General features: G+C 64.8%; 40 protein-coding genes and 3 pseudogenes (1 of these 43 running past the window's edge). 15 read left to right on the forward strand and 28 right to left on the reverse strand.

Features of this window, described 5'->3' with window-relative positions; genetic code table 11:
- The 13 genes from ACK2SD_RS20390 to hmpA all read right to left on the reverse strand — a co-directional run.
- A protein-coding gene (locus ACK2SD_RS20390; protein ID WP_412460694.1) for a hypothetical protein crosses the window boundary here: on the reverse strand, nt 1–423 show its 5' portion. 117 nt of this gene lie to the left of the window's left edge; 423 of the gene's 540 nt are visible here — the first part of the coding sequence; the start codon lies at nt 421–423; the stop codon falls past the left edge of the window.
- Between the two features lie 52 nt (nt 424–475).
- Complete coding sequence (locus tag ACK2SD_RS20395; protein ID WP_412462345.1) at nt 476–973, reverse strand: GNAT family N-acetyltransferase; 498 nt, start codon at nt 971–973, stop codon at nt 476–478.
- Nucleotides 974–1,212: 239 nt separating this feature from the next.
- Nucleotides 1,213–14,931, reverse strand: a complete 13,719-nt coding sequence (locus ACK2SD_RS20400) for an autotransporter-associated beta strand repeat-containing protein (RefSeq protein WP_412460695.1) — start codon at nt 14,929–14,931, stop codon at nt 1,213–1,215.
- Between the two features lie 265 nt (nt 14,932–15,196).
- Nucleotides 15,197–15,580, reverse strand: coding sequence for a YkgJ family cysteine cluster protein (locus ACK2SD_RS20405; protein ID WP_412460696.1), 384 nt, complete (start codon nt 15,578–15,580; stop codon nt 15,197–15,199).
- Nucleotides 15,581–15,864: 284 nt separating this feature from the next.
- Nucleotides 15,865–17,061 (reverse strand): alanine transaminase, encoded by a 1,197-nt coding sequence (gene alaC, locus ACK2SD_RS20410; RefSeq protein ID WP_029613083.1) that lies wholly within the window; start codon nt 17,059–17,061, stop codon nt 15,865–15,867.
- Nucleotides 17,062–17,196: 135 nt separating this feature from the next.
- The gene (locus tag ACK2SD_RS20415; RefSeq protein WP_412460697.1) at nt 17,197–18,324 is read right to left on the reverse strand and encodes a hypothetical protein; all 1,128 of its coding nucleotides are present in this window, start codon (nt 18,322–18,324) and stop codon (nt 17,197–17,199) included.
- 139 nt (nt 18,325–18,463) lie between these two features.
- Nucleotides 18,464–19,351, reverse strand: coding sequence for a heme o synthase (gene cyoE / locus ACK2SD_RS20420; RefSeq protein ID WP_039575376.1), 888 nt, complete (start codon nt 19,349–19,351; stop codon nt 18,464–18,466).
- Between the two features lie 11 nt (nt 19,352–19,362).
- Complete coding sequence (gene cyoD, locus ACK2SD_RS20425; protein ID WP_029613086.1) at nt 19,363–19,695, reverse strand: cytochrome o ubiquinol oxidase subunit IV; 333 nt, start codon at nt 19,693–19,695, stop codon at nt 19,363–19,365.
- On the reverse strand, nt 19,695–20,318 hold the full coding sequence (cyoC, locus tag ACK2SD_RS20430; RefSeq protein ID WP_029613087.1) for a cytochrome o ubiquinol oxidase subunit III: 624 nt from the start codon (nt 20,316–20,318) through the stop codon (nt 19,695–19,697). The genes cyoD and cyoC overlap by 1 nt, the downstream gene beginning before the upstream one ends.
- Before the next feature lie 13 nt (nt 20,319–20,331).
- On the reverse strand, nt 20,332–22,341 hold the full coding sequence (gene cyoB / locus ACK2SD_RS20435; protein ID WP_029613088.1) for a cytochrome o ubiquinol oxidase subunit I: 2,010 nt from the start codon (nt 22,339–22,341) through the stop codon (nt 20,332–20,334).
- Between the two features lie 3 nt (nt 22,342–22,344).
- The gene (cyoA, locus tag ACK2SD_RS20440; RefSeq protein WP_039575374.1) at nt 22,345–23,289 is read right to left on the reverse strand and encodes a ubiquinol oxidase subunit II; all 945 of its coding nucleotides are present in this window, start codon (nt 23,287–23,289) and stop codon (nt 22,345–22,347) included.
- 557 nt (nt 23,290–23,846) lie between these two features.
- Nucleotides 23,847–24,353, reverse strand: a complete 507-nt coding sequence (locus tag ACK2SD_RS20445) for a disulfide bond formation protein B (protein WP_029613089.1) — start codon at nt 24,351–24,353, stop codon at nt 23,847–23,849.
- A 292-nt stretch (nt 24,354–24,645) separates the two neighbouring features.
- Entirely contained in the window at nt 24,646–25,824 is a 1,179-nt protein-coding gene (hmpA, locus tag ACK2SD_RS20450; RefSeq protein ID WP_412460698.1) for an NO-inducible flavohemoprotein, read from the reverse strand.
- Between the two features lie 154 nt (nt 25,825–25,978).
- Here hmpA and norR point away from each other — a divergent pair, with 154 nt between their 5' ends.
- The 4 genes from norR to ACK2SD_RS20470 all read left to right on the forward strand — a co-directional run bounded on the left by norR (nt 25,979) and on the right by ACK2SD_RS20470 (nt 29,721).
- Nucleotides 25,979–27,532: a nitric oxide reductase transcriptional regulator NorR gene (norR, locus tag ACK2SD_RS20455; RefSeq protein WP_412460699.1), complete on the forward strand. Its 1,554-nt coding sequence runs from the start codon at nt 25,979–25,981 to the stop codon at nt 27,530–27,532.
- Nucleotides 27,533–27,690: 158 nt separating this feature from the next.
- Nucleotides 27,691–28,590: a chemotaxis protein gene (locus ACK2SD_RS20460; protein WP_295486510.1), complete on the forward strand. Its 900-nt coding sequence runs from the start codon at nt 27,691–27,693 to the stop codon at nt 28,588–28,590.
- Nucleotides 28,591–28,678: 88 nt separating this feature from the next.
- Nucleotides 28,679–28,990 (forward strand): hypothetical protein, encoded by a 312-nt coding sequence (locus ACK2SD_RS20465; RefSeq protein ID WP_412460700.1) that lies wholly within the window; start codon nt 28,679–28,681, stop codon nt 28,988–28,990.
- Nucleotides 28,987–29,721, forward strand: a complete 735-nt coding sequence (locus tag ACK2SD_RS20470) for a YkgJ family cysteine cluster protein (protein ID WP_412460701.1) — start codon at nt 28,987–28,989, stop codon at nt 29,719–29,721. Before ACK2SD_RS20465 ends, ACK2SD_RS20470 begins: the two co-directional genes overlap by 4 nt.
- 21 nt (nt 29,722–29,742) lie before the next feature.
- On the opposite strand, the pseudogene ACK2SD_RS20475 reads toward ACK2SD_RS20470, so the two are convergent.
- Nucleotides 29,743–30,738: pseudogene (locus ACK2SD_RS20475) on the reverse strand (methyl-accepting chemotaxis protein); the annotation flags it as partial.
- Nucleotides 30,739–31,044: 306 nt separating this feature from the next.
- Nucleotides 31,045–31,326: pseudogene (locus ACK2SD_RS20480) on the reverse strand (PAS domain-containing protein); the annotation flags it as partial.
- 305 nt (nt 31,327–31,631) lie between these two features.
- On the opposite strand from ACK2SD_RS20480, the gene ACK2SD_RS20485 reads away from it, so the two are divergent.
- The 3 genes from ACK2SD_RS20485 (at nt 31,632) to ACK2SD_RS20495 (ending at nt 35,076) form a co-directional block, all read left to right on the forward strand.
- On the forward strand, nt 31,632–31,856 hold the full coding sequence (locus ACK2SD_RS20485) for a hypothetical protein (protein WP_412460702.1): 225 nt from the start codon (nt 31,632–31,634) through the stop codon (nt 31,854–31,856).
- A gap of 204 nt (nt 31,857–32,060) precedes the next feature.
- A complete protein-coding gene (locus ACK2SD_RS20490; protein ID WP_412460703.1) occupies nt 32,061–33,389 on the forward strand; it encodes an OprD family porin in 1,329 nt (442 codons plus the stop codon).
- Nucleotides 33,390–33,576: 187 nt separating this feature from the next.
- The gene (locus ACK2SD_RS20495; protein ID WP_412460704.1) at nt 33,577–35,076 is read left to right on the forward strand and encodes a diguanylate cyclase; all 1,500 of its coding nucleotides are present in this window, start codon (nt 33,577–33,579) and stop codon (nt 35,074–35,076) included.
- On the opposite strand, the gene ACK2SD_RS20500 is transcribed toward ACK2SD_RS20495, so the two are convergent.
- Nucleotides 35,073–35,549 carry a ferritin-like domain-containing protein gene (locus ACK2SD_RS20500; protein WP_412460705.1) on the reverse strand — a complete coding sequence of 159 codons (477 nt, stop codon included), beginning with the start codon at nt 35,547–35,549 and terminating at the stop codon, nt 35,073–35,075. The two genes, ACK2SD_RS20495 and ACK2SD_RS20500, sit on opposite strands and share 4 nt — an antisense overlap.
- A 216-nt stretch (nt 35,550–35,765) precedes the next feature.
- Here ACK2SD_RS20500 and ACK2SD_RS20505 point away from each other — a divergent pair, with 216 nt between their 5' ends.
- Nucleotides 35,766–35,987 (forward strand): putative quorum-sensing-regulated virulence factor, encoded by a 222-nt coding sequence (locus ACK2SD_RS20505; RefSeq protein ID WP_029614599.1) that lies wholly within the window; start codon nt 35,766–35,768, stop codon nt 35,985–35,987.
- A 7-nt stretch (nt 35,988–35,994) separates the two neighbouring features.
- On the opposite strand, the gene ACK2SD_RS20510 is transcribed toward ACK2SD_RS20505, so the two are convergent.
- Genes ACK2SD_RS20510 through ptsP form a run of 3 tightly spaced genes read right to left on the reverse strand, consistent with a single transcriptional unit; the run spans nt 35,995 to nt 41,534 of the window.
- Nucleotides 35,995–37,734, reverse strand: a complete 1,740-nt coding sequence (locus ACK2SD_RS20510; RefSeq protein ID WP_317870737.1) for a PTS fructose-like transporter subunit IIB — start codon at nt 37,732–37,734, stop codon at nt 35,995–35,997.
- The gene (gene pfkB, locus ACK2SD_RS20515; protein ID WP_412460706.1) at nt 37,731–38,681 is read right to left on the reverse strand and encodes a 1-phosphofructokinase; all 951 of its coding nucleotides are present in this window, start codon (nt 38,679–38,681) and stop codon (nt 37,731–37,733) included. Before pfkB ends, ACK2SD_RS20510 begins: the two co-directional genes overlap by 4 nt.
- Nucleotides 38,682–41,534 (reverse strand): phosphoenolpyruvate--protein phosphotransferase, encoded by a 2,853-nt coding sequence (ptsP, locus tag ACK2SD_RS20520; RefSeq protein WP_412460707.1) that lies wholly within the window; start codon nt 41,532–41,534, stop codon nt 38,682–38,684.
- A gap of 278 nt (nt 41,535–41,812) precedes the next feature.
- Here ptsP and cra point away from each other — a divergent pair, with 278 nt between their 5' ends.
- A complete protein-coding gene (cra, locus tag ACK2SD_RS20525; protein ID WP_342649685.1) occupies nt 41,813–42,805 on the forward strand; it encodes a catabolite repressor/activator in 993 nt (330 codons plus the stop codon).
- A gap of 2 nt (nt 42,806–42,807) precedes the next feature.
- Nucleotides 42,808–43,596 (forward strand): TatD family hydrolase, encoded by a 789-nt coding sequence (locus tag ACK2SD_RS20530; protein ID WP_412460708.1) that lies wholly within the window; start codon nt 42,808–42,810, stop codon nt 43,594–43,596.
- Nucleotides 43,597–43,614: 18 nt separating this feature from the next.
- Here the strand turns inward: ACK2SD_RS20530 and ampE are convergent, their stop codons facing one another.
- The 3 genes from ampE to ACK2SD_RS20545 form a co-directional block, all read right to left on the reverse strand.
- Nucleotides 43,615–44,445, reverse strand: coding sequence for a regulatory signaling modulator protein AmpE (ampE, locus tag ACK2SD_RS20535; protein ID WP_039575334.1), 831 nt, complete (start codon nt 44,443–44,445; stop codon nt 43,615–43,617).
- Complete coding sequence (ampD, locus tag ACK2SD_RS20540; protein ID WP_412460709.1) at nt 44,442–45,002, reverse strand: 1,6-anhydro-N-acetylmuramyl-L-alanine amidase AmpD; 561 nt, start codon at nt 45,000–45,002, stop codon at nt 44,442–44,444. The genes ampE and ampD overlap by 4 nt, the downstream gene beginning before the upstream one ends.
- Before the next feature lie 83 nt (nt 45,003–45,085).
- Nucleotides 45,086–47,227: a DUF1631 domain-containing protein gene (locus ACK2SD_RS20545; protein WP_412460710.1), complete on the reverse strand. Its 2,142-nt coding sequence runs from the start codon at nt 47,225–47,227 to the stop codon at nt 45,086–45,088.
- Nucleotides 47,228–47,444: 217 nt separating this feature from the next.
- Here ACK2SD_RS20545 and nadC point away from each other — a divergent pair, with 217 nt between their 5' ends.
- Nucleotides 47,445–48,293, forward strand: a complete 849-nt coding sequence (gene nadC / locus ACK2SD_RS20550; RefSeq protein WP_304484718.1) for a carboxylating nicotinate-nucleotide diphosphorylase — start codon at nt 47,445–47,447, stop codon at nt 48,291–48,293.
- Between the two features lie 83 nt (nt 48,294–48,376).
- Here the strand turns inward: nadC and trxB are convergent, their stop codons facing one another.
- Nucleotides 48,377–49,339, reverse strand: coding sequence for a thioredoxin-disulfide reductase (gene trxB, locus ACK2SD_RS20555; protein WP_039575324.1), 963 nt, complete (start codon nt 49,337–49,339; stop codon nt 48,377–48,379).
- A 364-nt stretch (nt 49,340–49,703) separates the two neighbouring features.
- Between trxB and cysZ the strand changes: the two genes are divergently transcribed.
- Nucleotides 49,704–50,441: a sulfate transporter CysZ gene (gene cysZ, locus ACK2SD_RS20560; protein ID WP_295486550.1), complete on the forward strand. Its 738-nt coding sequence runs from the start codon at nt 49,704–49,706 to the stop codon at nt 50,439–50,441.
- Nucleotides 50,442–50,471: 30 nt separating this feature from the next.
- Here the strand turns inward: cysZ and ACK2SD_RS20565 are convergent, their stop codons facing one another.
- Together ACK2SD_RS20565 and ACK2SD_RS20570 are read right to left on the reverse strand one after the other, a co-directional pair.
- On the reverse strand, nt 50,472–51,005 hold the full coding sequence (locus tag ACK2SD_RS20565) for a methyl-accepting chemotaxis protein (protein ID WP_412462346.1): 534 nt from the start codon (nt 51,003–51,005) through the stop codon (nt 50,472–50,474).
- A 60-nt stretch (nt 51,006–51,065) separates the two neighbouring features.
- Nucleotides 51,066–51,788, reverse strand: a pseudogene (locus ACK2SD_RS20570) (PAS domain-containing protein); the annotation flags it as partial.
- Between the two features lie 178 nt (nt 51,789–51,966).
- On the opposite strand from ACK2SD_RS20570, the gene ACK2SD_RS20575 reads away from it, so the two are divergent.
- Complete coding sequence (locus ACK2SD_RS20575) at nt 51,967–53,181, forward strand: glycosyltransferase family 4 protein (RefSeq protein WP_412460711.1); 1,215 nt, start codon at nt 51,967–51,969, stop codon at nt 53,179–53,181.
- Nucleotides 53,182–53,202: 21 nt separating this feature from the next.
- Here the strand turns inward: ACK2SD_RS20575 and ACK2SD_RS20580 are convergent, their stop codons facing one another.
- Both ACK2SD_RS20580 and ACK2SD_RS20585 read right to left on the reverse strand, forming a co-directional pair.
- Nucleotides 53,203–53,685, reverse strand: a complete 483-nt coding sequence (locus ACK2SD_RS20580) for a glutathione peroxidase (RefSeq protein WP_029614589.1) — start codon at nt 53,683–53,685, stop codon at nt 53,203–53,205.
- Nucleotides 53,686–53,827: 142 nt separating this feature from the next.
- Nucleotides 53,828–54,313 (reverse strand): FKBP-type peptidyl-prolyl cis-trans isomerase, encoded by a 486-nt coding sequence (locus tag ACK2SD_RS20585; protein WP_039575313.1) that lies wholly within the window; start codon nt 54,311–54,313, stop codon nt 53,828–53,830.
- Between ACK2SD_RS20585 and ACK2SD_RS20590 the strand changes: the two genes are divergently transcribed.
- Entirely contained in the window at nt 54,312–54,614 is a 303-nt protein-coding gene (locus ACK2SD_RS20590; RefSeq protein ID WP_412462347.1) for a DUF3565 domain-containing protein, read from the forward strand. The genes ACK2SD_RS20585 and ACK2SD_RS20590 overlap by 2 nt on opposite strands.
- A 31-nt stretch (nt 54,615–54,645) precedes the next feature.
- Nucleotides 54,646–56,733, forward strand: coding sequence for a phosphate acetyltransferase (gene pta, locus ACK2SD_RS20595; RefSeq protein WP_295488054.1), 2,088 nt, complete (start codon nt 54,646–54,648; stop codon nt 56,731–56,733).
- A gap of 37 nt (nt 56,734–56,770) precedes the next feature.
- On the opposite strand, the gene ACK2SD_RS20600 is transcribed toward pta, so the two are convergent.
- Nucleotides 56,771–57,508, reverse strand: coding sequence for an OmpA family protein (locus ACK2SD_RS20600; protein WP_039575305.1), 738 nt, complete (start codon nt 57,506–57,508; stop codon nt 56,771–56,773).
- Nucleotides 57,509–57,671: the final 163 nt, after the last annotated feature.

Consider the following 57,671-nt stretch of genomic DNA (forward strand, 5'->3'; position numbering starts at 1 on the left):
CAGCCAGTTCCAGCCCGGCACCTCATCGGCGCGGCGGGCCTTGAAGCACCACCAGAGCTGGCCGGCGCAGAACACCAGCATCGACCCCAGCCACAGGTAGAAGCCGAGGCCGAAACCGGTGATGTCGTGGAAGGCGTAGCTGCGATTGTCCGGCAGACGCTCGATGCTCAAGCTGCCGATGGCCAGGTACAGCGCCGCAGCGCCGACCAGCAACGCCAAACGCCGAAAGCGCCGATGGGCGAGCACCGCCAGCGCCAGCAACGGGTTGGCGAACCAGGCGTACACACCGAAGGCCACGCCCCAGGGGCCGTAGAGCAGCATCTGCAAGGCCGGCATCTGGCGCCCGACATCCATCAGCGCGCCATCGAAGAACAGACTGGAGAGGTACAGCAGCAGGCTGAGACTGAGGTAATAAGCGGGCAACCGGACACTCCACGGGCTTGAAAGCGAACGCCGACCTTACCGCACCCACGCCTCAGGCGACAGGCGGTTCCAGCAGCAGGCCGTAGAGGCCCGAGTCGGACAGCTCTCCAGCCACGCACCAGCGCGCACGCAAGGTGCCTTCCAGCACGAAGCCCTGACGCTCCAGGGTGCGCGCCGAGCCTTGGTTGCGCGGGTCGATCTCTGCTTCCAGACGGCGCATGTGCAGGGTGTGGGCCAGGTAGTCGATGAAGCAGGTCAGCGCCTCGTCCATGTAGCCCCGGCCCTGCACGGCGCGGGCCAGGCAGTAGCCGATCTCGCCCCGGCGCGAGTCGTGATCGATGTTGAACATCTGCACCATGCCGATCAGCTCGCCGTTGTCGCGCCGGTACATGCCCAGCTTGAGCAGCGTGCCCGTCGCATAGGCTTCGCGGTCGGCGGCCAGGGCGCTTTCGGCCTCGGCCAGTTCGGTCCAGGGCGCGTGATACCAGTAACGCATCACCTCGGGGTCGGCCATGATCGTCAACCAGCGCGCCGCATCGGCGTGGCGCATGGGCCGCAACTGCAAGCGCGGGCTGTCCAGGCACAGGTCACTGGGGAAACTGCGGAGGTGGATCACGCCGAACTCCTGTCCAAAGCTGGGAAGATGACAGTCTAGCGTCAGTGGCGTGATGAAAGTAAGTCGATGTAACCGTGGGCGCGGCCTCCTCGTTGACCGGGTCCCGGAGTCTTGCACGACCGCTTCCACACACCACCACTGCCCTAGCTCTGCCAGGCGCAACGACACCCCGTTCAGAAGCCCATGCTGAAACTCACCACCACACCGTGGTCGCGGCCCTGATTGGACAATTGCCCCGAATACCCCACGCCCAACTTGCCGCTCTCGCCCACAGCCACGTCAAGGCCAGCCGCCACCACCGCCGCGTTGCGCGCGATCGCCACGCCTTCACTGCCGAAACTCGCACCCCCGCCGATGAAGCGCGACTTGGCCTCGGGCTGGGTATCACCGAAGGCATGTCGCCAGCCGACCGAAAGCCGTGGGGTGATCTCACTGCCATTGTCCAACGTGATGCGCTTGCCGACGCGCACACCCACCGTGGAGAAAGTCACGTCCTGATCCACCTTGGCTTTCAAACGCCCCGCCCCGCCCTTCTCCCGCGCACTGTCGCTGTCGTGGTTGACATAGGCCAGTCCGGCGAATGGCTCTACCGCGACACCGCCCGCGTCCAGGGCGTAGCCCACCTCGCCGAACACCTGCGCGGTGCGCGCCTTGTACTTCGCCTTCAGGCGATCGTCGTAAGCGCCCGCCTGCACATCGCGCTTGGTGTCGATGTCATGCCAGGTGTAGCTGGCCCCCAGGCGCGCAGCGAAGGCGTCCATCTGGTAACCCAGGTAGGTCGCCAGGTGGTAGCTGTCGACGCTGGCGTCCGAACGGCGGCGCTTCGCATCGATGCTGCTGCGGGTGTAGCCCGCCGCGATGCCCACCTTCCACTGATCGTCCAGGGCGCGATCGACACCGAGCATGAAACCGGACAGGTCGCGGTCGACGCTGGCATGGTTGGCGCTGCCGTCGTAGTCGCCCCAGGCGCCAATGGCGCGAATCCAGCCGACCGGCTGACCCTGGCAACCTTCGCTGGTCAATTGCTGATTGGCGGTCGGGGCCAGGGTGCGACGTGGATCGTCGGCACGGCTGCAATCGGCCTGGCGCAGGCGGTCGTTGAGCGCCTCGCGCACGTGGCGGGTGTCCTCGATCAACACCGTGGCGGTGCTGGCGTGGATCTCGCCGGACAGGCTGTCGAACGCCGCCTGTGCCGAAGGCCGGTCCAGCGGCAGGATTTCATCGCGCAGCACGTTCGGCACCCCCGCGCTCTCCAGCGCAGTGGCCACGCCGCGCTGGTTGCCGGACACCGCAACCTCGGCGAGCGAGGTGTCGTTGCGGCTCACCGACAGGGTCACCTGGTTGGCGCCGTAGTCCAGCGAACTGGTGAGGAACGCCGAATCCATCAGGTTGTTGCTGGCGAACACGCCATTGATACCGCCGTCGGCAGACAACAGCGTGTAGCGACCATTGCCGCCGGACAGGTTGGCCACCGTCAGGCTGCCACCCAAGTTGGCGGTGCCGCCCACGTTGAGGTAGTTCACCGGTGCAGTCCCCAGGTCGATGACCAGGTTGCCGTCGCTGGCATTGGTGAAGTCGCCGCTGACATTCAGATTGCCCGCCGGCCCCGGCAGCACCGTGCCGTGGTTGACCAGGCTGCCTAGCGTGCCATTGCCGGTCAGGCCGGCACCGTTGGCCACGTTCACACGCGCGGCGAGTAGACTGCGCGGGTTGGCGGCATCGCCCACTTGCAGCGTGCCCTGATCGACGTTGAACAGCCCGCTGAAGGGATGATTGCCCAGCAGCAAGAGACGACCGAAGCCACGCTTGATGGTGGTGCCGGTGCCGCGCAACACGCCGTTGAAGGTGCCGTCGTTGGCTTGCGCGAATACCAGGTTGGCGTTGTTGGTCAGCGTGCCCTGCAGGCTGCTGGTGTTACCTACCAGCGTGCCGCCACTGACCAGGGTGCCGCCGGTGTAGCGGTTGGCGCCACTGAGCACCAAGGTGCCGGCATCGAGCTTCTCGATACCGCCGCTGCCCACCAGCGGCACACTGATCTCGGCGCTGGCACCGGCATCGACGCGCACTGGCGCCAGGCTGCCGTCGGCGCCATTGACCGGCGTCAGGCTGCCCTCGGCACCCGGCACCAGTTGGTAGCCATCGCTGAGAAATTGCAGGCCGCTGAACGACGGGTTGCCGACCACGGTGACGGTGCCGGGCTGACCACCGAACACGGCATAGGCATCGCTCCAGGTTTCACCTGTGGTGCCGTTGGCATTGGTCCAGTTGCTGTTCGGCCCCCAGGTGCCACTGCCACCACCGATGCTGCCGTCGGGGTTGGTCTGGTTGCCGTTCCAGAACTGCACCGGATCGCCCGCACGCTGCACCACCAGGTTGATCTGCCGGGCGATGGCGGTCTGCAACGCCAGATCGCCCAAGGCCACGCTGCCCGGCACGGCGCCGAGGGCCAGGCCGTTGTCGGTCAGCGCCCCGCCGTAGCTGAACAGTCGATAGACGCCGGTTGAGAATCCACCGACATCGGTGACATTCAGGGTGCCGTCGAGCACCAGGTTGCCCTCGACCTTGACCACCGTGCTGGCCGCATCCGGGGCGCCCAAGGCGAAGTCCAGGGTGCTGCCGGACGCCAGTTCGAGACCGCCCAAGGTCAGCGGCGTGCTGCTCTGTCCGGCCACCAGGCTGGCGCCGTCGGCGAGCAGCACCTGCCCGGCGTAGACGCCGCTGCCGCCCAGCCGCGCGCCGCGGGCGACCTGCACCCTGGCGCTGTCCAGGCGACCGTCGACACGCAGGCTGCCGGCATTCACCGAAGTAGTGCCGGTCAGGCCATTGTTGCCAGTGAGCAGCAACTCGCCGCTGCCGTTCTTGCTCAAGGTGCCGCTGCCAGTGAGATTGCCGGTGTAGCGACCGTCGGCTGCCTGCTCGAAGGTCAACGCGGCATTGTTGAGGATCGCGCCTTGCAGGCTGGCGCTGTTGCCGATCAGGCTGCCGCCGTTGATCTGGGTGCCGCCGCTGTACACGTTGTTGCCGGTGAGGGTGAGTGGCGCAGCGCCGTTCTTGATCAGACCGCCCTCGCCGCTGACGCTACCCGCCAAGGTCAGCGCCGCGCTGCCGCCGAGGGTCAAGGCGCCTTCGAGCAGCACGGCATTGGCCAGGCTGACCGCCGTGTTGCTGTCCAGCAGGGTGCCCGCTGCGGCGGTGAGCAGGCCGCTGCCCAGGGCGCCGTCGTTGCCCACCACCAAAGCGCCGCGATTGAGCGCGGTGCCGCCGCTGTAGCCGTTGGCCGTGTTGAGCACCAGCGTGCCGCCATCCTGCTTGGCCAGAAGACCGGTGCCGTTGATCGGCACGCCGACCGTGGCGGTGGCGCCGCTGTCGACGCGCACGTTGGTGGTGCCGCTGGTCAGCAGTTCACCCGTGCCCGCGCTTTGCAGCGAATAGCCGTCGGTCATGAACTGCAGGCCGGTGATCGCCTGGCTGCCATCGAGGGTGACGGTGCCCGCCGGGCCTTGGAACACGGCGAAAGTGCTGTTCCAGGCGCTGTTGACCGCGCCGTTGGCATCGGTCCAGTTGCGGCTGACGGCGTCCCAGGTGCCGTTGCCGCCGTCGATCTGGCCATTGCCGCTGGTGTCGCTGCCATCCCAGAACAGCACGTTGCTGGCCCCTCCCACCACCAGGTTGACCTGGTTGGGCACGGTCGCTTGCAGCGCTACTTCGACATCGGGCAGCGGCGTGCTGCCGATGCTGATGCCGTTGTCGGTGAGGGCGCCGCCGTACAGGAACAGGCGGTGCACGCCGGCGCCGAAGCCGCCAATATCGACCACGTTCAGCGTGCCATGCAGGGTGAGGTCGTTGGCCACCTGGACCAGCGGCTGACCGTCAGGGTCCGGTGCCCCGAGCTGCGCCGTCACCACCGCATCAGGCTCCAGGTTCAGGCTGCCCACTTGCAAGGTCGAGCCGGTCACGGTGGCCAGCGTCGCCCCATTGCTCACCGACACCGCGCCACCGAGGTTGCCGCTGCCCGACAGGGTCGCGCCGCTGGCCACGGTCACGTTGCCGCTGTCCAGCGAGCCGTCCACTTGCAGTTCGCCGGCTTGCACGTTGGTATCGCCCACATGGGTGTTGACGCGGGTGAGTGCCAGGCGACGCACGCTCAGTTTGTTCAGGGTGCCGGTGCCGCTGATCTGGCCATCGAATACACCGCCCTGCACGTTCAGGCTGTTGCCCTGGGCGATCTGGATCGCCCCGGTGCCGCCGATGTCGCCCAGGGTAGTGCTGCCGTCGAGGTTGAGCCGGGCGCCGCTGCTGACATTGAGCGCGCTCTGGGTGCCGAGGGCAGTGGTGCCCAGGGTACTGAGGCTGCCGGAGAGGATGTTGAGGATACCGCTGAAGGTGTTGTTGCCCGACAGGGTCAGGTCGGCGGCGCCGTTCTTGTTCAGCACACCGTTGCCGCTGAGCACGCCGGCCAGTTGCAGATCGTTGCTGCCTTCGACGTCGAGCGTACCGCTGACGTTGACCGGATTGGCCAGTCTGACCGCTTGGCTGCTGTCCAGGCTGGCCGCACCGGTGACGTCCAGTGAGCCGGTGCCGAGGGCGGCATCGTTACCCACCACCAGGGTGCCGCTGCGCAGTTCGGTGCCGCCGCTGAAGCGGTTGGCGCCCAGCAGGCTGAAGCGCGCGAAGCCGGCCTTGAACAGACGCCCCGCGCCGCTGACCGGACCGCCCAGGGCCAGCTCGTTGCCGCCGAGCACGGTGAGGTCGCCGGCCAGGTTGACGGCGTTGGCCAGCGTGACCGCCTGGCTGCTGTCCAGGCTCGTGCCGTCAGCCGCGCTCAGCACGCCGCTGCCCAGCGCAGTGTCGGCGCCCACCACCAAGGTGCCGCCCTGCAGCGAGGTGCCCCCGGCATAGCGGTTGTCGCCGGAGAGCGCCAGCGCCGCATCGCCCGCCTTGACCAGGCTGCCGGCCCCGGCGACGGTGCCGCTCAGGGTCAAGTCATTGCTACCGGCCACGGAGAGTGGCCCGGTCAGGTTGATTGCGTTGCCGATGTTCACCGCTTGATTGGCATCCAGCGTGGTACCGGCGACGGTATCCAGCGCACCGCTGCCCAACGCCGAGTCGCTGCCCAGCACCAGCGTACCGCCACCGAGCTGGGTGCCGCCGCTGTAGCGGTTGCTGCCACCGAGCACCAGGGTGCCGCTGTCGAGTTTGGTCAGCCTGCCGCTGCCCACCAGCGGCAGGTCGAGCGTCGCCGTCACGCCGCGATCCACCCGCACCGGCGTGTCACCGCGTTCCCCGTCGATCAGCTCCAACTGACCGGCGCTGCCGTCGATCACGCGGTAACCGTCGGCAGCGAACTGCAGGCCGGTGACGCGCTGGTTGCCTTCGACACTGACATCGCCCGGCGTGCCCTGGAACACCGCGAAGGTGTCGCCCCAGGTGCTGTTGACGGTGCCGTCGAAGTCGGTCCAGTTGGTCGTGCTCGCGTTCCACACCCCGGCCCCGCCTTCGATCTGGCCGCTGGCTTGGGTCTGGCTGCCGTTCCAGAACAGGATGTTCAAGCCGCTGCCGCTGACCAGCAGGTTGACCTGATTGACCAGCGCGGTCTGTAGCGCCAGGTTACCCAGCGCTACGCCCAGCGGCAGGTTGCCGAAGGCCAGGCCGTTGTCGGTGAGCACGCCGCCGTAGTCGAACAGCCGGTACACACCGTTGCCGAAGCCGCCGATGTCGCTGATGTTCAGCGTACCGCCCAAGGTCAGGTCACCGCCCACGGCGAATAGCGCCGCGCTGTTAATGTTCGGCGTGGCCAGCCCGACATCGACGTTGGCCGCGTTGTCCAGCACCAGTGAGCCAAGGCCCAGGGTGCTGCCGCTGTTGCCGATCAAGCGCCCGCCCGCACCGATGCCGACCGGCGCCGCAACCGTGCCGCTGCCGCTCAAGCTGGCGCCGCTGGCAACGTTAAGCCCGGCGCTGGATAGCGTGCCATCGACCTGCAAGGTGCCGCCATTGACCTGGGTGTTGCCGCCCAAGGCGCTGACGCCGCTCAGGATCAACCGCCCATTACCGACCTTGGCCAGGCTGCCGAGCCCGTTCAGCGCCCCGGCGAACGCCGTGTCGAGATCATTGCTGCCAAGGCTCAGGGTGGCGCCGCTGCCGAGGTTGGCCTGACCGCTGCCACTCAGCGCGCCGAGGCTGGCGTCGCCATTGAGGTTGAACTGCCCACCGGCAGCGAGGTCCAGAGTGCCGACATTGGCCAACACGCCGTTGCCCTGTGTGGTGAGCGAACCGGCCTGCACGGCGACGTTGCCGGTGAACGTCTTGCCGCCCACCAGGGTCACGTCGTCGGCGCCGGTCTTGATCAGGTTGCCGGTGCCGCTCAGGTCGCCCGTGAGGACCAACGCGTTGTCGGCATCGAGCGTGAGCGTGGCGCCATTGCTCAGGGCGACAAGACTGCCCAGGGTCAGCGGCGCTGCAGTGCCGAGCGTGGCATCACCGGTCACGGCCAGAGGCCCGCTGCCCAGCGCACCACCATTGCCGAGGGTCAGGCGCCCGGCTTCGAGCTGAGTGCCGCCTTGGTAGCCATTGCTGGCGGAGAGGGTCAGGTTGCCGTCGCCTTGCTTAATCAGGGCGCTGGCGCCGTTTACCACGCCATTCAAGGTCAGGTCGTTGCTGCCCACGACGCTCAGGTCGGCATCGAGTGCCACATCGTTGGCCAGTGTGATGGCGGCGCTGCCACTGCTCAAGGTCGAAGCGCCGGCGACGGTGAGACCGCCCAGGCCCAAGGCACTGTCGTCGCCGACCACCAACTGGCCGGCGCCCAGCGTGGTGCCCCCCAGATAAGTATTGGCGCCGTTGAGGATCAGGGTGCTGGCCCCCGACTTGTTCAGGCCGCCGGGACCGTCGATCACACCGTTCAAGGTGAAGTCGGCAGAGCCAGGCAAGGTGAGTACGCCACCCACTGTCAGGTTGTTGGCCAGACGAGTGTCGGTGTTGGCATCGAGCGCAGTGCCGTCGGCCGCGATCAGCGACCCGCTGCCCAGGGCACTGTCGTTGCCGACGATCAGCGTGCCGCCGTTGAGTTGGGTGGCACCCCCGAAGGTGTTGGCGCCTGCGAGGGTCAGGCTGGCGCCGCCATTCTTGACCAGCGCACCGCCACCTGCGATCACGCCGTCGAGCACCAGATCCTGCGCGCCCCCGAGGGTCAGGTTACCGCTGGTCAGGTTGATCGCATTGCTCACCGTCAGCGCCTGGCTGATGTCCAGCAAGGCATCGTCGATCACGCTCAACGCACCGCTGCCCAAGGCATTGGCGGTGCCCAGCAACAGGCTGCCGGCTTGCAGCAGCGTGCCGCTGGTGAAGCGGTTATCGCCCGCGAGTTGCAATTGCCCGCTGCCCTGCTTGGTGAGGGTGCCGTCACCGCTGATCGCGCCCGACAGGGCCAGGTCCTGGCCGACGTCGAGGGTCAGGTTGGCGCCACCGGCCAGGCCGATGGCATTGGCGATTTGCAGCGCGGTGGTGCCGGACAGCGTGCCGTCGCCGATGACCGACAACGCACCGTTGCCCAACGCTGCATCGTCGCCCAGCGTCAGGCTGCCCGCGCCGAGGACCACGCCACCGTCGAAGGCGTTGGCGCCCGCGAGGGTGAGGTTGCCCGGTCCGGTCTTGCTCAGGCCGCCGAGGCCAGTGATCGGCCCGGAGAGACTGAGGTCGTTGCTGCCGAGGATCGCCAGCGTGCCCGTCAGGTTGACGGCGTTGCCGAGGTTGACTGCCACGCGGCTGTCGAGCTGAGTGCCGTCGGCGGTGTTCAGTGCACCCAGGCCGAGCGCCGTGTCGCTCTCCAGCAGCAGGGTGCCGCCGGCCAGGTTGGTATCGCCTTGATAGGTATTGCCGCCGCCCAGGGTCAAGGTGCCGCTTCCAGTCTTGGTCAGGCCGCCTGCACCGCCGACGCTGCCGTTGAGCGCCAGGTCCTGCGCGCTGGCCAAGGTCAGATCGCCCAGCAGTTCGAGGGTGTTGGCCAGGTTCACTTGAGCAGTCGCCGACAGGGTGGTGCCCGCCGCTGCCGTGAGCGTACCGCTGCCCAGCGCGGCATCACTGCCAACCTGTAGCGCGCCCGCGTCCAGACGCGTGCCGCCCTGATAGCTGTTGCTCCCGGAGAGGACGAGCGAGCCGCTGCCATTCTTGATCAGCCCAGCGCTGCCACTGAGCATGCCATCCAGACGCAGGTCGCCCGTACCGGGCACGGTGAGGTTGGCGTTGAGGGTCACTGCGTTGGCCAGCGCGATCTGGCCAGGCGCCACGAGGCTGGACGCACCGCCGACAGTCAGGCTACCGCTGCCCAGCGCCAGATCGCTGCCCACGACGAGGCTACCGGCATTCAAGGTGGTGCCGCCGCTGTAGCGGTTAACGTTGCCGAGGGTCAGCGTGCCAGCGCCATTCTTGACCAGGCTGCCGGCGCCCTCGATCACGCCGACCAGGCCAAGGTCGGCGCTGCCGTCCAAGGTCAGCGCGCCGCCGAGGGCGAAGTCGTTACCAAGGGTGACCGCCGTGCGGCTATCCAGCGCCGTGCCGCCTGCGGTCGTGACCGCGCCGCCACCGAGCGCGCGGTCGTTGCCGAGCACGATCCGGCCGCCTTGCAGCAAGGTGCCACCGGTGTAGCTGTTGACCCCGCCGAGCACCAGCGTGCCGCGGTCTAGCTTGGCCAGTCGGCCGCTGCCCGAAAGATCGACTTCCAGCGTGGCGTTCACGCCGGGATCGACCCGCACGGCGAACGCGCCGTTGGCGGCGTTGACCAGCTCCAGCCCGCCGCTGCCGATCAGGCGGTAGCCATCGGTGACGAACTGCATGCCGCTGGCCGTTTGGGTACCGACCAGCGTGACGTCGCCCGCTGCGCCCTGGAACACCGCGAACTCGCCGCCCCAGGCGCTGTTGAGCGTACCGGCGAGGTTGGTCCAGTTGCCGGTGCTGGCGTCCCAGGTGCCGCTGCCGCCGTCGATGGAACCGTTGGCCAGCGTCTCGAGACCGTCCCAGAACTGCACGCCACCAGCCGCGCCGCCGACCAACAGGTTGACTTGCGCGCCGACCGACGTCTGCACTTGCAGGTCGCTCGGCATCACGCTGCCGGGCAAGGTGCCCAAGGCCAGGCCGTTGTCGAGCAGTGCGCCGGTGTAGTCGAACAGGCGGTAGATACCGGTGCCGAACCCGCCAAGGTCGGTGACGTTGAGGGTGCCGTCGAGGGTGAGGTTGCCGTTGACGCTGACCAGTGCGTTGCTGCCGCTGACCGGCGCGCCGAGGCCGAAATCGAGGATCGAACCGCTGTGCAGGGTCAGCGCGCCGGTGCTCAGGGTGCTGCCGCTGTTGGCCAGCAGGTGCGCGCCATCGGCGATATCCACCGCGCCCGGCAGGCTGCCGCCACCACCGAGGCTGGCGCCCGCATTGACCTGCACGGAGACGCTGGCCAGCGAGCCGGTGACCTCGAGCAGCCCGGCGTTGACCGTGGTGGCGCCGGTCAGCCCGTTGCTGCCGGTGAGTTGCAGGGTGCCGGGGCCTTGCTTGATCAGCCCGCCGCCGCCGCTCAAAGTGCCGCTGAAGAGGCTGTCCAGGCCATTGCCACCGACGCTCAGGTCGCTGCCCGCACCGAGGTTGACTGCTCCCGCTCCGTTGAGCCCACCCACGGCCGTGCTGGCGCCGAGCGCGAGATTGGCGCCGGCACCGACATTCACCGCCGAGGCGTTGCCCAGTGCCGTCGCCGTTGCGCTGGTGAGGGTGCCGCCGAGCAGATCGACCACGCCAGTGAAGCTGTTGTTGCCGCTGAGGGTGAGGTTGGCTGGGCCATTCTTGACCAGACCGCCGCTGCCGCTGATGGCGCCTGCCAGGCCGAGGTCGTTGCTGCCGCCCAGGGTCAGGTCGGCATTCAGCGTTATGGTGTTGCCCAATGTGAGCGCCGTGCTGTTGTCCAGGCGCGTCGCACCGGCAACGTTGAGGGCACCGGTGCCCAAGGCGGCGCCGTTGCCCACCACCAGAGCACCGGCATTGAGCGTGGTGCCGCCTGCGTAGCTGTTCGCGCCGTTCAAGGTGAGCGTGGTCGCACCGTTCTTGATCAACGGCCCTGCCCCACTGATGACGCCGGAGAGGTCTAGGGCATTGGTGCCAGCGAGGGTGAGGTCAGCATTCAGTGCGATGTCGTTACCCAGGTTGAAGGCCGAACCGGTATCCAGCGCGGCCGTGCCGCCGACGTTCAATGCGCCGCTGCCCATGGCACTGGCGTTGTCCAAAAGCAAGGTTCCGGCATTGAGCAGCGTGCCGCCGATGAAGGTGTTCGATGCGCCGAGCGCGAGGGTACCGACACCGTTCTTGATCAGGCGACCGGTACCGTCGATCACACCGTCCAGCCGCAGGTCGTTGCTGCCGAGCAGGGTCAGGTCGGCGTCGAGGGTGACCGCGTTGGCGACCGACAGCGCCACCGTGTTATTCAGGCTTCCAGCCCCGGTGACGGTCAAATTGCCGAGCCCCAGCGCGTCGCCATTGCCCAGCACCAAGCCACCCGCTGCGAGGGTGGTGCCGCCCAGGTAAACGTTGGGGCCGGACAGGGTCAAGGTCGCAGCGCCCTGCTTGAGCAGGCTACCGGCGCCACTGACCAGGCCGCCAAAGCCGAGGTCGGCGCTGCCATCGACGGTCAGGGCTCCGCCGAGGTTGACGGCGTTGCCGAGGTTGACCGCCGTGCGGGTATCCAGGCGAGTGCCCGCGGCGGTATTGAGCACACCGCTGCCCAACGCGGCATCGTTGCCGAGCACGAGGCGCCCGGCATTGAGGTTGGTGGCGCCGACCTGGGTGTTGGCACCGTTGAGGGTCAGGGTGCTGGCACCATTTTTGGTCAAGCCGCCCGCGCCGCTCAGGAGGCCGTTCAGGTCAAGGTCGTTGCGGCCGGTCAGGTTCAGGTTGCCGCCCAGGTTCAGCGAATTGCTGAGGTTCAGCCCGGCCACCGTGCTGTCCAAGGTGGTGCCGGCGGCGGCGTTGAGGGCGCCGCTGCCCAGGGCGGCGGCACTGCCGAGCACCAGGGTGCCGGTGTTGAGCGTGGTGGCGCCAGTGTGGGCATTGACGCCACTGAGGGTAAGGGCGCCGGCGCCGTTCTTGACCAGACCGCCGGCCCCGCTCAGGGTGCCGGCCAAGGTCAGGTCGTTGCTGCCGGTCAGGGCCAGGTTGGCGCCGAGGTTGACGTTGTTGCTCACGCTCAGCGCGGTGCTGTTGGCCAGGGTGGCGGCGCCGCCGACGGTGAGCGTGCCGCTGCCCAGGGCGGCGGCACTGGCCAGGGTCAGGGTGCCGGTGTTGAGCGTCAGACCGCCGCTGAAGGTGTTGCTGCCGCCGAGGGTAAGGTTGGCGGCGCCATTCTTGATCAACGCCCCGGTGCCGGCGATCGTCCCGCCCAGGCGCAGGTCGTTGCTGCCCGCCACGCTCAGGGTGTTGCCGCCCAGGTCGATGGTGTTGCCCAGGCTGAGCGCCGTACTTGCCACGAGACCGGCGTTGGCACCGAGGGTCAGCGCCCCCGTGCCCAGCGCATTGTTGTTGCCCAACGTCAGCACACCGGCGTTGAGCGTGGTGCCACCGCTGAAGCTGTTGTTGCCGTTGAGCGTCAGGCCGGCCGCGCCATTCTTGACCAGCGCCCCGCTGCCGCCGATGGCGCCACCGAGGGTCACAGCGTTGCTGCCGACGAGCGCGAGCGTGTTGCTCCCGAGGTTGATCACATTGCTCAGGTTCAGTGCAGCGCTGGTGTCGAGCTGCGTGCTGGCGCCGAGGTTCAGCGCGCCGCTGCCCAGCGCAGTGCTGTTGCCCAGAATCAACGCGCCGCCATTGACGGTGGTGCCGCCGCTGAAGCTGTTGTTGCCGTTGAGGGTCAGGTTGGCCGCACCGTTTTTCACCAACGCGCCCGTGCCGCTGATCACGCCGCCCAAAGTGGTGGCGCTGGAACCGGCGAGCGCGAGTGTGCTGGCGCCGAGGTTGATGGCGTTGGCCAGGCTCACCGCCGCACCGGCGTCGAGCACCAGGCTCGCCCCCAGGTTCAGGGCGCCGCTGCCCAAGGCACTGCCGTTGCCCAGGGTCAACGCGCCGCCATTGACGGTGGTGCCGCCGCTGAAGCTGTTGCTGCCGTTGAGGGTCAGCGTCGCTGCGCCGTTCTTGACCAGGCGCCCGGCTCCACTGATCGCGCCAGTGAGGGTCATGGCGTTGCTGCCAGGCAGGGTCAGGGTGTTGTCGGCCAGGTTGATCGCGGTGCCGAGGCTGATGGCAGTGCTGGCATCCAACGCCGCATTACCGGTCAGGCCCAACGCACCACTGCCCAAGGCACCTGCGTTGCCCAACACCAGCGTGCCTGCGCCGAGGGTGGTGCCACCGGTGTAGGTGTTGCTGGCGTTGAGGGTCAGGCTGGCGCTGCCGCTTTTGACCAGCGCTCCCGTTCCGCTTACCGTGCCACCCAAGGTGACGGCGTTGGCGCCGGTCACGTTGAGTGCGGCGCCGTTGAGTTGCACGGCATTGGCCAGCACCAGCGGCGCGCTGCCCTGCAATCGGGACGCGCCGGTCACGTTCAGCGCACCGCCGCCCAGGCTCGCCGCGCTGCCCAGTTCGAGGCCTCCAGCGGCCAGGTTGATGCCGCCGCTGAAGGTGTTGTTGCCGCTCAGCGTCAGCAGGCTGGCACCGCTCTTGATCAGCGCACCGCTACCTGACAGGACGCCGTTGAGACCCAGGGGGTTGCTGCCGGAAACCGTCAGGCCATTGCTGCCCAGAATCAGCGCGTTGCTCAGGTTCACGCCCGCGCCGCCGCTTTGCAGTGCCCCGCCGTTGGCGGTGATCGCGCCGGAACCGAAGGCCGCGGAGTCGTCGACGCTGACCAGCCCGCCGTTGAGCGTGGTCGAACTGCTGCCGGTCAGCAGCGGCCCGCCGAGGGTCCAGGTGCCGCTGTCGACGATCAGGCGGTTGAAGTTGACGTAGGTGCCCGCCGCAATCGTGCCACTGCCGGCCGTGCCGCTGCCGCCGCCCACGGCGTTCTGCAATGCGAGGGTGTTGTTGCCGCCGGCGCCGCCATCGACCGTGCCGGTGGCGGCGAAGGACAGATTCGGATTGCTGACTACCAGCAATTGCAGGCCAGCGCCGCCGCCTTTATTGACGCTGGAGCCGGTGACGGCGTTGAAGCGGTTGGTCGAGCCGGCACCCATCGACAGGCTGCCGTTGAGGGTGCCAACGTTGGTGAAGGTGTTGCCGCTGCTGGAGGCCTGGAACGCCGCGCGACCGGTGATGGTGCCGGTGTTGGTCATGTTCACCGTGCCGCCGCCGCTGACGGCGACGACGGGCGTGTCTTCGCTGAGCACGCTGACGCTGAGTGCCGAAGAGCCGATGATCCCCGCGTTGCTGATCACGGTGCTCCCGCCTGCACCGTTGGTGACCTCCAGCGCCGCGCCGTTGAGATTGGCCAGGTTGACGTCGAGAACGCCCCCGGTGCCTCTGAGCACGCCGGTGGCCAGGTTGTTGATCACCAGGGTGCTGGGGTTGGCATTGCCGATGCGCGTGCTGGTGCTCAGCAGGCTGACTGCGCCCAGTAGCGAAGGGTCAATCGTGCCGGCGTTGTTCAGCGTGATGTTGCTGCCGGACAGATTCAACGCCGTGCCGAGCAGGTTCAGCAGCACGCCAAGGCTGGCGCCTTGCTGGACGTTGACCGTGAGATTGTTCGCGCTGCTGGCATAGCCTGGAGCCAGTAGATTGGGCGCGCCGGTGCAGGTGACCACGCCCCCACTGAGGCTACAAGCGGCCAGTGCCGACTGGCTGGTCAGACCGAACAGCAATCCGCCGACGGTGAGGCTTACGGCCAATGACAGGTGCGAGAGACGAGCGGGCGAAACGGCGATGAGACTTCTGTCCACGGAGAGCTCCTTCGTGGATCAGCTGATTCAGTCCTTGAATGCGTGCACAGCGCTGTTGCCGGTTGATTTCACACGCGCGACGAAACACCTGACCCTGGCGACAAATTTCCTTATTGGGGAATGTGTAGTCGCAGAACAGGCAGTCAGGCACGGCGCAGGGGCGGTCAAATCGGGTTAATACTTTGTCTAGGCAGCCCGGATTACGCGGGCTGCAGCGATTTCAAAAGTGGATCCAAGCGACGAACGGTGGTGTTCCGAGAGCGGATCAGGCCACCTCGGCCCCCTCGGCCGGCCAGTGCGGCTCGTTGGCGCCGGGCGGCGTCAGCGGTGGCAGACCGTAGGCGGCACGGGCCGCGTCGCAGCTCGGATTGTGCGTGCCATGCTCCCAGGACGCCTCGAATTCGCGGCACGGGCTGGAGCGTTGTTCGTAGAGCGTGCAGCCCACTGTGTTGCCGATTTCCCCCTCCAGACCGATGCAGCGGCAGGGTTTGGCATCGGTGCCGATCATCGCCACGCGGGTGGGGTTGATTTGCACCACCAGATCGTCGGGCACCGACCCGCCCGAGGATTGGCATTCACCCCAGAAGAAGGACACACGAAAGTAGCCGCAGCAAGCGCCGCAGGTCAGGCAAGGATTCTGTTCGGACATGATGGCCAGAAAGGGAGGTTATGGGGAGCGAGCGGACGCCCGCGCCGCCATTTGTAATCCAACCCCACGCCCCTGAACAGAGGCCCACGCAAAAAAAGGCAGCCGCTGGTCGCGCCAGGCGCCAGGCGCCAGGCGCTAAGCGCCAGCTACAAGCTACAAGCTACAAGCTACAAGCTAGATCGCGGTGGCACTGCCAACGCAGTTCTATCTTGCAGCTTGCAGCTTGCAGCTTGCAGCTTGCCGCTTGCGGCTTGCAGCTGCGGCTGCGGCTTGCCGCGTGCCGCTTACTTCCCGGCGCGGAACATGTGGCGGATGCCGCGGATGGCCTGGCGGATGCGGTCTTGGTTCTCGATCAGGGCAAAACGTACATGATCGTCGCCATACTCCCCGAAACCGATACCAGGGGACACGCAGACCTTGGCCTCGGCCAGCAGCTTCTTGGCGAATTCCAGCGAGCCCAGGTGAGCGTAGGCTTCCGGGATCTTGGCCCAGACGTACATCGAAGCCTTGGGGTTTTCCACCATCCAGCCCAGCTCATGCAGGCCCTTGACCAGCAGGTTGCGACGCTGGCGGTACTGCTCGGCGATGTCCCTGACGCATTGCTGATCGCCTTCCAGGGCAGCGATCGCCGCCACTTGCAGTGGCGTGAAGGTACCGTAGTCGTGGTAACTCTTGATGCGCGCCAGGGCATTGACCAGCTCGGGATTACCCACCATGAAGCCGATCCGCCAGCCGGCCATGTTGTAGCTCTTGGACAGGGTGAAGAACTCCACCGCGATGTCCTTGGCCCCGGGGACCTGCATGATCGACGGCGCCTTCCAACCGTCGTAGACGATGTCGGCATAGGCCAGGTCGTGAACCACCAGCACGTCGTACTGCTTGGCCAGGGCCACCACACGCTCGAAGAAGTCCAGCTCCACGCACTGCGCGGTGGGATTGGACGGGAAGCCCAGGATCATCATCTTCGGCTTGGGGATCGATTCGCGAATCGCCCGTTCCAGCTCATTGAAGAAGTCCACGCCCGGCACCAGCGGCACCGAACGCACCTGGGCGCCGGCAATCACGGCACCGTAGATGTGGATCGGGTAGCTGGGGTTGGGGACCAGCACCGTATCGCCCTGGTCGAGGGTGGCGAGCATCAAGTGCGCTAGGCCTTCTTTCGAGCCGATGGTGACGATGGCTTCGCTGTCCGGATCGATCTCGACCTCGTAGCGTTCGCGGTACCAGTTGGAAATGGCCCGGCGCAGGCGCGGAATGCCGCGCGAGGTGGAGTAACCGTGAGTGTCTTCGCGCTGGGCGACCTGTACCAGCTTCTGCACGATGTGCGGCGGGGTGGCGCCGTCGGGGTTGCCCATGCTCAGATCGATGATGTCCTCGCCACGGCGACGGGCAGCCATCTTGAGTTCGGCAGTGATGTTGAAGACGTAGGGGGGTAGACGATCGATGCGCGCAAAGCGGCGCGGCGAACCGGAGTTGGCCATGATTTCCTCGAAGACGTAAGCGCCCGGAACCGTCCGAGCGACGTTGGCCACTGCGGTGGCCGAGGCAGACGATAAGCGCAGCGGTAATGTTTTGTAAAGTGAGGGCTGCCGAGGGCAACCCTCCCGCCCCATGATTCAGCGCAGCGACTGGTAGCTGTCGCAGGTCAGTTGCTGCAGGCCCAACCCTTCCTTGGTCTGCATGCCCTCGTTGGCCACCTTGCTGAACTCGGTCGGGTTCAGGCCATGATGAACGATGCGCTCCTGCTGGCTACCTTCGGTGATTGCCGTGTAGGACTGTTTACGCAGCGCCAGGTACTGGCTGTCGGCAGCGGCCATGGCCTGGTGGCAGGTTTCCAGCGCCTGGTCATCGAGCGCCTGGCATTTGTCCAACGCGGTGCCCCAGCGCGTGAGGCAGGTTTCGGCGAAATGCCGGACGATCATGCCCGGCTCCGGCAGCACCTTGCCGGCACTGGCGCCGTCGGCGGAGGCATTGCCCACCAAGGTGGCATGCCGGCCGGGGACCGGGAAGAGACTCATGCGCGTGCCGAACGCGGTGACCGGCACCACGCAGGCGAAGCCCTTGGAGCGTTCGTCACGGGCGTAGAAACCGACATACTCCTTCACGTTCGCGCCCAACTGCACGCGATCAGCCTGGATGTTCCCCACACCCGGGACAGGATCAATGGCGAAGATGTTGACCGGTACGTCGCGCAGTTGCGGATCTGCAACCATGGCATTGGCCAGCATATGGCAACTGATCCCGCCACGGCTCCAGCCCACCAGATTGACCACGCTGGGAATCAATGGCTTGCGCATCTGCTTGATCAACTGTTCCTGCAACGCCTGCGGGGTCACGGCACGCTCGCCGTAATCGTAGGTGCGCCAGAACCACGAACCTGCGGCAGAGGCGTCGGGAATCGGAATGCCGGCCTGCTTGAGATGCTCGTATTGCTGCTCGGTCAGTTTGGTCCGTGCCCAGTTGCTCTTGCCCTTGATGACCTGCAACGCATGTTGCACATTTTCGTTCCAGCCTGTGCCGAACAGGGTGCCGGTCACCTTGAGGTGGTCGCCGTCATCGACGAACAAGGCATCGTCCTGCAGATTGCCACTGCCCGGACCATCGACCGCGATCCAGTCGACGAACTCTCTGCCGCCGGTATGGCTGGCCAGGGTGGCGATCAGTTCGCCGTTCCAGAAATTGGGATTACGGTCATCGAAGCGATGGGAGCCGGTGCCACAAAAGTACACGGTGAACGCACTCATCTCGGTGCCTCCAGAAGGTTGGGGCATCGAAACTATGCGGTACGACTGTAGGCCAGCAGCCGGAAAATCTGCCGGGTTTCGGACGCACCATGAAAAAACCCGGCGCTAGGCCGGGTTTTCAGTGAAGCGTGAAGCGGTTTCAGCGAGCGTAGGTCATCAGCACGTCGGTCGCGGTCTGGCTGTCCACCGACATCATCAGGCTCAAGGCCATGACGGTGAGGATGGAGAAGCCGAACACTTTGCGCGCCCACTTGCTGTCGTCCTCGGCCTTGTAACCACCCCAGGCCATGTACAGCCAGTACAGGCCCATGGCAGCGGCGACGGCCAGGTAAGCCAGGCCAGCATAGCCACCGAGGGTGAGCATGACGGTGGCGAGCACGAAGGCCAGCACGTACAGCACGATCTGCTTCTTCGCCGCCAGGATACCGCGGGCCACCGGCAGGACCGGAATGTTGGCCGCGCTGTAGTCCTTGAAGCGGAAGATGGCGATGGCGAAGCTGTGCGGCATCTGCCACAGGCTGAACATCACCAGCAGCGTGACCGCTGCCAGGTCGAAGCTGTTACTCACGGCGCAATAACCGATCACCGGAGGCATGGCACCGGACAGGCTGCCAACCAAGGTGCCGTGCACCGATTTACGCTTGAGCCACAGGCTGTAGAAGCCCACGTAGACCACGAAGCCGATCAGCGCGCAGTACGCCGACAGCGGGTTAGCCTGGACGTACAGCAGGCTGAAACCCGCCACCCCGAGCAGGGTGGCGTAGATCAGCGCGAGGGGCAGCGACATGCCGCCCTGGACCATGACGCGGTTCTTGGTACGTTCCATCTTCTGGTCGATGTCACGGTCGATGCAGTTGTTGAACACGCAACCGGATGCGACCACCAGCGAAGTACCGACCACCACGGCCAGGAACAGGGCGAAGTCCACATGGCCCTTCGCGGCAAGGAAGAAACCGCCCGCCACGGAAAGCACGTTACCGAAAATGATCCCCGGTTTGGTGATTTGGATAAAGTGCTTCACGGACATGCAGTCTTACCTCACTTGGCCAGCATTTCGAAGTGGATGCTGAACATGATCCACAGCGACAGGCCGACCAGCAGTGCGATCACCAGGGTGGTGAACAGGAACGTCGACACGTTGGAGCTCTGCTCTTTCGAGCGATCCATGTGCAGGAAGTACACCAAGTGGACGACCACCTGGATAACGGCCATGGCGACGATGACCAGCACGGTCAGGTTCTTCGGCAGCATCGGCGACATCGCCAGCGCGAACGGAATCGCGGTGAGGATGATCGAGAGGACGAAGCCGATCATGTACGACTTCACGCTGCCGTGGTTGCCTTCGTGATGAGTGTCGTGTGCGTTAGCCATTACAGAACCCCCAGCAGGTAGACGACGGTGAATACGCAGATCCAGACCACGTCCAGGAAGTGCCAGAACAGGCTCAGGCAGCTCATGCGGGTCTTGGCGGTCGGCGTGATGCCCTTGGTCTGGATCTGGTACATCAGGATCGCCATCCAGATCAGGCCCGAGGTCACGTGCAGACCGTGGGTGCCGACCAGGGCGAAGAAGCCCGAGAGGAAACCACTGCGCTGCGGGCCGTAGCCCTCCATGATCAGGTGATGGAACTCATAGATTTCCATCGCGATGAAGCCTGCACCGAACAGGAAGGTCACAGCCAACCAGCCCAGTACACCTGCCTTGTTGCCGGCGAACATCTTCAGCATGGCGAAGCCGAAAGTGATCGAGGACAGCAGCAGGAACGCCGTTTCGACCAGCACGAAGTCGAGCTGGAAGATGTCATGACCCGACGGGCCGCCGGCAAAACTGCCGGACAGTACCGCGTAGGTGGCGAAGAGCGACGCAAACAGGATGCAGTCGGTCATCAGGTACAGCCAGAAACCGAAGACGGTCATCTGGCCCGAGTCGTGGTGGTGATCGTCGTGCCCATGGTCATGGCCATGGGCGTCACCGTGAATTACTTGACTGGACATTGATTACACCCGTTCAAACGTTTTCGACACGTGCGCCACCGGTAGGCACACCGGCAAGCTGCAGGGCCCGTTGGCGTTCACCTTCGATGCGCGCCACTTCTTCGGCAGGCACCATGTAGCCCTGGTCGTCACGCGCAGCGTGGCGAACGAAGACCGCGATGGTCGCTACCAGGCTCAGGCCTACCAGCCACCAGATGTGCCAGATGAAGGCGAAGCCGAACACGGTCAGGAACATACCCATGAACAGACCGGTAGAGGTGTTGCTCGGCATGTGGATCGCTTCGTACTTGGCTGGCGCCTTGTAAGCGACACCGGCGTCCTTGGCTTCTTGCCAGGCATCCAGACCGACTTTCTCGGGCATGTGGGCGAAGTTGTAGAACGGTGGTGGCGACGAAGTCGACCATTCCAGGGTACGGCCGCCCCATGGGTCGCCGGTCACGTCCATGTTCTGCTTGCGATCGCGGATCGACACGTAGAGCTGGATCAGCTGGCAGGCGATACCGAACAGGATCAGCACGGCACCGACCACGGCGACGTACAGGTAGGGTTCCCACAGCGGGTTGTCGGAGTGGTTCAGACGACGGGTCATGCCCATGAAGCCCAGGGCGTACAGCGGCATGAAGGCGACGTAGAAGCCCGAGATCCAGAACCAGAAGGCTGCCTTGCCCCACTTCTCGTTGAGGGTGAAGCCGAAGGCTTTCGGGAACCAGAAGGCGAAGCCGGCGATGTAGCCGAACACCGCACCACCGATGATCACGTTGTGGAAGTGGGCGATCACGAACAGGCTGTTGTGCAGCACGAAGTCAGCACCCGGAACGGCCAGCAGAACGCCGGTCATGCCACCGATGGAGAAGGTGACCATGAAGCCCAGGGTCCAGAGAATCGGCGGGGTGAAGCGCAGACGGCCCTGGTAGATGGTGAACAGCCAGTTGAACAGCTTCACACCGGTCGGGATGGAGATCAGCATCGTCGCCAGGCCGAAGAAGGTGTTGACGCTGGCGCCGGCACCCATGGTGAAGAAGTGGTGCAGCCAGACCGCGAAGCCCAGGATGGCGATCGCACCCGATGCGTAGATCATCGCGTGGTGGCCGAACAGGCGCTTGCTGGCGAAGGTCGAGGTCACTTCCGAGAACACGCCGAAGGCCGGCAGGATCAGGATGTACACCTCAGGGTGACCCCAAGCCCAGAACAGGTTGACGTACATCATCGGGTTCCCACCAAGCTCGTTGGTGAAGATGTGGAAGTCCAGATAACGGTCAACGGTCAGCAGGGCCAGTGCAGCGGTCAGGATCGGGAAAGAAGCGACGATCAGCACGTTGGCCCAGGTGCAGGTCCAGGTGAAGATCGGCATGTCCATCAGCTTCATGCCAGGTGCGCGCATCTTCAGGACGGTGACCAGGAAGTTCACGCCCGTCAATGTCGTGCCTAGGCCTGATAGCTGTAGCGCCCAGATATAGTAGTCGACACCCACGCCAGGGCTGTACTGGATACCCGCAAGCGGCGGATAGGCCACCCAGCCGGTCTTGGCGAATTCGCCGACGCCCAGCGAGATGTTCACCAGCAGCACGCCTGCCAGCAGCAGGTAGAAGCTCAGGGAGTTCAGGAACGGGAAGGCAACGTCACGTGCACCGATCTGCAGAGGCAGGGCCAGGTTCATCAGGCCGGTGAAGAACGGCATCGCCATGAAGATGATCATGATCACACCGTGGGCGGTGAAGATCTGGTCATAGTGTTCAGGCGGCAGGTAGCCTTCGGAGCCGCCGGTGGCGACGGCCAGCTGGGTACGCATCATGATGGCGTCGGCAAAGCCGCGCAGCAGCATGACCATCGCGACGATGATGTACATCACCCCGATCTTCTTGTGGTCGACCGTGGTCAGCCACTCGGTCCACAGGTAGGACCACTTGCGGAAATAGGTGATGGCACCAACGACGGCGATACCACCGAGCGCGATCATGGCAAGCGTCACCATGACTATCGGCTCGTGATAGGGTATCGCCTCCAGGCTTAATTTACCGAACATCTCTTACTCCTCTGCACCGGCAGCTGGTTGCATACTCGATTCCACACCCTTGGTAGTGGCCAGGTCTTTGCTGCCTGCTTCTTCATGGCTCGGACGACCGCGGTTCATGCCTTCGTACTTGTCGACGATGAGCTGGAACGTGTCAGGCGAAGCCTCGCTGTACAGCGCGACTGGGTTGTTTTCGCTTGGTTTGGCCAAGGCGTCGTATTCGGCCTTGTCCAGCTTCTTCGGCGACGCCTTCACTTGCGCGACCCAGGCATCGAAGTCGGCTTGCGAGGTGGCGGTTGCCTTGAATTTCATACCGGTGAAGCCCGCACCGCTGTAGTTCGCCGAGATACCGTCGAACTCGCCATTTTCGTTGGCGATCAGGTGCAGCTTGGTGGTCATGCCGGCCATCGCGTAGATCTGGCCGCCCAGGCCAGGGATGAAGAACGAGTTCATCACGGCGTCGGAGGTCACGCGGAAGTTGACCGGGGTGTTGGCCGGGAAGACGATCTTGTTGACCGTGGCGATGCCTTGCTCCGGATAGATGAACAGCCACTTCCAGTCCAGGGCCACCACGTCGATCTGCACCGGTTTCACATCGGAATCCAGTGGACGGTAGGGGTCCAGTTTATGGGTGGACTTGTAGGTGACGTAGCCCAGCACGATGATGATCAGGATCGGGATGATCCACACCGCCGCCTCGATCTTGGTCGAGTGCGACCAGTCAGGCGTGTAGGTGGCCGCCGTGTTGGAAGCACGGTACTTCCAGGCGAAGACCAGGGTCATGATGATGACCGGGATCACCACCAGCAGCATCAGGCCGATCGCGATCAGGATCAGGTTCTTTTGCTCAATGCCGACCTGGCCCTTGGGGTCGAGCAGGGTCCAGTTGCACCCACTGAGTAAAAGCATGCCTAAAAAGGGCAATATGCCAAACAGTCTGGGGTAACGCTTTTTACTCATCTCACGACCTCTAGATCAGCTTGCTTCAATGCAATGTGTTTTGTTCGCCAACACTTCGTCCTGCCCAGCGTTAGCATTTTTAAGCCCGAACTCCCTCCGGCCTGTGATCCGACTGCAGGATCTGGGCGTTGGAAGTATGGTCGAGCTTGGGGTTTTTCGTAGGCTAAAGGCCTGTACTTCAGACCAAGTCCATTTGGTGCGGAAAACGCGGAGGGGTGTCCGCCCGGATCGCCGTTGGGCGAAACTTGTCGAAGTCAGCAAAAGGAGCGCTGGGGCTTCCTTCAATCCTGCGACTTGCAAGCAGTGCCGAACGGAAATTGGGGGCGATTGTAGATAGGTAGCCCCCCCTTTACTATGACTTATTGAGCAACAGTCCTTTACCGAATCGGTAACAATCAGCGCTTAAAAATCAACTTCGCGACAGTTTGTCGCACCCTCGGCTGTAGACCCGAAACCTGCATGCTGCAAGGGCTGGAACTTGATCTACATCAGCCGAGGACAGGTTTTCGATACCGATTAAGCTGCGCAATGGGCCTGCGTCATACAAGGACTTTTGTCTAAGCCCGACGGCGATTTCGGTAGATCCCCAGTGGCACCAGGAGGGCGGTGAGGACGAAGGCCACCAGCGCCCATTGCGCCAGCGACAGCCCCAGGATCGGCGGGTAGGGCGTGGTGCAGAAACCATCGACCTGGAACGCCAGCGGCCAGACCTGCGCCAGTGGCAGGTCGTCGACGATCGGTTGCAGCACATCGATGCCACAGCTGACGGCGGGGTTGGCGAGTATATACACATGGTTGCCGGCCGCAACGATTCCGCCAATGGCGCTGAGCACCACCAACGCTTCGAAGAAGGTCAGGCTGCGCCGCCCCGGCATGGCGGCTGCGATGAACGCGAACAGGGCGATCAACAGCAAGGCGTAGCGCTGCAGAATGCACAGCGGGCACGGTGCTTCGCCCAGCACCACCTGCATATAAAGAGCGCCGCCGATCAACGACAAGCAGATCAGCCCCAGCAGCACCAGAAAGCGCCGTTCCCGATTCAGGCGCAGGTTGTGTTCGTTCATGACCGGTTCCTTCGTTGGAGAGTTGCAGGCCTGCTGCCCTATGGCCCATGCCCAAAGCCCGCCAGTCTACACGGCGCGGGCACCCGGCGATGGATGAAAAGGTGACAGCGCGGTGCGGCCCGGGCTTTCCATGGGAAGCTCAGACCGACAGTCTGCAGGTCGGTTCACCCATCCGATGACAAAGACGTGGGTGAGCGAAAGTGAAGGATACGGCGATTAACGGTGGGTTAAAAACACTGCACTACTTATAGAGAAACCGGGCCGAGCGTGGCCCGCCCCGGTCTCTGACCCGCTACTCCAAGGCAGCAGCCGGTCCGAAGAACTCGAAGTGGCTCTGCGTTGGCGGCACGCCCAAATGGTTCAAGGACCGCCGGATCGCCGCCATGAAGCCCTTGGGTCCGAGGAAGTAGACGTCCATGTCGCGCTCACGGGGCAACCACTCGGCCAGCAAGTCCTCACTCAGCAGACCCACGGCATCGACGGACCGACTGCCGTCGTGCTCGTCGTAGCAGTAGAAGCGCTGCAGTTGCGGGTGCCGCTCGGCCAACTCATCGACCCATTCGCGAAATGCATGCACCGCGCCATTGCGCGCGCAGTGGATGAAGCGTATCGGACGCTGGGTCTGCAGCGCTGCTTCGAGCATGGCCAGAGTCGGGGTGATCCCTACCCCACCGCTGATCAGCACCAAGGGCTTGTCGCTGGCCTGCAACGTGAAATCGCCCGCAGGCGGAAACAGTGTGACGGTGTGGCCGACTTGCAGATGATCGTGCAGGTAATTGGACACCACACCCCCGTCCTCGCGCTTGACGCTGATGCGGTACTGCCGGCCATCGCTGAGCGACGACAGCGAATAGTTGCGGCGCTGCTCGTGGCCCTCGATGAACAATTGCACACCGATGTACTGCCCAGGCTCAGCCTTGAGCACCGCCGCGCCATCGACCGGCTCGAAGTAGAACGAGACGATTTCCGCGCTCTCTTGCTCGCGGCGCACCAGACGGAACGCCCGCCCGCCCCGCCAGCCGCCCTCGGCCTGCTCCTTGGCCTGGTACAACTGCTCTTCGGCGCCGATGAGAATCTCGGCCAATTGCCCGTAAGCCGCCGCCCAGGCTTCGATCACCGCCGGCGTGGCGATCTCGCAGCCCAGCACCTCTTCGATGGCACGCAGCAGGCAGCGGCCGACGATGGGATAGTGCTCGGGCAGAATCTGCAGGGCCACGTGCTTGTTGATGATCTGTCCTACTAGACCGCCCAGGGCGTCGAGCCGGTCGATGTGCCTGGCGTACATCAGCACGCCGTTGGCCAGCGCGCGTGGTTGGTCGCCGCTGGCCTGGTGCGCCTGGTTGAACAGCGGACGCACTTCGGGGTACTCGCTGAGCATCATCTTGTAGAAGTGAGTGGTCAGCGCCTCGCCCCCGCTTTCGAGCAGTGGGACGATGGCCTTGATGATTGCACGGTGTTCGGCATTGAGCATTGCTGCGACTCCTGAGCCTTGGACTTCGAATGATTACACCGGTCGTTTCACCAATCGTGCCAACTGGCAGGCCCAGCAAAATCAAGCCCTGTAGCGGATTCATGTCATATTGACCAGTGCCCGCGTATAGTCAGGATGACCAACAGGAGTCCAAATGACTGCAAAACCCCTGCTCACCGCCCTCCTCCCTTTGGTCAGCGATCTGTCGCGCGACCTGCCCGATCAAGAGCGCTATCGGCGCCTGCTGCAAGCCCTGCGCACGCTGCTGCCCTGCGATGCCGCCGCGCTGCTGCGTCTGGAGGGCGACTGGCTGGTGCCGCTAGCGATCGACGGGCTGGCCACCGACACCCTCGGCCGGCGCTTCAAGGTCAGTGACCATCCGCGTTTCCAGGTGCTGCTCAGCCGCCCGCAACCGACCCGCTTCGCCAGCGACTCCCCATTGCCCGATCCGTACGACGGACTGGTCGAAGCCATCGACGTCGATCTGCATGTGCACGACTGCATGGGCTGTCCTTTGATGGTCGAAGAGCGTCCGTGGGGACTGCTGACCCTCGATGCGTTGACCCCCGGGCAGTTCCAGAGCCTGGAACTCGACGCGCTGGAGGCCTTCGCCAGCCTTGCCGCAGCCACCGTCACCGTGGCCGAACGCATCGACCAGTTGGCGCTGCGCGTGCAGGACGAGCAACGTCGGGCCGACCTTTTCCGCCAGGCCACTGACCGCAGCCAGGAGTTGATCGGCCAGAGTCCGGCGCACAAGCGCCTGCTCGAGGAGTTGCGTCTGGTCGCCGGTAGTGATCTCACCGTCTTGATCACGGGCGAAACCGGGGTGGGCAAAGAGTTGGTCGCCCAAGCCCTGCACCAGGCCAGCCACCGCGCCGACAAACCGATGATCAGCCTCAACTGTGCCGCCCTGCCCGACACCCTGGTGGAAAGCGAGCTGTTCGGGCACGTGCGTGGTGCGTTCACCGGTGCCCACGGCGAACGGCGCGGCAAGTTCGAGCTGGCCGACGGCGGCACGCTGTTTCTCGATGAAGTGGGTGAATTACCGTTGGCCGTACAGGCCAAACTGCTACGCGTGTTGCAGAGTGGGCAACTGCAGCGCTTAGGTTCGGACCGGGAACACCGGGTGGATGTGCGGCTGATCGCCGCCACCAACCGCGACCTGGCCGCCAGCGTGCGCGCTGGTCAATTCCGTGCCGATCTTTATCACCGCTTGAGCGTCTATCCGCTGCCGGTGCCTGCGCTGCGCGAGCGGGGTCGCGACGTGCTGTTGCTCGCGGGTTTTTTTCTCGAGCAGAATCGATCGCGCCTGGGGCTCGACAGCCTGCGCTTGACCAAGGCGGCCGAAGCGGCGCTGTTAGCTTACGACTGGCCAGGTAACGTGCGCGAGCTCGAGCACCTCATAGGCCGCTGCGCCCTCAAGGCCTTGGGCCGAGGCACGCATCGGTCGCGGATGCTGGCATTGGATGCGCTTGACCTTGGCCTGAGCAACGCCACCATAGCCCCGCAGGCGCACATCAGTACGGCGCCCGTTCAAGCGGCGTCGCTAGAAAGAGTAGGTTTGCGGACGGCTTTGGACGATTATCAGCGCCAGCTGATCGAACAATGCCTGATTCGCCATGAGCACAATTGGGCGGCGGCCGCGCGCGAGTTGGGCATCGACCGTGCCAACCTCAGTCGCCTGGCACGTCGGTTAGCGATCCATTGAGCACGACAGATCGACAATTGATCGTCGTACGCTCGGGCCACCGCTATCACCTTGTCCGGTGTTGCTCACCCACCTCGTGCGCCTTCCCCCTAAAGCCAGGCACAGACAGGCCGATAAACGAATACCTTCTCCCGTTTCGATACTCCCAAAGGTTGCCCATGGCCACGCCCAATGCCCGCGCGGACGCATTGTCCCTGCTGCTGTTCACCCTGCGCAGCGGCAAGCTGATGGCGATCAATCTGCTCAAAGTGAGCGAAATCATCCCCTGCCCGTCGCTGACCAAGCTTCCCGAATCCCACCCCCACGTCAAAGGTGTGGCCACCCTGCGTGGACAGTCGCTCTCAGTGATCGACCTGTCCCGGGCCATCGGCGAGCAACCGCTGGCCGACCCGGACGGCGGCTGCCTGATCGTCACCGACATCAGCCGCTCGCGCCAGGGGCTGCACGTCCAGGCGGTGAGCCGCATCGTGCATTGCCTGAGCACCGACATCAAACCGCCACCTTATGGTTCCGGCAACCGTTCCTACATCACCGGCGTCACCCGCGTGGACAATGCGCTGGTGCAGGTGCTGGATATCGAAAAGGTCATCCACGGCATCGCGCCACCGCCGCCCGAAGCCCCTTCCGGGCAGCTCGCCGAGGAAGATGCCAGCCTGCTCGCGGCGGCCAATATCCTGGTGGTGGACGACAGCCAGGTGGCCCTGCAACAGTCCGTGCACACCCTGCGCCATCTGGGGCTGGAATGCCACACCGCACGCAGCGCCAAGGACGCGATCAACGTGCTGCTGGAACTACAGGGCACCGGGCAGGAAATCAACATCGTGGTGTCCGATATCGAGATGTCGGAAATGGATGGCTACGCCTTCACCCGGACGCTACGCGAGACACCTGACTTCCAGCACCTCTATATTTTGCTGCACACCTCGCTGGACAGCGCCATGAGCGCCGAAAAGGCCAAGCTCGCCGGTGCCAACGCAATCCTCACCAAGTTTTCCTCCCCCGAACTGACCGACTGCCTGGTGGTGGCAGCGCGCGCGGTGCATGCGGAAAAACGCTGATACAGTTGGCGGCCTAGTGCCTTCACTTGATGAAGGGTAGGACTCGGGCATACTTCCTACCCTTCCGAGTCTATTTGTCGGTATCGCCATGACACTTCTTCGTACTGCCCTGATCGCGCTGGCCATGACCGCCGGCGCGGCCCATGCCTCCAGTTCCGACGCCTGGAACGCGTATCGCCAGCAGATGGTCAAGAGTTGCCTGGCCGCCAGCCAGTTCAAGGATGCCCATGCCCTGGGCAAGCCTGCCGAGTTCGACGACCGCACCGCCTACAGCGCACTGCTGATCGAAGGCGTCTACAAACCCAAGCACATGAAAAACCAGACCGGCACCGAGCTGTGCCTATACGACCGCGCCCAGCAGCAGGCCTACGTCACCGAATGGAAACCGGGCGCCAAGTGAGCGATAGCCTGCGCTTCGCCTGCACCGGCTGTGGCAAGTGCTGCAGCGGTCACCACGTGCCGCTGACATTTGCCGAAGCGTACCAGTGGACCAGCGACGGTGGCCAGGTGGTGGTGCTGATCGAAGGGTTCGTCGCCGATGGCCCCGGCATGCCGCCCGAACAGCGCGACCACGTGCTACGCCGCTCGCTGGCAGTGCCCTGCGGCAATGCCCAACTGCACGTCTCGGTCACCTTTGCAGCTTTCAATCCCGGCCGCTGCCGTCATCTTGATGCCGACAACCTGTGCGGCATCTATGAAACGCGGCCGTTGGTGTGCCGTATCTACCCGGCGGAAATCAATCCGCACCTGCCGCTGCGTCCAGACGCCAAGGACTGCCCGCCCGAAGCCTGGCAGCAAGGCCCGCAACTGATCGTCGGCAATCGCCCTGCCGATCCACACCTCGCCGCCCTGATCGACGCATCGCGCCAGGCCGACCGCGACGACATTGCCGCCAAGGTCGCGGTCTGTCAGATGCTGGGCATGACCACCAGCGCGCTCAAAGGCAATGGTTTCACCGCCTGGCTGCCTGACATGCAGGCCTTCCTGACGGCGCTGGAAAGCAGGCAGCAGGCACCCGACGCCGCATGGTCGGTGCACTTGGAAGACTCCGACCTGACGCAAGATCTGCAACAGCACGGGCTGCTGACCACCGCCCAAGCGCCGGTGTACTACGCCTTCATCGGGTTCTGACGCACCCACCCTAAGGGATCTTCAGCGGCTGCGGCGCCAGAACTCGTCGGCCAGCCGCCGCAGTTCCTGGGCCAGCGCTGCCACATCAGCGGCGCTACCGTGGCTGCGTTGACCCACCGTCACGGTCGCTTCGCTGGCTTGGCGGATGCTGACGATGTTGCGGTTGATGGCCTCGCTCACCTGGCTCTGCTGCTCCACCGCGGCCGCGATCTGCAGGCTCATCTCGTTGATCTGGTTGACCCGCACGCTGATGCCGTCCAGCGCATCGCTGGCCAGGCGCGCCTGCTCGACGCTGTGCCCGGCATGCGCGCTGCTCTGGCGCATCACCTGCACTGCCGCGCGAGTACCACCCTGTACGGCACCGATCATGCGCTGAATCTCATGGGTTGACTGAGCGGTGCGCTGGGCCAGCCCCCGCACCTCATCGGCCACCACTGCGAAACCGCGGCCCTGCTCACCGGCGCGGGCGGCCTCGATGGCGGCATTGAGCGCCAGCAGGTTGGTCTGCTCGGCGATGCCGCGAATCACATCGAGCACACTGGAGATCTCGCCGCTGTCGCTCTCCAAACGCTGGATCACCTCGCTCGCCTCCACCAGCGAGCCGGCCAGGTCCTGGATCGCGCAGCGATTGCGCTCGACCATACGATGCCCCGACTGGGTCTCGTCCTCGGCCTGATCGGCCGCCAGCGCCGCCATCTGCGCACTGCTGGCCACCTGGGCGACGCTGGCGCTCATCTGGTGGATGGCGGTCGCGACCTGGTCCGCCTGGTTCTGCTGTTCAAGGCTGTTGGCGTGGCTCGCCTCGGTGGCCTCGACCAACGAACCAGAATGCCCGGCCAGGCGCGTCGACGTATCGCCAATGCGCCCAACCACTGCGCCCAGTTGCGCCTTGAGCATGCACAGGGCGAAGTCGATTTGACCGATGTCGTCACGCCGGCCAGTGTAAAGCTGTTGGCTCAAAGGGTTGTCGGCCACCGCTCGCGCTTGACTGCGCAGACGCTCGAAAGGACGCAGCAGTGCCCAGGTCGCCAGGCTGGCCAACGCGACGGCCGCAGTCCATTGAAACAGCGCCTCGTACCAACGCAGTGACGTCCAGCCCTGGCCGACGCCCATCACCAGCGCCAGCACCATCGCCATGCTCAGCGACAGCCGCGCTTGCAGCCCCGGTACCGGCAAGCGCTCCCACCAGCGCTGCCGCCCGTTGCGCAGACGCGCATAGCACTGCTCGGCGGCGGCGATCTGTTCGGCGGTGGGGCGTGTGCGTACCGACTGGTACTCGACCGTGCTTCCCGCGCTGCTGATCGGCGTGACGAAGGCACTGACCCAGTAATGGTCGCCATTACGGCAGCGGTTCTTCACCAAGCCCATCCACGAACGTCCCGACTTCAGGGCTCGCCACATCTGCTCGAACGCCAGCGCCGGCATGTCGGGATGGCGCACGACGTGATGCGGTTGTCCCAGCAGTTCGTCACGGGAAAAACCACTGATGCGCACGAAGTCGTCATTGGCGTAGGTAATGACGCTGTCCAGGTCGGTGGTCGAAAGAATGTTGGCATCGGCCGGATAATCCACGGCTCGACCGGTTATGGGCACATTGCACTTCATCGCAGGCTCTCAGCATCGTCGGGACAATCGGCAGGGTGCTCGACTCTAGGGGCAACCGCTGCGGGAACATTGATCCACGGCAACCAACTGGCAGGTGGCCACCCACGGCATTGGCGCCCACGCGCCGGGAAATGAAGGCAGGCGCTCAACCCAGACGTTTTCAGCGATGTTGGCGAAGTTTTAGCGACTTATAGTTACGTTTAATACAAGAGTGATTCTCTTGTTGAGTGCTGTTTCAGCGGCCTCCACAGGACTAACTTAGCGCTGTCCCAATTCACACTTGCCACGCAAGAAGGTAGTTTCAAATGTCCAACAGTATGGGTATTGCCAGCGTCTTCGTTCTGTCGTCCCTGTTGTTGTCGCCCCTGGCCATGGCGGAGGAATCACCGGCCTTCGTTGCCCGCAATGCAGAGATCGCGACGAGCCTGCAGCAGTCGCAGGACGGCTACGCCGCGCAGCAGCAGAATGCCGGAAAAGATGCACAGCAGACGGCCGCGAAGGTCATCGAAGACGGCCGGGCCGACAGCTGACGTATCACCGCGTGCGCACCCGCGCGTTCACGGCCGGGCCTCAAGCAGCCCCCACACGGCCCGGCCGGCTGCCGTTTGGCCGTTGCCTAGCAACGGCATGTCCACGTGCTGGAAATTTCCTTCAGGTTGTCGAGCCCTTTCCTCGGAACTTTCGAATTGAATAGTGAGAGACTGCCCGCCGTTCGAGCAAAGGAGCAGTCATCAATGCCTTTCACTTTTCGTCTGACGCCTCTATTCATTGCACTTTGCGCAATGATTTCGCACCACAGTCATGCCGATGAACACGTCGCGGGTTTCGTCGAGGGCTCATCGCTGAACCTGCATTTTCGCAATGCCTATTACCACCGCAACCAGCTCGACCGTGGCGTGCGGGACAATCGCGAATGGGCACAAGGGGCGATTGCCCGCTTTGAGTCGGGTTATACGCCCGGACTCATTGGTGTGGGCGTCGACGCCTACGGCATGCTCGGTGTGAAACTCGACGGCGGCGGCGGACATGCCGGCACCGATCTGCTGCCTACGCGGCAAAAGAACGAAGACGCGTTGGGCGCCGCGCCAACCCACTTCTCCAGTGCGGGCGCGGCAGTGAAGCTCACAGGATTCGATACCGAACTCAAGGCAGGCGACCTGTTTATCTCAAACCCGGTGATTGCGGGTGGCGAAAGTTACCTGCTGGCGCAGACCTTCCGCGGCGTGACGCTACGCAACACCAGCCTCGACGGGCTGCTGCTCGAAGGCGGGCGAGTCAGTTTCACCAAGCCGTACAACCAGAGCGGCCATCGACGTATCGACACCAACTACAGCCAGCGTGCGGACGATCAGCATAGCCAGTACCTGTCTTGGGCTGGCGCTGCCTGGAGCGACAGCCCGCACCTCACCGCCAACCTCTATGCCGCCGAACTCAAGGACATCTGGCACCAGTACTACGCCGACTTGGACTACACCTATGTGGTTAACGACAGCCTCAGCCTGAACCCCGGCGTGCACCTCTATCGCACCCAGGACACCGGTCAGGCCAAATTGGGCAAGATCAACAACACGACCTACAGCCTGCATTTCACCGTGGCAAGCGGATACCACAGCGTCACCACGGCCTACCAGCAGGTCAACGGCAACACGCCCTTCGACTACATCAACCAAGGCGACAGCATCTTCCTGGATAACTCGCGCATGTATTCGGACTTCAATGGGCCGGGCGAGCGCTCTTGGAAACTGCAATATGACTATGATTTTGCCGGGCTCGGACTGCCAGGGCTCAGCACTTCGCTGTCGTATTCGCGAGGCAAACTGGACCTCACTCGGGCCAATCCGGAGAGCGTCGGCTACGGCCAGTGGTACAACGCCGAGGGCAAGGATGCACGTCACTGGGAGCGCGATCTGGACGTTAAATACGTATTCCAGGAAGGCCAGTTCAAGGACCTCTCGCTACTGCTGCGCTACGCCAGCCACCGGGGCAGCCGAGGCTACTCGGCGGTGGACAACGACAATGACGAGATCCGGCTGATCGTCGATTACCCGCTCGCGATGTTCTGAGCGGCAACCGTCCACTCTCCGAACGGGCAGCCTTCTGCCCGTTCGCCCAGCACCGCTCGCCTGGCGCGCATGAAGCGCGCATTTGCGACAGACTGTCTTGTCCGACAATAGCCACTTGCCTACACTGTCGCCGCCGCTTGATAGCCCGACCCTCACGGCAAGAGGGGCTTATGCAGTCGCGAGCCTGATGTCGCACACTCGAATCCCGCGCCCCACCCTCTCCAGGCCTCACCCCGAACTGATCCTCAATCTGGGCAGTTGCCTCGCCGTGCTCGCGATAGTCGGCATCGTCAGTTACTTGCTGGGCCGTGAACGGGACAGCGTCGAGCAATCGTCGATCCGCGCGTCGAGCAACATCGTCCAGTTGATCGAGAGCGATATCCTTAATAACGCGGAGCTCTACGACCAGTCGCTCAAGGAGCTCATCTGGGCGGTGGGACCCAAGGATCTGGCGCAAGTGCCGAGTACCATGCGGCATCGGCTGCTGTTCAACCCAGCGCTGGTCGATCAGAGCCGTGGCGATGTGCTGTGGCTGGACGAGCAAGGCAATGTGGTCGGAGACTCCACCAGCCTGGTCCCGCGCAAAGCCAATTTCGCTGATACCGGCGTGTTCAAGGCGCATCGCGACCACCCCAACCTCGGGCTGCTCATCGGGCCGCCGTTCAAGGCCAGGCTGGGCGATCTGGATTGGTGCATCAGTTTCAGCCGACGCATTTCAGGCGCCAATGGCGAGTTCGCGGGCCTGGCGACCGGCGCTCTGCGCCTGTCGTACTTCAGCGAATTGTTCCAGCGCCTGGACATCGGCGAGCACAGCAGCATCAACCTGCTCAACACCAGCGGCCACTTGCTTGCACGAGAGCCCCTTGGGCCTGGACAACCGGCCATCGGCGGCGACTTCAGCCAGCAACCGAATTTCCAGCGCATCCTGCAAGAGCACAGCGGCAGCTTCAGCGCCCATTCGGAATTGTTCGACGAACAGCGCATGTACACCTTCGCCCGTGTAGGCGATCTGCCCTTGATCGTACTGGTGGCGCACTCCTCCAGCGAAGTCTTCCAGGCCTGGCGGCGTACGGCGATCATCGTCGGCTTGGCCACCGGCGTGCTGTGCCTGGGCATTCTCTGGCTCACGCTGCTGCTAGGACGCGAATTGCGCCGCCGCCATCATGCCGAGCAAGGCCTTGCCACCCTGGCCGCCACCGATAGCCTGACCGGCCTGGCCAACCGCAGGCGGCTGGATCAGGTGCTGCGTCAGGAATGGGCTCGTGCCCAGCGCAACCGCACGCCGTTGGCGGTGCTGATGGTCGATGTGGATCATTTCAAGGCGTTCAACCAGCGCCATGGTCACGCCGGTGGCGACCATGCCCTGCGTGAGGTGGCGCGCACTATAGAGTTGAGCATCCGCCGTCCGGCAGACCTGGCAGCGCGGTATGGGGGTGAGGAGTTTCAGGTGGTGTTGCCAGAAACTGAATTGGCCGGTGCGCGGCTGTTGGCAGAGCGTATCCGCCTGAGCGTGGAAGCGTTGCCCCCTTTCGGCGGCGACGAGCGACCGATCACCGTGAGTATCGGCATCGGCCTACATGAAGCCGGCACCCAGCACGACCTGACCAGGGTGCTGGGTGCCGCCGATGAAGCGCTCTACCGGGCCAAAGCCAATGGCCGCAACCGGGTAGAGGGACCCGCTATTTAAGACTTGGCGCGGGCAGCATTGCGCAGAGTCTTGACTTTGTCGTGGTTACGCTGCACGCCTTGCAACTGGCCGTCGACCAAAGTCAACGCATTGTGTGCGTTGGCATTGTTGAGCTTGACCAGCTTTTCACGGGCTTCTTTGTAAGCCTTGAGCGCATGGTCCTCGCCCTCTTCGACGGTGTTCAGCACGGCTTCTTCGTCTTTGCCGGTGAACATCGATTTCAGGTTCAGCCAACCACGGTGAAGGTCGCCGCTGAAGCTGGTGGAGGTTTCCGGATCCCCGCCCAGGTGACGCACCTCGGCTTGCAGCTCGCGTGCAGCCTGGGCGCAGTCCGTTTCGCGTTGTTTGAAGAATGCCTTCAGTTGAGGATTCTTGACATCATCGGCCGATTCCTTGAAACCCTTCTCGCCGTCTTTGCTGTACTCGATCAGGTTGTTCAGTACGTCGATCACGTCTTTGTTCGGGTTGCTCATGGCGTAACTCCTTGGCAGGTGATAGTCCCCCAAGAAGAGAGCAGCCTTCGTGCCAAGTCGAAGGATAAAAATAAATCCTTTAATTTCAATAAGTTGAAATTAAAGGCTCATTTCACGACTGCAGCGTTCTGCATGATCGCCGCTTAGGGGCTCGTGCAGATTGCAGGGTGAGCCGAATACTGTATGGTCGGGTTTTCAGCGCAACGGGCCGCACAGATGAACCCCGAACTCTTGCAACTGTTGGTCACTCGCTCCATGCCATTCGGCAAGTATCAAGGCCGACTCATCGCCGACCTGCCAGGTGACTACCTGGCCTGGTTCGCCCGCAAAGGCTTCCCGCCCGGGGAACTGGGCGGGCTGCTGGCCTTGATGCACGAGATCGACCACAACGGCCTGGGCGATCTGTTGACGCCGTTGCGCGCCAAACGGCGCGGTTGAATGTCGGTCAGTTGACCGACGCAGGCGCCACCACCAACTCCGCTTGTTCACGCTTCTTGAGCAGCGCATAGACCACGGCCGTCACCACACTGCCGGCCACGATCGCCAGCAGGTACAGCAGGGCATGGTTGATGGCGTTGGGAATCAGCAGCACGAACAACCCGCCGTGCGGCGCCATGAGCTTGCAGCCGAAGTACATCGACAGCGCACCGGTCAGCGCGCCGCCGGCGATGCTCGCCGGGATCACCCGCAACGGGTCTTTGGCCGCGAACGGGATCGCCCCTTCGGAAATGAAGCACAACCCCAGAACCAACGCCGCCTTGCCCGCCTCGCGCTCGCTCTGGGCGAACTTGCGCCGCGCCAGGAAGGTTGCCAGACCCAGGCCGATCGGCGGCACCATGCCCGCCGCCATGGTCGCGGCCATTGGCGCGTAGCTGGACGAGGCCAGCAGCCCGACCGAGAAGGCATAGGCCGCTTTGTTGATCGGCCCGCCCAAGTCCACGCACATCATGCCGCCCAGCAGCAGGCCGAGCAGGATGGCGTTGGTGGTGCCCATACTGTCGAGAAAGCGCGTCAGCCCTTCGAGCATTGCCGCCACCGGATGACCGACCACGTAGATCATCACCAGGCCTGTGAATAGGCTGGCCAGCAGCGGAATGATCAGGATCGGTTTGAGCGCTTCCAGGCTGCTGGGCAGGCGCGCCCAGCGGCTGATCGCCTTGGCGCTGTAACCGGCCAGGAAGCCGGCGACGATACCGCCGATGAAGCCCGCGCCCAAGGTGCTGGCCAGCAGCCCACCGATCATGCCCGGCGCCAGGCCCGGACGGTCGGCGATGGACCAGGCAATGTAGCCGGCCAGCATCGGCACCATCAGCTTGAACGCCGCTTCGCCGCCGATCTGCATCAGCGCGGCAGGCAAGGTGCCTGCCTCTTTGTAGGCTTCGATGCCGAAGACGAACGACAAGGCGATCAACAGACCACCGGCCACCACCATCGGCAGCATGAACGACACGCCCGTCAGCAAGTGCTTGTACACCCCAGCCTTCTCGCCCTTGGCCGGCGCCTGGGCGCTGGCGGCGTCAGCCGTTTCGACACGCCCCTCGGCCAACGCCTTGTCCAGCGTGGCGCGTGCCTGTTTCAAGGCGATACCGGTGCCGCAGCGATAGATGCGCTTGCCGGCAAAGCGCGCGGTGGGCACTTCGATGTCGGCGGCCAACAGCACCACGTCGGCCTGGGCGATGGCCTCGGCCGACAGCGGATTGCGTGCACCGACCGAGCCCTGGGTCTCGACATTGAAGTCGTAGCCCAGGTCGCGCGCCGCTTGCTGCAGCGCTTCGGCAGCCATGAAGGTGTGCGCCACGCCAGTCGGGCAGGCGGTGACGGCGACGATACGCGGCGCGGCATGGACGTGCGCAGGCTCGGCAGCGACGCTGTGCTCCAGCACCTGGGCCTTGGCCGCCGCGTCGTCGAGGAAGTTTTCCCGGTCAGCCAAGGCCTGGGCCGGCGTGCTCTGGAACAGGCGCTTGCCGACGAAGCGGCTGAGGTCCACGGTCCCGGTGCTGACCACCAGCACCCAGTCAGCCTCGGCGATCTGCGCCGCACTCAGGCGTCGCTCGGGATGGTCGGCATCCCACACCTCGACGCTGGTGCTCCAGCCTCGACGCTGCGCTGCCGCCGCCAGCAGGCGCGCACTCAATACACTCGACACCTGGCCATTCGGGCAGGCGGTGACGATCGCGATGTTCATCGGCGAGCCTCTTGTTGTTGTTCGGTCAGTTGCACGGCGGCCTCCAACTGCGCGAGTTGCTCGCGATCAGTGATCCCGAAGCCAACCTGGGTCACCGCCTGGGCGGCGATGGCGGTGGCGCGGCACAGGGTCTGGCCGGCGTCTTCGCCCAGTAGCAGCCCGTGCACCATACCGGCGACCAGCGAGTCGCCCGCGCCCACGGTACTGGCGACGCTGACCTTGGGCGGCTGGGCATGCAGGGTGCGCTCGGCGCTGAACCAGTTCACGCCTTGGGCGCCCTGGGACACCACCACGTGGCCGACGCCGCTGCCGAGCAGACGCTGGGCCGCCGTCTGCTGAGCGGTGAAGTCTTCGACGCCACTGCCCGTCAGTTCAGCCAACTCGTCGGTGTTGGGCTTGATCAGCCAGGGCGCTGCCTGAAGACCGGCACGCAGGGCCTCGCCGCTGGTGTCCAGCACCACCTTCAGCCCTTGCGACTTCAGTTGCTCCAGCAGGTGAGTGAACCACTGCGGGCTGATACCGCGCGGCAGACTGCCCGCCACCACCACCAGCGCATGTTCGCCCGCCAGCGCGGCCAGGCGTTCGAGCAGCTCGGCCTGGGCAGTTGCATCCACCTGCGGTCCTTGCCCATTGACGTCGGTGACTTGCCCGTCCGCTTCGACCAACTTGAGGTTGGTGCGGGTTTCACCGTCCACGCGTACGAACGCGTCGACAAAACCGCGCTGGGCAATCAGCGCCTCGAAAGGCTGCGGATTGTCGCGCCCGAGAAAGCCGCCGACGGTGATCTGGTGGCCGAGATCAGCCAGCACCTGGGCCACGTTCAGGCCCTTGCCAGCGGCGTGGCAACGCTGCTCCGTGGCGCGATTGACCGCACCGATGCGCAGGCGCTCGACGCTGACGGTGAGGTCCAGCGCCGGGTTGAGGGTCAGGGTGAGAATCTTGGCCATTCAATAACGCTCCACCAGCGCCCGTACTGCCTCGGCGCTGTCTTGTTGCAAGGCCTCGCGCGCCAGGGCGCAGGCCGTCGAGTAATCGGCCTGGCGGACCAGGGCCTTGACTTCGGCGATGCTGCGCGGCGAAACGCTGAGTTCATCGACCGCCAGCCCCAGCAGCACCGACACCGCTTGCGGGTCGGCGGCCAGCTCGCCGCACACGCCCACCCACTTGCCTTCGGCATGGGCGGCGCGCACGGTCATGTCGATCAGTTGCAGCACGGCCGGGTGCAGGCCATCAGCCTGGGCCGACAGGCTCGAATGGCCACGGTCGATGGCCAGGGTGTACTGGGTCAGGTCGTTGGTGCCGATGCTGAAGAAATCCACTTCGCGAGCCAGTTGCGGGGCCAGCAGCGCCGCCGAGGGCACTTCGATCATGATGCCCACCTGCAGGTCGGCCACTGGGATGTCCTGGCGCAGGCGCTCGACCATAGCCTTGGCCGCTCGCCATTCGTGCATCTGCCCGACCATCGGGAACATGATGCGCAGCGGTCGGTCGTCGGCGGCCTGCAGCAGTGCGCGCAACTGGTCTTCCATCACCTGCGGACGCTGCAGGGTCAAGCGCACCCCGCGCACGCCTAGAAACGGATTGTCCTCGGCGGCGATGGGCCAGTACGGCAGCGGCTTGTCGCCCCCCACATCGAGGGTGCGCACCACCAGGGGACGCCCTTGCAGGCCATCGAGCACCCGGCGGTACTCGGCTTCCTGGGTGGCCACGTCCGGCACTTGCGGATGGGCCATGAAGATCAGTTCGGTGCGCAGCAGACCGACGCCTTCGGCGCCCTGTTCGACCACTTTGTCGATGCCGCTGCTGTCGCCGATGTTGGCGAACACTTCGAGGGCATGGCCGTCACGGGTCACTGCCGGCGCGTGACGCTGACTCCAGGCCGCCTGCAAGCGTTGCTCGCGCTGGTCGCGCTCGGCCAGCGCACGCTGCAACTCGTCGGCCGGCGGCGCCACGCTGACCTTGCCGCGCTGGCCATCGAGGAGCAACGCCGTGCCGGGCTCGAGCAACAGGATCGCTGCGCCCGCACCGACCACGGCAGGAATGCCCAGGGCGCGGGCGACAATGGCGCTGTGGGCGGTGGCGCCGCCATGGGCGGTGACGATACCGGCGACCCGCTGCGGGTCCAGGCGCGCCACGTCGGACGGCCCGACTTCGGCCATGACCAGCACGTAGGGCTGCTGCGGCTCAGCCTGCTCGGTCACGCCGCACAACTGGGCCAACACCCGCCGGCCGACATCGCGCAGGTCGGCAGCGCGCTCGGCCAGCAACGCATCGCGCAGGGCTTCCTGCTGGCTGGCGGCAGCCTCGATCACCGTCATCCAGGCCGCTGCGGCGCTCTCACCCTGGGTCAGGCGCTGATCCACTTCGTCGGTCAGGGCCGGATCGGCGAGCATTTCCTGGTGGGTGACGAAAATCTCCGCGATGGCCTTGTCGCTGCGCTGTACCAGCGCCTGCAACTCATCGTTAACCGCAGCCAAGGCAGCGCGCAGACGCGCGCGCTCCTGGGCGCAGGATTCGCCGCGCAGTGGGTAGTCGATCTCGCGTTCGACGCGCACGTGGGCCGGGCCGCTGGCGATACCCGGCGCCGCACCGACACCCTGCACTTGAGTGCCCGGCAGCGGCGCCTGGAGGGTTTCGGGTACGGGCTGCGGGGCAAGCTCAGGCGTGCTCGGCAGCGGCTCGACGTCCTCGCCCAGGCCTTGCTCGATGGCCGCCAGCAGCACCGGCAGCGCGTCGGCGGCGATGCTCGGCTCGGCGATCAGCTCCAGTTCCTGTCCCCGGCGGGCGCCCAGGGACAACAGGCGGCTCAGGCTCTTGACCGAAACGCCAGCCTGACCGCTGTCGGTCACACGGATACGGATCTCGCCGTCGAACCCTTTGGCCAACTGCGCCAGTACCTTGGCGGGGCGCGCATGCAAACCGTGAGGGTTGGCCAGCATCACCCGGACACTGGGCCAATCGGCTGGCACCTCGCCGCCCAGCACCTGAAGCACATCACGGCTGCTGGTGGCCTGGTAGAGGGTCTGACCCCGACCTTCGATGAGCACCTGGCACAGGCGCTCGAGCAACGCCTGGTGTGCAGCGCCTAGACTGGCCAGGCAGAACAGGCCATTGAGCGGCTGGTCGCGGTGGCGCAAGGGCTGCTGCGGGGTCACGAAGGCCAGCCCCGGTTGCAGCACCTCGCGCTCGCTGTGCAACCACCACAAGCCCTCGCCCAGCGGCAGCGGCTCGGCCTGTTGCAGCAGCGCGGCAAAGCCACTGTCCACACACCCTGCGCGTTGCAGCAGGCGAGCGCCGCGCCAGGCCAGTTCGTCGAAGTCGTCAGCGGGCAGGTTCAGGCTGATCAGTTGGGCGTCCAGTTCCAGTTCGCGTGGTGCGCCCTGCAACAGCTTGAGCAGCGCGTCGGCGGAACTGGCGCGTCGCAGCGCCTCGGCCAGGTCGGTTTCACCCAAGGCACGGGTGAGCAGTTGCAGCAGGCGCAAGTGCTCGTCCGAGCGCGCGGCGATGCCGATGGCAAGGTAGACGATCTGACCGTCGCCCCAGTCGACGCCGTCGGGAAACTGCAAGAGACGTACACCGGTGGCGAACACCAGGTCGCGGGTCTGCGGCGTGCCATGGGGAATGGCGATGCCCTGACCGAGAAAGGTGGAACCTTGCGCCTCGCGGGCCTGCAACCCGTCGAGGTATCCCTCGGCGACCAGACCATCGGCGACCAACCGGTCCGCGAGCAGGCGCAGCGCCGACGCTTTGTCGACGGCCATCTGGCCCATGGCTATCTGCTCATTGGCGAGCTCGAGCATGACCCTCTCCTTTTGCAGTACCCGCAGTCGGGAACTGAGGTTATTGTTGTGGGATTCAACGTATTTTTCATCCTGGGGCTTTCAGGGCAGACCCCAATTAATGGATGCTGAAACGTTTAATCTGACGAGGCCGCCACGTTACTCGATAATCTGCGTGGGAAAAAGCCCCAGTTTGTCGGAACAATTGCGACAATGGTCGCCTGCACTTGGACACAATTGCGGGTAAGACTACCTCACCACGCGTCTCCGACTGCCTCGGTAATAACAAGGAAAATGCGGTGAAACTCAGCGATATCGCACGTCTGGCCGGTGTCTCCGTGACCACTGCCAGCTATGTCATCAACGGCAAGGCCGAACAGCAGCGCATCAGCAGCGCCACCGTCGAGCGGGTGCGCGCCGTCGTCGCAGCCCATGACTTCACACCCAATCCCCAGGCTGCCGGCCTGCGCAGCCGTCACACGCGGACTCTCGGCTTCATCTTGCCGGACCTGGAAAACCCCAGCTATGCGCGCATCGCCAAGCAACTGGAGCAAGGCGCGCGTGCCCGTGGCTATCAGTTGCTGATTGCCAGCAGCGACGACCAGCCCGAAAGCGAACGTCAGTTGCAGCAGTTGTTCCGCGCCCGCCGCTGCGACGCGCTGTTCGTCGCCAGTTGCCTGCCGGCAGAGGACGACAGCTACCGCGAGATGCAGGCCAAGGGCCTGCCGGTGATCGCCATCGACCGCTGCCTGGACCCCGAGCATTTCTGCTCGGTGATCAGCGACGACCACAATGCCAGCCGCCAGCTCACCGACAGCTTGCTGCTCACCGCGCCGCGCAGCATCGCGCTGATCGGCGCACGCCCGGAACTGTCGGTGAGTCAGGCCCGTGCGGCGGGCTTCGACGACGCCTTGCTGGGCTTCGCTGGCGAGGTGCGACGCCAAGAGGGCGAGGCGTTCAGCCGCGCCTGCGGTCAGCGACTGATGCAGGCGCTGCTGGACGAATTGGGCGGCCTGCCCGACGCCTTGATCACCACCTCGTACGTGCTGCTGCAGGGCGTGTTCGATGCCCTTCAGGCACGCGGCAGCGAAGCCCGGCAATTGCAGTTGGGCACCTTTGGCGACAACCAGTTGCTGGACTTCCTGCCGCTGCCGGTCAACGCCATGGCGCAGCAGCACGGGCAGATCGCCGCCACTGCCCTGGAACTGGCGCTGGCCGCCATCGAGCAGAAGCGCTATGCGCCAGGGGTGCACGCGGTGGCGCGGACCTTCAAGCAGCGCATTGCGGTCTGAGCATGCGCCTGATCGACACCCACACCCACCTGGACTTTCCCGACTTCGACGCCGACCGCGAGCGCCTGCTGGCCACCGCGACGGCGCGCGGCGTCGAGCGCATGGTGGTACTGGGGGTTGATCAGCAAAACTGGCAACGGGTGTGGAACCTGGCCTGCCATGACACGCGCCTGCCCGCGGCGCTGGGTCTGCATCCGGTGTACCTCGCCCAGCATCGCCCGGAACACCTGACGCAGCTGCGCCAATGGCTGGAGCGCCTGCACGGCGATCCGCGCCTGTGCGCCGTCGGCGAATTCGGGCTGGACTATTACCTTCCAGCGCTGGACAAGGCGCGCCAGCAGTCGCTGTTCGAAGCGCAGTTGCAGATGGCCTGCGATTTCGACCTGCCCGCCTTGCTGCACGTGCGCCGCAGCCACGCCCAGGTGATCGCCACCCTCAAACGCTACAGACCGTCACGCGCGGGCATCGTCCATGCCTTCGCCGGCAGCGCCGAGGAGGCGCGTGAGTACATCAAGCTCGGCTTCAAGCTGGGCCTCGGCGGCGCCGCCACCTGGCCCCAGGCGCTGCGCTTGCGCAAGACATTGCCGCGTCTGCCGCTGGAGAGTCTGGTCCTGGAAACGGACGCGCCGGACATGGCACCGGTCATGCACCCAGGCGTGCGCAACAGCCCCGAGCACCTGCCGGACATCGCCCGCGCCCTGGCCGACATCATGGGCGTCGAGACGCAGGTGCTGGCCGACGCTACCCGCCGCAACACCTGCGAGCTGTTCGGCTGGCCGCACGACGACTGACCGGCGTCGCCCCAGTGCTCACAGCAGCACCGTCCACAAGGCGAACCCGGCATACCACAACACCGCGCTGCGCAGCAGCAGTTCCCACAGACTGTCCAGACGCGCCAGTGCGCTCTGCGCCTCTTCCTGCTCAGGAATATCGTCGGCCACCCTGCCTACGCGAGCGATCAGTTGCCCGGCACTGAGGTGCCAGTTGAGCAACTCGTGCAGCATCACCCGCGTCACCGCTACGAAGTTGCCGACCAGCGCGAAACTCAGCGCCAGCACCCGTACCGGTAGCCAGTCCATGAGGTGACGCAATTGCACCGCACGCGCTTTGAGCGCGGGCTGATGAGCGTGGGCGGCGCTCAGGGCGAGCAACCGGTAGCCGAGCGCCGCGGCCGGCCCCAGCAGGACATACCAGAAGATCACCGCGAAAAAACTCTGGTAGGCCTGCCACAGCAAGTTGCCCTGCACCCGGACCAGAAGGTCGCGCGGATCGTCTGCGGCCAGGCCCAGGTCGCGCTCGGCCACATGCAGGGCGGCCTGTTCGTCGCCGCGACGCCAGGCATCGCGAAACGGTCCGAGGGCCGCCTTGGTATCGCCGCGACCGAGGCTGTAGAGCAGGACCAGCAGGTGCACCGGCAGCGCCAGCAAGCCATAGGCCACTGGCTGCAGCACGTACAGCAGCAATGCCAGCAGCAGCACGGGCGCCAGCACCAGCAGCACCAGACTCCAGTCGGCCGACACGCGTCCTCGGCGCTCCAGGCGCGCCAGCTCGGCGAGGAAAAAGCCGTCTCGCTGCAGACGATGGCGCCACGCCGAGAACTGCTCGACCCAGAGGATCAGGACCAACACCAGAAAACTCATACCGCATCCTCGTTCAGCGCGGCGCGGTAACGCCGCCAGTCGAAAGCCGGGCCGGGGTCGGTCTTGCGCCCCGGCGCAATGTCGCTGTGACCCTGGATGCGCTCCAGATCGATCGCCGGCCATCGCTGGCGGATCTGGCGCGAGAGCTGGACCAGAGCGTCGTACTGGGCATCGGTGTAGGCCAGCGTATCGGTGCCCTCCAGCTCGATGCCGATGGAAAAGTCGTTGCAGCCTTCACGGCCGTCGAAACGTGACACCCCGGCATGCCAGGCGCGGTCGAGCAGCGACACGAACTGGGTCACGGCGCCGTCGCGTTCGACGAACAGGTGTGCCGATACGGTCAGGTGCGCGATGCTGTCGAAATAAGGATGCTCGGCGGGATCGAGGCGATTCTGGAAGAACTGTTGGACTTTGCCGGTGCCGAAACAGGCTGGCGGCAAGCTGATGTTGTGAATCACCAGCAGGGAGATCGCCTCGCCGAGGGGACGGGCGTTGAAATTGGGCGAGGGGCAGTGAGTGACACCGCTGAACCAGCCGCTGGCGCGATCCAATTGCATGAGGCAGATCCTGAAAGACGCCGGGAACAAGGCATCAGTATGCCCCGGCCAGATGACGCGTGCATGTGAATGATAGCCCCGGCTCAACGCACTTCGGCTGAACGCAGCTCCTCCAGCACGGCCTCCAAGGCGCGCTCGAACAGCAAGCCGTCATCCAGCACCCGCGCCTCGCCTCGGCGCAGCGCCAGGGCCAGGCCAGCGCTGCTCCATTCGCGCACTTTCATGCCGGTGCGATTGGCGAAGACCAGCCGATCGCTCCCTTCGACGCGTGCCACCAACTTGCAGCGCAGCGGCTCATCTTCGTCATGCAACTCGACCCACGTGCCCAGGCGCAGGCGCCTGACCTGCTGCAACTGCAGGCTGTGCGCCGCCAACGGCGGTACGCAACTGCCGGCCGGCTCCTCGGCGATGGCCAGGATGATCGGCTCACGTATCCGGACCTCGTCGATCTCGCCCTGCCATTGACCGGGCTCGGCGCAAGCGCGCAGGTGCAGACGCTCCAACTCCATGAAGAACGCCCGTTGTACGGCCGAGTCCAGCACCACCCCGGCCAGGCCATCGCGCAAGGCCTTGAGCAGGCCAGGCAACTGCTCGATCAAACGTTGGCGCGCCGGGGGCTGGGGCCGCACGGTGATGCTCTCGAGCAAGGCGTCCAGTGTCGCCAGGCCGTGCTCCCAGGCTTGCGAGCCTTCGCCATGCTTGAGCCAGGCGAGCAACAACACCTGACTCCAGCACTCCATCAGCATGGTCTGCACCACGCGTGGCACCAGGCGCCCGCGCAAGCGGCGGTCGAGTTCCAACTGGACCTGTCGACGCGCCTGCAACGCACGCGCCCGCCCCTGTTCGGCATCACGGGTGCGCTGTTCCAGCAACTCGCTGCGCCGACGCTCTTCTGCGCTGAACTGCAGGAACTCCTCGAGCACATCGTTAACGACCTGCAGGTCGTCGTCGAAATCGCTGAGCAGGCGCTGGATGACACGTTCCATCCGCGCATGCAGCGCCTCGCCGGCGCCCTCCCAGTCGATGGCCATGGCGGCGATTTCGTTGAGCAGCCGACGCGCGGGATGACTGGTGCGGCTGAACAGACTTTTGTCCAGCAAGGCCACCTTGAGCAGGGGAAGGTGCAGACGGACCAGCAGCGCCCGCAGGGCTTCGGGCAGGTTGTCGTCGCGACGGACATGATCGAACAACAGTCCGATGAGGTTGATCAAGTCTTCATCGTCCGTGGCCAGGCGCCGCCGGGTGCCACTGCGTACGCCAATGCGCAGCAGCAGTTGCTCCAGTTGCTGGCCGAGATCGAAATCATCGGCCTCGACCGGTTCCGGCAGGTAGTGCTGCAAGTGCGTGAGCAGGCGCAACAGGTCCGCAGTACCGATCGCCTGTGCCGCCGCCACGCTCTGTACGCGTGGGGCGAGGCGACCGCGACGGGGCGCCAGCAGGTCCTGCAGCGACGCGAAGAAGGCCTGTCCGGCGCGGTCGGCATCCAGGTCAGGCCCGCCAATCAAAGAGGTCGGACCGCAGCGTCCGACCAGCGCCCGATCCTCGACGCGCCGACGCGGCCCCGGCGCCAGATGCCCAAGCACGCCGGCGGCGGCCAGCAATTGGTTGGCCTGGGCGTACAGCACATCGACATCGCGCAGCACGTAGCGCTCGAACAGTTGCAGCAGGATCAGTTTGACCCGCAGGCCCACGCCCAGCTCGCGGCCCGCATCGAGAAAATAGCGACACAGACAGGCAGGCCCGAGGGGATTGCCGTGCACCTGCACGGGCCGGTCGAGCAGCGCGGTGAAACGCTGGCTCAGTTGTTCCAGGGCGAACCCATCGCGCGCCAGCACGCGCTCGACCATCGCCCCCACTGCCAAGGTGCGCTCGCGCGAAGATTTGCCGATGGCCAGGTCGAAGTTTCCCAGCGGGTCGATCTGACCGAGTTGCAGGAAGGTGTCGTGAAGGGTGTCGAGAAAGGCGCGCTCGATACTTTTACGCTTGAGCCGCAGATCGCGCATGGCTTCGAAATACAGGTGCTGCGGATCGCCACCGCCGGCCTTGTCGGCCATCTCGAAGAGGGTGTCGTCGGCGTTGTCGAACAACGCCTGGAGCCCCTGGCGCAAGTGCAACGCGGCTTTGTCACGCACTTGCAGGAGGACCATGGGAAGGCCAGGCAAGGGCGCTGGCCGCCTGCTGTCGAGGGTCACCCCGAAGGGGCCCACCCTGCCTTCATCGCGCATCCCGAACTCCTTGCTGGGTACTGATCGACAGTCAAATTCGATTCGTCAAAGCGATGACGTCAAATACAAGGCGTCATTATTGATGAAAAAGATGACAGCTGCCAACACGCCCTGCCGAGTACGCGACCCGGTGCACAGTTATCGACATCGGCTTGCACGGCTGTAAAGCGTGGTCCCCTGCCCTATAATCGGCGCCACTTTGCTTGTGGAGCCGACCATGCCGAACCTACGTCTCGCCGACCTCACCGCCGAAATCGAAGCCAACGTGCGCCGTGCACTGCTCGAAGACGTCGGCAGCGGCGACATCACCGCCCAGCTGATCCCTGCCGAGCGGTTGGCCAAGGCCACCGTCATCACCCGCGAGCGCTGCGTGATCGCCGGTACCGCCTGGGTCGACGCGGTGTTCCGCCAGCTCGATCCGCGCGTAGCCGTGCACTGGCGCGTGGTCGACGGTGAGCAGGCTGAAGCCGACCAGGCGCTGTTTCATCTCGAAGGACCGGCGCGCTCGCTGCTCACTGGCGAGCGTTCGGCGTTGAATTTCCTGCAAATGCTCTCAGGCGTGGCGACCCGCGCACGCTTTCTGGCCAACCTGGTCGAAGGCACCCAGGTGCGGCTGCTCGATACCCGCAAGACCCTGCCCGGCCTACGCCTGGCACAGAAATACGCCGTGACCTGCGGCGGTTGCGACAACCACCGCATCGGCCTGTTCGACGCCTTCCTGATCAAGGAGAACCACATTGCAGCCTGTGGCGGCGTGGCCGAAGCCGTCGCAGCCGCACGGCGCATTGCGCCCGGCAAGCCGGTGGAGATCGAGGTGGAAAGCCTGGACGAACTGCATCAGGCGCTGGCAGCGGGCGCAGATATCGTGATGCTCGACGAGCTGAGCCTGGACGAGATGCGTGAAGCCGTGCGCCTGAACGCAGGCAAAGCCAAGCTGGAGGCCAGCGGTGGGGTCAACGAAAGTACGCTGCGGGTGATCGCTGAAACCGGCGTGGACTACATCTCCATCGGCGCGATGACCAAGGATGTGAAGGCGGTGGATCTGTCGATGCGATTGAGCCTGTAACTGCGGCCCGTTCAGGTGGATCGCCGGGCTGCTGTCGTGGCCCAGCGATCGCAAACGCGGCGCGTTGCGCGCCGCGCCTTTTATCAGAACGACGCGTTGGCCAGGCCGTCCAGATAACGCTCCACATCCAGCGCGGCCATGCAGCCGGCACCCGCCGACGTGATGGCCTGACGGTACACATGGTCAGCCACGTCGCCCGCCGCGAACACACCGGCGACATTGGTGGCAGTGGCATTGCCTTCGCGACCGCCGCTGACCACCAGGTAACCATCCTTGAGCGTCAGTTGCCCTTCGAACAGCGACGTGTTCGGGGTATGACCGATGGCGATGAACACGCCATCGACCTTGATCTCGTCGCTGCTGCCATCGTTGTTCTTCAGGCGCGCGCCGGTCACGCCCATGTTGTCGCCGAGCACTTCGTCCAGGGTGGCGTTGAGCTTGAGTTCGATCTTGCCCTCGGCCACACGAGCGTGCAGCTTGTCGATCAGGATCTTCTCGGCGCGGAAGGTATCGCGGCGGTGCACCAGGGTCACTTTGCTGGCGATGTTGGCCAGGTACAGTGCCTCTTCCACCGCGGTGTTGCCGCCACCGACCACGGCGACCGGCTTGTTGCGATAGAAGAAACCGTCGCAGGTCGCGCAGGCCGACACGCCCTTGCCCATGAAGGTTTCTTCCGACGGCAGGCCCAGGTAGCGCGCGCTGGCGCCGGTGGCGACGATCAGCGCGTCGCACGTGTAGGTGCCGCTGTCACCGCGTAGGGTGAACGGCTTGTTGGCCAGGTCGACGGCATTGATGTGATCGAAAACGATCTCGGTCTCGAAGCGTTCCGCGTGCTCCTGCATGCGCTGCATCAGCGCAGGGCCGGTCAGGCCATGGGGGTCGCCCGGCCAGTTGTCCACTTCGGTGGTGGTGGTCAGTTGGCCGCCGGCCTGCATGCCGGTGATCAGCAGCGGCTTGAGGTTGGCACGGGCCGCGTACACCGCAGCACTGTAACCGGCAGGACCGGAACCGAGGATGATGACGCGGGAATGACGAACTTCGGACATGGCGTGCTCCTGTCGAGCCGGCCTGAACAGGCCGACACCGCTGTGCCGGCAAAGCCGGCTGGAAATGAAAAAGGACCTGCGCAGCACTTGGGGAAGGCTACTACGCGCAGGTCCGAAAACCTGGGGGCCACCTCCCACAGAGGGCTCGCGGCGTTTCGTGGCGTAAAGAAAGTGAACGCACTGTAGCGAGGTGGCAAAGAGTAAGGAAATATCCTTCGACAATCCACCTCATAGGCAGGCTCTATGCGCACGCGCCGTCGTTGCCGGTACTGTCGCTCAGCTTTGTTACAGAGGGTGTCGCGTCTTTCGCGGACGCCGCAAACTCGGTAAGGTCAGCGCGTTTTCCCTTCCGTGGAGCCATTCGATGCAAGCCCCCGTCCTGTCCGGCCCGCAGTACCTGCGCGAAGGCCTGAAGCTGGTTCTGAGCCCCAGTCTGCGCCTGTTCGTGCTGCTGCCGCTGGCGATCAACATCCTGCTGTTCGGCGGCCTGATCTACTTCGCCGGCCATCAGTTCAGCCTGTGGGTCGACACACTGATGCCGACCCTGCCCAGTTGGTTGAGCTTTCTCACCTACATTCTCTGGCCACTGTTCGTCGTGCTGGTGGTCCTGATGGTGTTCTTCACCTTCACCCTGCTGGCCAACATCATCGCTGCACCGTTCAACGGCTTCCTGGCCGAGAAGGTCGAGGTGGTGGTACGTGGCGAAGACCACTTCCCGGCGTTCAGTTGGGGCGAGCTGATGGCCATGGTGCCGCGCACGCTTGGCCGCGAGATGCGCAAGCTCGGCTATTTCCTGCCACGGGCCATCGGACTGTTCATCCTGTCGCTGATTCCGGTGGTGAACGTGGTCGCCGCGCCGCTGTGGCTGGTATTCGGTGTGTGGATGATGGCCATCCAGTACATCGACTACCCGGCGGACAACAACAAGATGAGCTGGCAGGACATGCTCGCCTGGCTGCGCCAGAAGCGCTGGCAGAGCCTGGGTTTTGGCGGCATCACCTACCTGGCGCTGTTGGTTCCGGGCGTGAACGTCTTGATGATGCCGGCGGCAGTGGCGGGGGCGACGGTGTTCTGGGTGCGCGAGCGCGATCGCCCACGCTGATCCGTCGCCCGCTCACCAGGGGTAGTGCGGTCAGTGGCTCAACTGATTGGAAAACTGCCCCACCGCGCTGACCACTTGCCGCGCCCCATCCTGAATCTCCACGATCACCTGGCCGGTCTCATCGGCCAGTGTCAGGCCTTGCTCGGCCTGACGCTTGCTGGTGTCGATGATGTCCACCGCCGCCTGGGCCAACTGCTCGTTCTGCTGCACCACGCGGGCGATTTCCTCGGTGGCGCTGCTGGTACGCGAGGCCAGTTGGCGGACCTCGTCGGCGACCACGGCAAAGCCCCTGCCCTGCTCGCCAGCGCGCGCCGCTTCGATTGCCGCGTTGAGCGCCAACAAGTTGGTCTGCCCGGCGATGTCGCTGATGGTCTTGATGATCGAACCGATCACTTTCGACTGCTTGTCCAGCGCCTGAATGCCTTCGGCCGCCTCCTGCATGGAGCGCTCCAGGCCACGCATCACCTCGACGGTCTGGGTCACCACCTCGGTCGCCTTGCGCGCGGCGGCATCGGTGTCCTGGGAGGTGCCGTAGGCCATGTCGGCGGCCCGCGCCACGGCCATCTCCTGATTCACCTGATCGGTGATCACGGTGGCGAACTTGACCACCTTGTACAGCACATCATGGGCATCGATGATCGGGTTGTAAGACGCCTCCAGCCAGACCACCCGCCCGTGGGCGTCGATGCGCTTGAAGCGCTCGACCACGAATTCACCGCGGCGCAGCTTGTCCCAGAATTGCTGGTAGGCCGCCGAATTGGCTTCCTCGGGTTCGCAGAACAGGCGGTGATGCTTGCCGCGGATCTGCTCGAGGCTGTAGCCCATCGCGTGCAGGAAACGGTCGTTGGCAGTGAGCACGATGCCGTCGAGATTGAACTCGATGACTGCCGTGGAGCGCATCAATGCCTTGATCAGGCTTTCGTGCTCACGCGACGTCTTGATGGTACGCGTCAGGTCGCTCGAATGCAGGCTGAAGCACTGGATGCGCCCGTCGGTGCCCTTGACCGGTTGCAGGATCGAGCGCAGCCAAGCCTCCTCACCGTTGCCTCGCAGCAGACGGAAGGCGCCGTTCAGGTGCTCGCCACGGGTGATGGCGGTCTTCATGCGCTGATAGAAATCCAGCGACTTCACATGCTCGGGAACGATGTCCTCGATGTTGCGGCCGATCAGGCGATCGCGGGTGTAGAGCATCTCCTTCTCGAAATTGCCGTTGGCCGACTCGATGCGCCCTTTGGGGTCGAGTTGCAGCACGAGCATTTCGCTGTCGAGGCTGTTCTTGATCTGCTCGATGGATTGCAGCTCCTCGCGCAGTTGCTGGATTTCTTGCTTCAGTTTGCTATTGAACATCACCGCTCTCCCCGAGCGCACGCGCCCGCCAATGGCATCTTCATCGGCGGAGACAAGACAGTCTTGAACCGCCGAAAAACAAATAATTGCGCAGCGGAAAAGTGCCGGAAAACAGGCGTCATAAGGCCATCATTTTTATGTCACATGACGGCAATCAAGCAGGCGGAAAATTTTTCACATGAATACACCGCCGCTACGCGTCACCCTGGTCAGCGAGACCTTTCCACCCGAGATAAACGGCGTGGCCAACACCCTGGGCCGGCTCAGCGATGGCCTGCGTCTGCGGGGGCATCTGGTCGAGGTGGTGCGTCCGCGCCAGGCCGGCGAAATGGCCACCAACGCCGACGATAGCCTGCTGCTGTGCCGTGGCTGGCCGCTGCCGGGCTACCCGGGACTGCAATGGGGCGAAGTGTCGATGCACAAATTGTGGCGGCGCTGGCGGCGGCAGCGTCCGGACGTGCTGTACATCGCCACCGAAGGCCCACTGGGCCTTAGCGCCCTGCGTGCGGCCCGACGCCTGGGCATCGCCGTGGTCAGCGGCTTCCACACCAATTTCCCGCAGTATTCCGGGCAGTACGGCCTGGGCCTGCTGGCCCGCCTGCTCACGCATTACCTGCGCTGGTTCCATCGGCGCACGGCCACCACTCTGGTGCCCAGCGCCAGCCAGCGCCTGGAGCTGGAACGGCGCGGCTTCGAGCGTCTGGCATTGATGGCTCGCGGCGTCGATGGGCAATTGTTCAATCCGGCAAAGCGCGACCAAGCGCTGCGTGATCACTGGGGGTTGGCGGCAGACGATATCGCGGTGCTGCATGTCGGGCGGCTGGCGGCGGAAAAGAACCTGGCCCTGCTGCAACCCTGCCTACGCGCCCTGCAACAGGCCCATCCACAGCGAAACCTGCGCCTGATCGTGGTGGGCGACGGGCCGCAGCGTGCGCAGTTGCAACAGCAGATGCCCGAGGCGATCTTCTGCGGCGCGCAACGCGGCGAAGTGCTGGCTCAGCATTACGCCAGTGGCGACCTGTTCCTGTTTCCCAGCCTGACTGAAACCTTCGGCAACGTGGTGCTTGAAGCGCTGGCCTCGGGCCTGGCGGTGGTCGCCTACGACGAAGCCGCCGCGGCCCAGCATATTCGCCACGGTCATAGCGGCGCGCTGGCCATGCCGGGCGATCAACCGGCGTTCATCGACGCCGCTTGCTGGCTGCTCGAGGACGACGAAACCCTGCGACGCGTGCGCCTCAATGCGCGCCAGCACGCCAGCCGCCAAGGGTGGCAGACGATCGTCGAGCAATTCGAAGGTCATCTGTATGCCGCCTGCGCGGCAAGTACCACCCACGATGCCCGGGCAATCAAGCCGCTGGCGATCAAGCCCGGTTCGACTGCCTCGAACAACTGAGCGTCAGCCTGGTCGGCGCGATCAGCCGAGCGCCTTCTCGATCGCCTGTAGCACGCTTGGCTCGTCCGGCGCGATGCGCGGGGCGAAACGCGCCAGCACACGGCCGTCCTTGCCGACCAGAAACTTCTCGAAATTCCAGGTGATGTCCCCCGGAAATTCGGCGCCCTCGCCCGCCAGTAGCCGGTACAGCGGGTGACGCTCGGGCCCATTGACCTCAAGCTTGGCACTGAGCGGGAAACTGACCCCGTAGTTCAGGCTGCAGAACGCCTGGATCTCCTGCGCCGACCCTGGCTCCTGTCCGGCAAACTGGTTGCAAGGCAAGCCGAGCACAGCGAAGCCCCGATCCTTGAATTGCTGGTACAGCTTCTCCAGTGTCGCGTACTGGGGCGTCAGGCCGCACTTGGAGGCGACGTTCACCACCAGCACGACTTGCCCCTTGAACGGCGCCAGAGGCAAGTCTTCGCCGTCGAGCGACTTCAGCGTCAGGCCGTGAAATGCACTCATGTTGATTTCCCTCTCAGGTGACCGATGGCCGTTGGGGCGAATGGCGCCCACTAAAAAGGCGCTCGACCAAGCCGTATACCCTCCCGTAGGGGCGGGTCGGCTTGCCCGAGCGCCTGACGACTCTCAGAGCTTAGCTGAGAAATCAGTGCTGATGGCCACCTTCGCCGTGCACGTGGCCATGGGCGAGTTCTTCCTCGCTGGCATCACGCACATTGACCACCTTGACCTTGAAGTTCAGGCGCTGGCCGGCCAGCGGGTGGTTGCCATCGACGGTGACGTCGTCGCCGTCGAGGTCACGGATGGTAACGATCTGCATCTGGCCGTCCGGCGCCGAAGCGTGGAACTGCATGCCGACTTCCAGTTGGTCGACGCCTTCGAACATGCTGCGGTTCAGGGTGCTGACCAGCTCGGCCATGTACTCGCCGTAGGCCTCTTCCGGCTCGATGGCAACGGTGAGTTCATCACCAGCCTGCTTGCCTTCCAGCGCCTTTTCCAGGCCCGGAATGATGTTGGCGGCACCGTGCAGGTAGACCAGCGGCGCGCCACCGGCGGAGCTGTCGATGGTCTCCCCGGCGTCGTTGGTCAGGGTATAGTCGATGGAGACTGCCTTGTTGGCGGCGATCAGCATGGGGCAAGACCTTTTGCAAAAGAATGTAGAGCGCACAAGTGTAACGAAGGGTTCGCCCGAATGCGAACGCGCAGCCGAGGGGGAACGCCCCATCAGTCGGATCGTCGGCTTCCAGCAAGACGAGAACGGCCATTGGGTGGTGGCACTTTCCTGCGGCCATACCCAGCACCTGCGCCATCAGCCGCCCTGGCAGAACCGAGCCTGGGTGCTCGACCCAGAGCAGCGCGCCGCCCGTGTCGGCCAGGTCTTCACCTGCGGCTGGTGCGCGAGAGGGGCTGATGGCGCTACCCTTGACCGTTGATTCCTTGCACCGCTCATTCGAGACGCCACGCATGCAGACATTTTTCATCGCACCGACCGACTTCGGGGTCGGCCTGACCTCCATCAGCCTGGGCCTGGTGCGCACGCTCGAGCGCGGCGGGCTCAAGGTCGGGTTCTTCAAGCCGATCGCCCAGCCGCACCCCGGTGACACCGGCCCGGAACGCTCCACCGAACTGGTTGCCCGCACCCACGGCATCAAGCCACCGACGCCGCTGAGCCTGGCTCAGGTCGAACGCATGCTCGGCGACGGCCAGCTCGACGAACTGCTCGAGCAGATCATCCGCCTGTACCAGCAGGCCTGCGTCGGCAATGACGTGGTGGTGGTCGAAGGCATGGTGCCGACTCGCCACGCCAGCTACGCGGCGCGGGTCAACCTGCACTTGGCCAAGAGCCTGGACGCTGAGGTGATCCTGGTATCGGCTCCGGAAAACGAAGTGCTCAGCGAGCTCTCGGGGCGGGTCGAATTGCAGGCGCAGATGTACGGTGGCCCGCGCGACCCGAAAGTACTCGGGGTCATTCTCAACAAGGTGCGCACCGACGAGAGCATGAGCGACTTCGCCACTCGCCTGCGCGAGCATTCGCCGCTGCTGCGCGGCGACGATTTCCGCCTGCTCGGCTGCATTCCCTATCAACCCGAACTGAACGCGCCACGTACTCGTGACGTGGCCGAGCTGCTGGGTGCCCAGGTGCTCAATGCAGGCGACTACGAACAGCGGCGCATGAACAAGATCATCCTCTGCGCGCGCACGGTGGCCAATACCGTACCGCTGCTGACGTCCGGCACCTTGGTGGTGACCCCGGGCGATCGCGACGACATCATCCTCGCGGTGAGCCTGGCGGCGATCAATGGCGTGCCGCTGGCCGGGCTGCTGCTGACCAGCGACAGCAAACCGGACGCGCGCATTCTCGGCCTGTGCCGCGGTGCGCTGCAGGCCGGCCTGCCGATTCTGTCGGTGAGCACCGGCTCCTACGACACCGCCAACCTGCTGAACTCGCTGAACCGGGAAATCCCGGTGGACGATCGCGACCGCGCCGAGTTCATCACCGACTTCGTCGCCAGCCGCCTGGACGCCGCCTGGCTGCACCAGCGCTGCGGCACGCCCCGTGAACTGCGGCTGTCGCCGGCGGTGTTCCGCTATCAGTTGATCCAGCGCGCACAGCAGGCCAACAAGCGCATCGTCCTGCCCGAAGGCGCCGAGCCGTTGCTGGTGCAGGCTGCTGCCATTTGCCAGGCCCGTGGCATCGCCCGCTGCGTCCTGCTGGCCAAGCCCGAAGACGTCGAGGCCGTAGCCCGCGCGCAAGGCATCAGCCTGCCGGCAGACTTGGAAATACTCGATCCCGAGTTGATTCGCGCGCGCTACGTGCAGCCGATGGTCGACCTGCGCAAAAGCAAGAACCTCAATGCGCCGATGGCCGAGCAACAACTGGAAGATCCGGTGGTGATCGGCACCATGATGCTCGCCCTGGACGAGGTCGATGGCCTGGTGTCGGGCCTGGTGCACTCCACGGCCAACACCATTCGCCCGGCCCTGCAACTGATCAAGACCGCGCCCGGCGCCAGCCTGGTGTCCTCGGTGTTCTTCATGCTGTTTCCCGAGCAGGTGCTGGTGTACGGTGACTGCGTGATGAACCCGCACCCCAACGCCAGCGAGCTGGCCGAGATCGCCCGGCAGAGCGCCGAATCGGCGCAGGCCTTCGGTATCGCTCCACGGGTGGCGATGATCAGCTATTCGAGCGATTCGGCGAGCGATGAGGAAGTGGAGAAAGTGCGGGAGGCCACGCGCCTGGCCCAGGATACCGAACAGGGGCTGCTGATCGACGGCCCGCTGCAATACGACGCAGCGGCCAACCCGCAGGTCGCCCGCCAGCTCGCGCCCAACAGCGCGGTGGCCGGGCGCGCGACGGTGTTCGTGTTCCCCGACCTGAACACCGGCAACACCACCCACAAAGCCGTGCAGCGCAGCACGGACGGGGTCAGCCTGGGGCCCATGCTGCAGGGGTTGCGCAAGCCGGTGAACGATTTGCCGCGCGGCGCACAGGTGGATGACATCGTACACACCATCGCCCTGACCGCCATCCAGGCCAGTCAGGTGCGGTGATCAGACATCGGGGCCGCAGTGCGGCCCCTTCCTGGGATCAGGGATACTGCTGGACAGTGCCCTGCTGGCCAGCGCCCTGTTGATCATACTGCTGACCCGGAATCGGCTTGAGGTTGACCTCGACGCGACGGTTCTGCGCACGGCCATTGGCGTCGGCGTTGCTGGCAATCGGCTGGTCCGGGCCCATGCCACGCACGCTCACGCGCGAAGCATCCACGCCTTGGGACGTCAGGTAGGTGCTGACCGCTTGGGCACGACGCTGGGACAGGTCCATGTTGTGCTGGCGGCTGCCGGTGCTGTCGGTGAAGCCGACCACTTCGATGGTGTTCTGGTTGAACTGCTTGAACGAGTTGGCGAGGTTGTTCAGCGGGGTGTAGAAGCTGGGGGCGATGTTCGCCGAGTCGGTGGCGAAGGTGATGTTACCCGGCATGATCAGCTTGATCTGGTCGCCCTGGCGCTGCACCTCGACACCCGTATTGGCCATCTGCGCGCGCAGCTCGGCTTCCTGCTTGTCGGCATAGTAGCCATAGCCGGCGGCGGCGGCGCCCACGGCGGCAGCACCGATCAGCGCGCCCTTGCCACGGTGGTTGTGGTCGATGGCGGCACCGGCCAGCGCACCGGCCAGGGCGCCCAGACCACCATACTTGGCGGTCTTGCTCATCCCGGAACCGTCACCCTGGGCCTGCCCCTGGTTGTCGTAGGGGTTCTGCCCGGCACAGCCGGTCATCAGGGCAGCGGTAGTAGCGACGATAATCAGACGGCGCATGTTGAACATGGACAAGCTCCTGGTGAAGTTCGGAAAGTGCGGCGGATCGCAGGCAGGTTTCTGCTGGGATTGGATCACAGCGAAGCGCAAAGATTCCATGAAATGCCGTTCATAGAGCGGGCGCGACCGGATCTTCGGAACACGCCTACCTTCACTCAGGAAAGCACACTCA

The sequence above is a fragment of the Pseudomonas sp. SC11 genome (genome assembly GCF_047039205.1).
Taxonomy (GTDB): Bacteria; Pseudomonadota; Gammaproteobacteria; order Pseudomonadales; family Pseudomonadaceae; genus Aquipseudomonas; species Aquipseudomonas boreofloridensis.

Bases quoted from the DNA above. Each gene is read 5' to 3' on its own strand.
- norR (WP_412460699.1), top strand. From the start codon at position 25,979: ATGACTGCAAAACCCCTGCTCACCGCCCTCCTCCCTTTGGTCAGCGAT.
- ampE (WP_039575334.1), bottom strand. From the start codon at position 44,445: ATGAGTTTTCTGGTGTTGGTCCTGATCCTCTGGGTCGAGCAGTTCTCG.
- trxB (WP_039575324.1), bottom strand. From the start codon at position 49,339: ATGTCCGAAGTTCGTCATTCCCGCGTCATCATCCTCGGTTCCGGTCCT.
- nadC (WP_304484718.1), top strand. From the start codon at position 47,445: ATGCCGAACCTACGTCTCGCCGACCTCACCGCCGAAATCGAAGCCAAC.
- ACK2SD_RS20580 (WP_029614589.1), bottom strand. From the start codon at position 53,685: ATGAGTGCATTTCACGGCCTGACGCTGAAGTCGCTCGACGGCGAAGAC.
- hmpA (WP_412460698.1), bottom strand. From the start codon at position 25,824: ATGCTCAATGCCGAACACCGTGCAATCATCAAGGCCATCGTCCCACTG.
- ACK2SD_RS20600 (WP_039575305.1), bottom strand. From the start codon at position 57,508: ATGTTCAACATGCGCCGTCTGATTATCGTCGCTACTACCGCTGCCCTG.
- cyoB (WP_029613088.1), bottom strand. From the start codon at position 22,341: ATGTTCGGTAAATTAAGCCTGGAGGCGATACCCTATCACGAGCCGATA.
- ACK2SD_RS20500 (WP_412460705.1), bottom strand. From the start codon at position 35,549: ATGAGCAACCCGAACAAAGACGTGATCGACGTACTGAACAACCTGATC.
- cyoA (WP_039575374.1), bottom strand. From the start codon at position 23,289: ATGAGTAAAAAGCGTTACCCCAGACTGTTTGGCATATTGCCCTTTTTA.
- pta (WP_295488054.1), top strand. From the start codon at position 54,646: ATGCAGACATTTTTCATCGCACCGACCGACTTCGGGGTCGGCCTGACC.
- ACK2SD_RS20395 (WP_412462345.1), bottom strand. From the start codon at position 973: ATGCGCCACGCCGATGCGGCGCGCTGGTTGACGATCATGGCCGACCCC.
- ACK2SD_RS20590 (WP_412462347.1), top strand. From the start codon at position 54,312: ATGGGGCAAGACCTTTTGCAAAAGAATGTAGAGCGCACAAGTGTAACG.
- ACK2SD_RS20490 (WP_412460703.1), top strand. From the start codon at position 32,061: ATGCCTTTCACTTTTCGTCTGACGCCTCTATTCATTGCACTTTGCGCA.
- ACK2SD_RS20405 (WP_412460696.1), bottom strand. From the start codon at position 15,580: ATGTCCGAACAGAATCCTTGCCTGACCTGCGGCGCTTGCTGCGGCTAC.
- cysZ (WP_295486550.1), top strand. From the start codon at position 49,704: ATGCAAGCCCCCGTCCTGTCCGGCCCGCAGTACCTGCGCGAAGGCCTG.
- ptsP (WP_412460707.1), bottom strand. From the start codon at position 41,534: ATGCTCGAGCTCGCCAATGAGCAGATAGCCATGGGCCAGATGGCCGTC.
- ACK2SD_RS20495 (WP_412460704.1), top strand. From the start codon at position 33,577: ATGTCGCACACTCGAATCCCGCGCCCCACCCTCTCCAGGCCTCACCCC.
- pfkB (WP_412460706.1), bottom strand. From the start codon at position 38,681: ATGGCCAAGATTCTCACCCTGACCCTCAACCCGGCGCTGGACCTCACC.
- ACK2SD_RS20545 (WP_412460710.1), bottom strand. From the start codon at position 47,227: ATGCGCGATGAAGGCAGGGTGGGCCCCTTCGGGGTGACCCTCGACAGC.
- cyoC (WP_029613087.1), bottom strand. From the start codon at position 20,318: ATGTCCAGTCAAGTAATTCACGGTGACGCCCATGGCCATGACCATGGG.
- ACK2SD_RS20415 (WP_412460697.1), bottom strand. From the start codon at position 18,324: ATGAGTGCGTTCACCGTGTACTTTTGTGGCACCGGCTCCCATCGCTTC.
- ACK2SD_RS20510 (WP_317870737.1), bottom strand. From the start codon at position 37,734: ATGAACATCGCGATCGTCACCGCCTGCCCGAATGGCCAGGTGTCGAGT.
- ACK2SD_RS20445 (WP_029613089.1), bottom strand. From the start codon at position 24,353: ATGAACGAACACAACCTGCGCCTGAATCGGGAACGGCGCTTTCTGGTG.
- ACK2SD_RS20465 (WP_412460700.1), top strand. From the start codon at position 28,679: ATGACACTTCTTCGTACTGCCCTGATCGCGCTGGCCATGACCGCCGGC.
- ampD (WP_412460709.1), bottom strand. From the start codon at position 45,002: ATGCAATTGGATCGCGCCAGCGGCTGGTTCAGCGGTGTCACTCACTGC.
- cyoD (WP_029613086.1), bottom strand. From the start codon at position 19,695: ATGGCTAACGCACACGACACTCATCACGAAGGCAACCACGGCAGCGTG.
- ACK2SD_RS20485 (WP_412460702.1), top strand. From the start codon at position 31,632: ATGTCCAACAGTATGGGTATTGCCAGCGTCTTCGTTCTGTCGTCCCTG.
- ACK2SD_RS20530 (WP_412460708.1), top strand. From the start codon at position 42,808: ATGCGCCTGATCGACACCCACACCCACCTGGACTTTCCCGACTTCGAC.
- cyoE (WP_039575376.1), bottom strand. From the start codon at position 19,351: ATGTCCGTGAAGCACTTTATCCAAATCACCAAACCGGGGATCATTTTC.
- ACK2SD_RS20565 (WP_412462346.1), bottom strand. From the start codon at position 51,005: ATGGCCGTGGCGCGGGCCGCCGACATGGCCTACGGCACCTCCCAGGAC.
- alaC (WP_029613083.1), bottom strand. From the start codon at position 17,061: ATGGCCAACTCCGGTTCGCCGCGCCGCTTTGCGCGCATCGATCGTCTA.
- ACK2SD_RS20505 (WP_029614599.1), top strand. From the start codon at position 35,766: ATGAACCCCGAACTCTTGCAACTGTTGGTCACTCGCTCCATGCCATTC.
- ACK2SD_RS20585 (WP_039575313.1), bottom strand. From the start codon at position 54,313: ATGCTGATCGCCGCCAACAAGGCAGTCTCCATCGACTATACCCTGACC.
- ACK2SD_RS20575 (WP_412460711.1), top strand. From the start codon at position 51,967: ATGAATACACCGCCGCTACGCGTCACCCTGGTCAGCGAGACCTTTCCA.
- ACK2SD_RS20460 (WP_295486510.1), top strand. From the start codon at position 27,691: ATGGCCACGCCCAATGCCCGCGCGGACGCATTGTCCCTGCTGCTGTTC.